The sequence below is a fragment of the Amycolatopsis sp. NPDC041971 genome (assembly GCF_055588925.1).
In genome coordinates, this window is sequence record NZ_JBVJCE010000016.1 from 57,672 (window position 1) to 113,910 (window position 56,239).

A 56,239-nucleotide genomic window follows, 5' to 3' on the forward strand; every position below is an offset into this window, starting at 1 on the left:
CGTAGCGGCCGCCCATGCGGCGGCGGACAAGAAGGCGAGCGACGTGGTCGTGCTGGACGTGTCCGACCAGCTGGTGATCACCGACGCCTTCGTCATCGCGTCCGCGCCCAACGAACGCCAGGTCGGCGCCATCGTCGACAACGTCGAGGAGCAGCTGCGGCTCGGCGGGCACAAGCCCGTCCGCCGTGAGGGCGCCCGCGAGGGCCGTTGGGTCCTGCTGGACTACGTCGACGTCGTCATCCACGTCCAGCACCAGGAGGAACGCTCTTTCTACGGTCTCGAGCGGCTCTGGAAGGACTGCCCGAGGATCGAGGTCGCCGGTCTGGAGACACCCGCCGAGGAGGACCCCGCCGACGCGCAAGGCGCCTCGTGAGTCCGCGGCGGCTGGTGCTCTGGCGCCACGGCGAGACCGATTACAACGCGGCGGGCCGGATGCAGGGGCATCTGGACTCCGCGTTGACCCCGGTCGGCTGGAACCAGGCCAGGTTCGCCGTGCCCGCGCTCGCCCGGTTCTCGCCGGATCTGGTGATCGCCTCGGACCTGCGCCGCGCGACCGACACGGCCACCGTGCTCACGGAGGCCATCGGCGTCCCGCTGCGGATCGACAAACGTCTTCGGGAAACCCATCTGGGTGAATGGCAGGGCTTCACCGGTCAGCAGGTCGACGAAGCGTACCCGGGTGAACGCGCACGCTGGCGCGTCGACGCGACGTGGGCCCCGCCCGGCGGCGAGTCGCGGGTGGACGTCGCCGAACGCGCGATGGAGGTCGTCGCGGACCTGGACCTGCCCAATTCCGACGCCGGCGACGCCGTGCTGCTGGCCGCGCACGGCGGACTGATCATCGCGCTGACCGCGAAACTGCTCGGCCTGCCGGTCGCCTCCTGGCCGACGCTGGGCGGGATCGCGAACTGTCACTGGGTCGAGCTGACCCGGCGCGACGGCAACTGGCGGCTGGCCGCCTACAACGCGGGCATCACCGGCTGATCCATGGCCCCGCGCCTGCTGGTGTTCGGCGATTCCCTCAGCTTCCACGGCCCGGACGGCCCGCACGCCGCCGACGACGCGCGCCTGTGGCCCAACGTCGCCGCTGAAGCGCTCGGTGGCGACGCGGACCTCGTCGCCGGGTTCGGCTGGACCGCCCGCGACGCCTGGTGGTCGTTGATCGGCGATCCGCGTGTCTGGGCCGATCTCCATCACGTCGACGCCGTCGTGCTGGCCGTCGGCAGCATGGACACCCTGCCCTCGCCGCTGCCCACCTACCTGCGCACCGGTCTCCGCTATCTGCGGCCCGACCCGCTGCGACGCGTGGTGCGTAAGGCGTACCTGGCCGCTCAGCCCCGGCTCGCGGTCGCCCTCCGAGGACGCCCGGTGGTCTTGCCGTCGAAGCTCACCGTCCAATATCTCGACACCGCTGTCGGAGCTCTGCGGGTGCTGCGACCGGAACTGCCGATCTTCGGCATGCTGCCCTCCGTGCATCGATCCGACTCGTACGGACGCGTCCACACCGCCCGTGCCGGTGCCGCCGCCGCCCTCGCCGACTGGGGCCGTCGCGCGGACGTCCCACTGCTGGATCTCGAAGCCGTAGTCGGCGAACACGTGCTGAGCGGCCGGGGCAATCCGGACGGCATGCACTGGGGCTGGGAAGGGCATGCCGCCGTCGGCGCGGAGATGGCCCGCCTGATGGCCCCGGTGTTACGCCCCGCGGCAACGTAGGCTGGCTGCCGTGTCGGTCGCCGTAGTCACGGATTCCACCGCCCACCTGCCGGAAGGCTTCGCCGAACGGAACGGGATCCGGGTGGTCCCGCTGCACGTCCTCGTGGACGGCGTCGTATTCCTGGACGGCGTCGAAATGGGTCCCGCGGCCCTGGCCGAGGCGCTCGGCAAACGCAGCCTGGTGACGACGTCCCGGCCGACGCCCGCCGAATTCGTCAAGGAGTTCCGGGCGGCGCTGGCCGAGGGCGCGGACGCCGTCGTGTCGGTCCATCTGTCCCGGGAGTTGTCCGGGACCTGGGAGGCGGCGGTGCTGGCGGCCCAGGAGGTCGGGCCGGACAGGGTGCGGGTGGTCGATTCACGCAGCACCGCGATGGGCCTCGGCTTCGCCGCCTTGCGCGCGGCGAGCGCCGCCGCGGACGGGGCGGAACCGGCCGAAGTGGAGGCCGCGGCGGTCGACGCGGTGAACCGCTCGGAAACCCTGTTCGCCGTCGAGACCCTCGAATACCTGCGCCGCGGCGGGCGGATCGGCCCGGCCGCAGCCCTGCTCGGCACCGCGCTCGCGGTGAAACCGGTGCTCCACATGTCCGAAGGCAGGATTCAGCCGCTGGAGAAGGTGCGGACGATGAATCGCGCGGTGGCTCGCCTGGTCGAGCTCGCCGTGAAGGCGGCTGAAGGCGGGCTCGCCGACATCGCCGTCCATCACCTGGCTTCCCCGGAACGCGCCGTCGAATTGGCCAACCGGCTGGAGGAGTCCATCAGCTGCCCGGAGGGCTGCGTGGTTTCGGAGATCGGCGCGGTCATCGGGGCCCACACCGGTCCCGGTGTGCTCGGTGTCGTGATTCAGCGGGCGGGCTAGGGAAATCCTCCAGCATTCCATACGGCCCTGACGGAAACCGGTGATCCGGTCTCGGTCGGGGCCGGGTTGTCCACAACACCCCACTTGTCCACAGCCCCGGGATTCACCACTGCCGCCCGCCATCCCCGCTCCGTAGCGTCGTTCACGTGTTCGACCAAACCGCCCGTTCACCGGGTCCCTCCGTCAACGCCAGGCTGGCGTGGCTGGCCGCGCAGCTGTCGCCGCCCAGCCAGGGCCCGCCCGTGGGCAGGCTCGCCCGCCGCTGGGTGCCCGCCCGGTTCACGGCGGACGGGATTCCGGTGAACCGGCGGTGGCTCGCCGTGGCGGCCGTGCTGATCGCGGTGGCCGTGATCGTGACCGGCGCGATCGCCTTGTTCGGACACCGGCCAGGGGCGGAGACCCCGCCGCCCCTGCCGTCGGCCAAGGCCGCCGGAGAAGCCCCCGCCGCGGCGGCCAAGGCGCCTCTGGTGGTCAGCGTCGTCGGCCGGGTGCTCAAACCCGGCCTGGTCACGATCCCTCCGGGCGCACGGGTCGCCGATGCCCTCACGGCGGCCGGTGGGCCACAGCCCGGAACGGATCTGACCGGGGTGAACCTGGCCCGGCGACTCGCCGACGGCGAACAGGTGGCCGTCGGCGTCCCCGTTCCGGCCGCGGCCGGAACGGCGGCACCGGTGGGGAAGCTCGACCTGAACACGGCCACGGCCGAGCAACTCGACACCCTGCCCGGGGTCGGTGAGGTGATGGCCAAACGCATCGTCGACTGGCGGTCCGGGCACGGCGGGTTCACCAGCGTCGAGCAACTCCGTGACGTAGAAGGGATCGGCGAAAGCAAGTTCAAGAAGGTCCGGGAATTGGTGTCCGTCGGATGAACCCGTCCGCCGATCCGTCCGAAGTGGACACCGCGTCGTGGCGAGGGCAGGACCTGCGGCTGGTACCGGCCGCGGCGACGGCCTGGCTCGGCACTCTTTCCGGGCTGCTCGGCGGCTGGTGGATCACGATGCTCTGCGGTGCGGCCGCCGTGGTGCTCGCGATCACCGCCGGTGTCCGTGCCCGCCGGACGGCGTCCCGGTGGGTGGTGGGCCTCGGCGCGCTCGCGGTCCTCGGCGTGCTCACCGCCGGTCCGGTGGCGCTGCGGATCCGGGCCGCCGAACACGATGACCTCCGTGCCGCCGCCGCACGGGGGAGCGACGCCACCACGAGGGTGGTGGTCACCGAGCGGCCACGTCCGGTCCGCGGTGCCGGATACGCCGATCGCCGGGCAGGCACCCGCCTGGTGGTCATCGCCGCGACGGTGGACACCGTGGTGACGGGTGAGCGGGTGGTGGATTCGGCCGGCCGGATCCTCCTGCTCGCTCCCGCCGAGGGGTGGACGGACTTGCTGCCCGGGCAGCAAGTCACCGCTTCTGGGCGGCTCGCACCGGCGAAGGGGGCCGAACTCACGGTCGCGGTCCTCTCGGTGCGAGGCCCGCCGTCGGCCCTCGGACCGGCGCCCTGGTGGCAGCGAGCCGCGGAATCGCTGCGCACCGGGCTCCGGGAGCTGTGCGCCGTCCTCCCGGAGGAGCAGGCCGGTCTGGTGCCCGGACTGGTCGTGGGAGACACGAGCACACTCTCACCGCGGGTCGAACGCGAGTTCACGGACTCCGGCATGTCCCACCTGATGGCCGTGAGCGGTGGGAACGTGGCGATCGTCTGCGGCTCGATCCTTCTCCTGCTGAGGGTGCTCCGGGTCGGGCCGCGGACGTCCGCCGCCGCGGCCGCCGCGGGGCTCGCCGGGTTCGTGGTCCTCGCCGGGCCCGCGCCCAGCGTGCTCCGCGCCGGGGTGATGGGGGCGGTCGGGCTGTTGGCGCTGGCCTTGGGACGCCGAGGTTCGGCGCTTCCCGCGCTGGCGTTCGCGGTGGCCGGGCTCGTCGTGGCCGATCCGGCCATGGCCGCGGACTTCGGGTTCGCCCTTTCGGTGCTGGCCACGGCCGGGCTCGTCCTGCTGGCACCGCGGTGGGCCGAGTGGCTGGTCGGACGCGGAGTTCCGGCCGGCTACGCCGAGGGGCTGACCATTCCGCTGGCCGCGTTCGTGGTGACGACACCGGTCATCGCGGGCATGGCGGGATCGGTCAGCCTCGTCTCGGTGGTGACCAACGTGCTCGCCGCGCCGGTGGTCGCCCCGGCCACCGTGTTCGGTGTGCTCGCCACCGTCGTCGGACCGTGGTGGCCGTCGGCGGGCAGGCTGCTCGTCCGCCTGACCGAACCCGAGGCGAGCTGGCTCATCACCGTGGCCCGCCACGGCGCCCGCGCGCCGGGTGCGGTCGTGGACTGGCCGGACGGCTGGTGGGGCGGGTTTCTGGCGGCCGGACTACTCGTCGTACTGCTCGTCGCCGTCCGGCTGCGTCACGCCAGGATCCTGCTGGCGGTCGTCCTGGCCGTCGGACTGCTCGTCTTCGTGCCGGTGCGGGTGCTGGCACCGGCGTGGCCACCGGCGTCGTGGAGTGCCGTCGCCTGCGACGTCGGACAGGGAGATGCCGTAGCCCTCGCCACCGGCGAGCCGGGCAGGGCGGTCCTGGTCGACACCGGGCCGGAACCGGGGCCGGTCGACGAATGCCTGAGCAGGCTCGGCGTGGATCGCGTTCCGTTGATCGTGCTGAGTCATCTGCACGCCGACCACATCGGCGGCCTCGAATCCGTCTTCGAGGGCAGGTCGGTCGGTGCGGTCGCCGTCGGCCCTGGCAGGGCTCCCGCCTGGGCGTGGCAGCAGGTCGCGGACGAAACCGCACGCCGCGGGATTCCCCTGCTGGAGCTGGGGATCGGGCAACGGCTGGACTGGCCGGGGCTGACGCTGGACGTGCTGGGACCTCGGTATGTCACCCGGCGATCGGTCCTCGAACAGGACGGCACGGTGATCAACAACGGTTCGGTCGTCCTGCGCGCCGGGACCCCGGCGGGCCGGTTGCTGCTGACGGGCGACGTCGAGCTCGCCGCGCAGACCGACCTGATGGCCGAGGGTACCGATCTGCACGCCGAGATCCTGAAGGTCCCGCATCACGGAAGTCGTTACACGGCACCGGATTTTCTCAACGCCGTCGCGCCGAGGGTGGCGTTGGTGAGTGTCGGTGCCGGAAACACCTACGGCCATCCGAACAAGTCCACTTTGGACAACCTGGCCGCCGTCGGTGCGTCGATCGCCAGAACGGACACAGACGGCGACACCGCGGTCGTCGCCGACGCGCGGGGACTCGCGTTGCTGCGCCGGGGTGAGCCTCGCGGCCCGCCTCGTTCTTGAGGCGGGCCGGGCGGGGACTCAGATGCCGAGTGCTTCGCGGACCGCGTCGGCCGAGGCGCTGACGGTGGCCTTCGGGCCGATCTTGTCCTCGACGGCGTCGAGGGTCTTCAGGCCGTCGCCGGTGATCAGCAGGACGATCTCCTCGTCCGGGTTGAGCTTGCCGGTCTCGATGAGCTTCTTGGCCGTCGCGACGGTGACACCACCGGCGGTCTCGGTGAAGACGCCCTCGGTGCGGGCGAGCAGCCGGATGCCCTCGACGACCTCTTCGTCGGTGACGTCTTCGATCGCGCCGCCGGTGCGGTTCACCACGTCGAGGACGTAGGGGCCGTCGGCAGGGTTGCCGATCGCGAGCGACCGGGCGATCGTGTCCGGCTTGACCGGCTGGACGACGTCGTGGCCCGCGCGGAAGGCCGCCGAGACAGGGGAGCAGCCGGTGGCCTGCGCGCCGAACACCTTGTACGGCGTCTCGTCGACGAGACCGAGCTGCCCGAACTCGCGGAAACCCTTGTCCACCTTGGTGAGCTGGGAACCGGAGGCGATCGGCACCACGATCTGGGAGGGAAGCCGCCAGCCGAGCTGTTCGGCGACCTCGAAGGCCAGCGTTTTGGAGCCTTCGGAGTAGTAGGGCCGGACGTTCACGTTGACGAACGCCCAGCTCTCCTGCTCGGCGGCGAGCTGGGTGGCGAGCCGGTTCACGTCGTCGTAGTTGCCGTCCACCGCGATCAGGTCGCCGTCGTACACGGCGGTCGTGAGGATCTTCGCGCGCTCGAGGGTCTTCGGGATCAGCACGACCGACCGCCAGCCGGCGCGGGCCGCCGCGGCGGCGACGGCGTTGGCCAGGTTGCCGGTCGACGGACAGGCGAGCACGTCGAAGCCGAATTCGCGGGCGGCGGCCAGCGCGACAGCGACCACGCGGTCCTTGAACGAGTGCGTCGGGTTGCCGGTGTCGTCCTTGACCCAGACCTTCTTGGCACCCAAGGCTTTCGCGAGCCTGTCGGCCTGGATGAGCCGGGTGGCGCCGGGTTCGGTGTTGGGGATTTCTTCGACGTTCGAGGGAACGGGAAGGAGTTTCTTGTAGCGCCAGATGTTCTTCGGTCCGGCTTCGATGTCCTCGCGGCGCACGCGGCCGAAGTCGTAAGCGACTTCCAGCGGCGAGAAGTCCTCGGCGGAAACGAATTCGGGGGCGAGCGGCTGCCGGTGTCCCTCTTCCTTCGACACCAGTTCGACGGCCGGTCCGAGATCCGGGGTCTTGGTGGTGGAGGTCGTGCCGAGGGTTGCGGTCATCGCGAGGTTCCTTCCTCATCTGCCCCGCCGTGGCGGGCCGGAATTGGCACCGTGTTCGTCAGCTATCCCGCGATCGCGGAATGACAGGCTGACGCCGGTTGCCGGGGCTTCGTCGGGCCGTTCCCTCTGCCCCTCTGGATGAGCGGTATTCGATTGTCGGCACGCGTGTGATCGCGTCGCCTCGCCAACACCGTACGACATGAGGCTCAGGTGAGGCCACCGTGCCCGGAACACATCACCGGACAAAGCACACGAGAGGACGAGTGGCAGGATCGTCACCGTGACGACGCAAGCTTCCGCCCCATCGCCGCTGGTCCTGGTTCTCGGTGAGGAAGAGCTGCTGATCGAACGCGCGGTCCGCAGCGCTTCGGACGCGGCCAAAGCGGCCGACCCGACGGCGGATCTCACCCGGATCCGGGTGTCGGACCTCACAGTCCCGGCACTCGCGGAGATGGTGAGCCCTTCGCTGTTCGCCGAAGAGAGGGTGATCGTCCTCGAATCCGCGCACGACATTTCGCAGGAGCTCGCCGACGGGGTGATGGCCTACGTCAAAGCGCCCGCCGATGGCATCGTGCTCGTCGTCGTGCACAGCGGAGGCGGCCGGAGCAAAGCCGCGAAGGGACTTCCCGCCGCCTTGAAGAAGGCTGGGGCGGAGGTCGTCGAGTGCCCGAAACTGACCAAGGCCGCTGAGCGGGAATCCTTTGTCCGCAACGAGGTCCGCCGGGTCGGCGGGAAGATCGACGGGGCGGCCGTGCTCGCGCTGATCGACGCCGTCGGCTCGGATCTGCGGGAGTTGTCGTCGGCCGCGACCCAGCTCGTCGCGGACGCGGGCGGAACGGTCGACGAGCAGGCGGTCCGCCGCTACCACCGGGGCCGCGCGGACGTGAACGGGTTCGCCGTCGCCGAGAAGGCCGTCGCCGGTGACAAGGCCGCGGCGCTCGAGTCGCTACGCTGGGCGATGCAATTGGGCGTGCCGCACGTGCTGGTCGCCGACGCTCTCGCCGACGCGGTCCGGACGATCGCGCGGGTGTCGGGTGCCGGTCGCGGGAATCCGAACCAGATGGCCGGCGAGCTGGGGATGCCGCCGTGGAAGGTACGCAAGGCGCAGGGGCAGGCCCGCGGCTGGGGTCAGGACGGGCTCGCCACCGCGATGCGGGTGGTCGCCCGGCTCAACGCCGAGGTCAAGGGGGTCGCGGCCAACCCCGAGTACGCGTTGGAGCGTGCCGTCCTGGAAGTCGTCGACGCCCACGGCACAAGCCGCTGAACATGGCGAAGGGCCCCGGCGACTCGCGTCGCCGGGGCCCTTCGAAAGCCGATCAGAGAGAGTTCGCGCGCTTCGCGAGCGCGGACTTCTTGTTGGCGGCCTGGTTGGCGTGGAGAACGCCCTTGGTGACGGCCTTGTCCAGCTTCTTGGCCGCGTCCTTCTGCAGCTCCAGGGCCTTGGCCTTGTCGCCGGCGTCGGCGGCCTCGCGGAACTTGCGGATCGCGGTCTTCACCGAGGACCGGATCGCCTGGTTGCGCTGACGCGCCTTCTCGTTGGTGGTGATGCGCTTGATCTGCGACTTGATGTTGGCCACGTGGGCGCTCCTCTTGCATCTCTCGGTGGTTTCGCCGCCGCGCTGTGACCGGCCCAGCGCGCTCGCGAGAGCGGCGCGGGTTTCCTCCATGACGGAATGCCACACGACGGTGAAAGGCAAGCTTAACAGCCGCCCCGGGGCTGCTCGCGGCCACCTGGGGAGGGGTGCTTCCGGTACCGTGAAGATCGTAGTGCCTAGGGTTCCGCCGCCTGCCTGTTCCGCGAAACACACAATCAGGGCAGAAGGGACAGGTCCGAGCGGCACCATCGGCGGAGCCGGAAGCGCCGCCGTTCATCTGACGGGACAAAAGCCTGGAGGACCGGTGTTTTCCGCTTGGGCGGAAAACGGGAAAGGTCCGCCGTGAACGCCACCGCTCTGTCCTTGGTCATCATCGCCGCCGTCATCCACGCGGGCTGGAATCTGGCGGCCAAGCGGATCCGCCGTGGCGGAGCCCGGTTCGTGTGGGCTTATTACAGCTTCTCCGCGATTCTTCTCTTGCCCGTCATGGCGGTCGCGCTGGCACTGGCGCCGCAACGTCCACAGTGGACTTGGCTGTTCGCCGCCGTGGTCACGGCGGTGTTCCACGTCACCTACGGGATCGTCCTCCAACGGGGTTACGCAGTCGGTGACCTGTCCGTCGTCTATCCCGTCGCGCGCGGTACCGGACCGCTGCTCTCGGTGCTCGCGGCCGTCGTGCTGCTCGGCGAGCGGCCGGGGGCGCTGGGCCTGATCGGCGCGTTCCTCGTGATCGCCGGGGTGCTGGTCATCGGCACCGGGCGCGCCCCGGCGCACGCCGACGCCGACGCCCGCCTCGCTCGCCGCAAAGGTGTGCTCTACGGGTTGCTGACGGGGGGCACGATCGCCGCCTACACCCTGTGGGACGCGCATTCGGTCACCGGCTTCGGTGTCCCGCCGATCATCTATTTCGGAACCGGCGCGATCGTGCAGAGCCTGCTCATGACGCCGTACGCGCTCAAGGACCGCGAGGAGGTGGCCTGGCTGTGGCGCGAGCACAGGCGCGAAATCGTCATCGTCGGCCTGCTGTCACCGGTCGCCTACCTGCTGGTCCTCTATGCCCTCCAGATCGCCCCGGTGAGCCTCGTCGCACCCGCGCGGGAGCTCAGCATCGTCTTGGGCGGCCTCGCCGCCTGGCTGGTCCTGGGGGAGGCGAACGCCGTCCGCAGGCTGGCCGGGTCCGCGGTGGTGCTGGCGGGGATCACCGCGATTGCGATGGCCTGAACCCATCCGGTAGGGATGGGGTCATGGACGTGCTGAGCAGCAGGGTGCTGATCCACCCGAAGGACCTCGAGGTGTCGACGGCGTTCTATCGGGACACCCTGGGCCTGGCGATCGACAAGGAGTTCCCCGGCGGGACGGTGTTCTTCGCCGGGAACGGGTCGATCGAGATCGTCGGTACCGGGAAGACCGGACCGACCCCTGACGTCGCCTTGTGGCTCCAGGTCCGGGATCTGCCCGCGGCGATCGAGGAGCTCGCGGCGAAGGGCTTGGAACCGGTCCGCGGGGCGCGTCGTGAACCCTGGGGGCTGGACGAAGCGTGGATCGCCGATCCGGACGGCACCAGGATCGTGCTGGTCGAGGTGCCGCGTGAGCATCCGCTGCGCACCGACCCGCGTTAGGACCGCGGCTTGATCGCGCGCAGCTGAGCGGCGAGTGAGGCACCGAAGCCCGGCGGGTCCCAGGTCCAGGTCTGCAGGTCGGTGAAGCCGGCGGTGGCCGCTTCGTCGGCCAGCTCGTGCCGGGAAACCGGCAGCCACTTCTCGTGCGAAGACAGCAGCAGCCTGCCGCCGGGCCGCAGCACGCGGAACAGTTCGGCGAAACCGGCCGCCCGGTCCTCCCAGAGCTGCACGTTGTTGACGCTCAGGATCACGTCGACGCTCTCGTCGGGCTCACCGGTGGAGTCCGCGGCACCGCGCCGTAGCTCCACCTTGTCGCCGCAGCGGCGACGGGAGCGAGCAAGCATCTCCGGGGAGGGGTCGACGCCGATCGCGCGGCCCGCGCGTTCGGCCGCGGCCTGGAGGCCGACTCCCGGGCCGGGGCCCACGACCAGCGCGGTTTCGCCGGACTCGATCGACGCCAGTTCCACGACGCGAAGTTCGGTGGCGGCGTTGCCGTGCGCCATCGCCAAGCCGCCGAACCGGCCGAGCAGTCCCCTGGGATGGCCGAACGTGCGATCAAGCATTTGGGACAGTGAAGTACTCATACTTCGAGGGCACCACAGCTCACCACGTGCCGCATCGGGGATGACCCCCACTCGCACCCGGACCGGCATGGGACCATAGAGGTGGCACACCCCGACCTTCGCGAGGAAACCCGTTGACGACGTTCGCCGACACGACCTTCACGCCCCCGGAGCTCATCCGGAACTTCTGCATCATCGCGCACATCGACCATGGCAAGTCGACCCTGGCCGACCGGATGCTGCAGCTCACCGGCGTGGTCGAGGAACGGGCCATGCGGGCTCAGTACCTCGACCGAATGGACATCGAGCGGGAACGCGGGATCACCATCAAGGCGCAGAACGTGCGCCTGCCGTGGAAGCTCGACGGGCAGGACCACGTCCTGCACATGATCGACACCCCGGGCCACGTCGACTTCACCTACGAGGTCTCCCGCGCGCTCGAGGCGTGTGAAGGCGCCGTCCTGCTGGTCGACGCCGCGCAGGGGATCGAAGCGCAGACGCTCGCCAACCTGTACCTCGCGCTGGAGAACAACCTCCAGATCATCCCGGTGCTCAACAAGATCGACCTGCCGTCCGCGGATCCGGACAAGTACGCCGCCGAGATCGCGCACATCATCGGCTGCGAGCCCTCGGACGTCCTGCGCGTGTCCGCCAAAACCGGTGTCGGTGTCGGTGAGCTGCTCGACGCGGTGGTGAAGCAGGTGCCCGCGCCGCAGGGTGACGCCGACGCCCCGGCACGGGCGATGATCTTCGACTCGGTGTACGACACCTATCGGGGCGTCGTGACCTACATCAGGGTCGTCGACGGCAAGATCACGCCGCGCGAGCGGATCAAGATGATGTCCACCGGTGCCACCCACGAGCTCCTCGAGGTCGGGATCATCTCGCCGGAGCCCAAGGTGAGCAAGGGGCTGGGCGTCGGTGAGGTGGGTTACCTCATCACCGGGGTGAAGGACGTCCGGCAGTCGAAGGTCGGTGACACCGTCACCTCCGAGCGCCAGGGCGCGAAGGAGCCGCTCGCCGGTTACCGCGAGCCGAAGCCGATGGTCTACTCCGGTCTGTATCCGGTGGACGGTTCGGATTACCCGGACCTGCGCGAGGCCTTGGACAAGCTCCAGCTCAACGACGCCGCGCTGGACTACGAGCCCGAGACGTCGGTGGCGCTCGGCTTCGGGTTCCGCTGTGGCTTCCTCGGCCTGCTGCACCTCGAGATCACCCGAGACCGGCTGGAGCGGGAGTTCGGACTCGACCTGATCTCCACCGCGCCGAACGTGGTCTACGACGTGGTGCTGGACGACGGCAAGGAGATCCACGTCACCAATCCTTCGGACTGGCCGACCGGGAACAAGATCGACAAGGTGCTCGAACCGGTCAGCAAGGTGAGTATCCTGGCGCCGTCGGAGTTCATCGGCACGATCATGGAGCTGTGCCAGAACAAGCGCGGCACGCTGCTCGGCATGGACTACCTGTCCGAGGACCGGGTCGAACTGCGGTACAACCTGCCGCTGGGCGAGATCATCTTCGACTTCTTCGACACGCTGAAGTCGCGGACGCGCGGTTACGCGTCGCTGGACTACGAGGAGGCCGGCGCGCAGGCGGCGGACCTGGTCAAGGTGGACATCCTGCTTCAAGGCGAGGGCGTCGACGCGTTCTCCGCGATCGTGCACAAGGACGACGCCTACAACTACGGCAACCGCATGGTGAACCGGCTCCGCGAGCTGATCCCGCGGCAGAACTTCGAGGTGCCGATCCAGGCCGCGATCGGCGCCCGCATCATCGCCCGTGAGACCATTCGCGCGATCCGCAAGGACGTGCTCGCGAAGTGCTACGGCGGTGACATCTCGCGTAAGCGCAAGCTGCTGGAAAAGCAGAAGGAAGGCAAGAAGCGGATGAAGACCGTCGGCCGGGTCGAGGTCCCGCAGGAGGCCTTCGTCGCCGCACTGTCCACAGAGGACTCCGGCAAGAAGAAGCAGTAACGGCACGCGAAAAGGCCGCCCGGATCACGATCCGGGCGGCCTTTTCGCGTCAGCGATTCCCGCTGATGCGGTTCGCCGTGACGAAGACGGCGACGCGGCGTTCGGCGGCCATCACGCGGTCGTACTCGTCCCAGTCGTCGTGGGTCCCGGTGGCAGCGATGAACACGTCGCGCAGCAGCTGGGGGAGTCCGCCCGGGTCGAAGTCCGGGTCCGGGTCGTCCGGGCCGATGAGGTGGACGGTGCCCTGGACCGCCGCCCATTCCCAGCCGCGGCGGAAGGTGATCGTGGCGTGGCCCGCCCGGCGGAAGAGGGCGAGCTTCTTCGCCCCGCCTACGGCGACGAAACCGACCCCCGGCGCTTTCGTGACGGGGTCTTCGATCACCCCGGCGTTCACCACCGACGAGTGCACGGTGCCGTCCGCGCGGACCGTCGAGACGGTCGCGAGTCCGTTTTCGCGCAAGGAAAGAGTGCGGACGAGTTCGAGATCGGCGGCCATGGATCCACCGTAGCCCGCCCGGCCGGTGCAAGGGGCCGAGCGGGCGAGCGGAGGGGGTCAGCAGGTTCCGTTGTCCCGCCAGACGCCCCATTGGCCGCCTGCGCCGGGTTCTTCGCCCTGCGTCCACCATTGCGCCGTCCATTTGTGCCCGTTGTGGGAGATGGCGGCCCCGCCGGTGTAGACGGAAGCGCGGTCCCACGCCGGGAGCGAACAGGTGCCCGGATTGCCGGATCCCGTCTCCCAAGGCACCTGGCTCGACGCGTAGTAGCCGATACCCTGCGCCTGCCAGCGCGGGGCCTGTGCGCCGAGGCGTACCCGGAAGGCGTTCCAGTCGTGGGTCGACCACGGCGACCAGCCGAGTTCGGCGTGCGCCGGGAGCCGAGGGAAGGCCAGGTAGTCGATGTTCGCCGGGGTCACCACGGTTTCGGTCCACAGCGGGGATTCGACGCCGCGGACGGCGGATTCGGGCACCCCGGAGAGGTAGGCGCCCGGATTCCAGTTGTAGGCGTCCTGGACCTCGATGTAGCCCGCCCACGAGAGCCCGATCGGCGTGCTGGAGTTGTACTTCATGTCCAGGTACGCCTTGTTCGCCGGCGACAGGATCACCTTGCCGCCGCGGGCGACGGCGTTCGCAACCTCCGTGCTGGAGGTCGTCGTGCCCCAGAACTGCGGGGTCGCCGTGGCGGGCAGGGTGGCCTTGCCGATCTCGTGCCAGCCGACGACCTGTTTACCCGCGGCGGCCACCATCGGCAGCACCCGGTTCATGAACGCGCGGTAGTCCGCGTCGCTGGTGGCCTGGGCTTCGTCGCCGCCGAGGTGGAAGTAGGGCCCGGGGGTCAGTGCCGCGATCTCCCGGATGACGTCGTTGACGAAGGTGTAGGTGATCTCTTTCGAGATGCAGAGCGAGCTGTAGCCGACGGCGGTGTCGGTGCGCAGCGGGGGAGCGGTGTTGTCGCAGTTCAGTTCGGCGTACGACGCCAAAGCGGCGTTGGTGTGCCCGGGTATGTCGATCTCCGGGATGACCGTGATGAACCGCGAAGCCGCGTAGTTCACGATCTCGGTGTATTGGGCCTTGGTGTAGTAGCCACCGGCGCCCCCGCCGACCCCGGTGCTGCCGCCGTAGGTGGCCAGCCGCGGCCAGCTGTCGATCTGGATGCGCCAGCCCTGGTCGTCGGCCAGGTGCAGGTGCAGGTTGTTGATCTTGTACTGCGCCAGTTGGTCGATGTAGCGCTTGACCGTGGCGACCGGGTGGAAGTGCCGGGCGACGTCGAGCATCGCACCGCGGTAGCCGAAACGCGGGTAGTCCAGGATGTCGGCGCCCGGGATCGTCCAGGGGCCTTGCTGCACCGTGGAGCTTTCGATCCTGCCGGGCAGCAACTGTCGCAGCGTCTGTACGCCGCCGAAGAGGCCTTGCGCCGTCGTCGCGCGGAGGACGACCGAAGCGGACGTCGAGTTCAGCTGATAACCCTGGTCCCCGACGCGGGCGTCGGCGCCGGACAGCAGGAGCGAGATGCCGTCGGCGGGCGTGCCCGACGGCGCGTCGGAGACGGGCAGCGGGAAACCGGTGGAGGTGCGGAAGATCCCGGCGAGGTAGTCGCCGACGGCTCTGGCCTGTGCCGAGCCGGCCTGGGTGTAGATCTTGGTGTTCGCGGTCAGGGGGTGGTCGGAACCGGTGACCGCTCGGGCCGAGACCGGGACCGGAACGATCGCCTGCAGCGGCGGGGTGGCCGCGTCGGCGACGGGGGCGGCTGCGGTGGTGGCGCCGGCGAGCAGCGCCACCCCGACGACCGCGCGGCTCAGTCGCGCTCTCAAGGTCTTCACCGGGGCCTCCAGGGGACAGGGGTCGTGACCTACGTCACGGCTGGTTCAGATCGTCGCATTTTCGGCGTTAAAGGTCTAGACCACCCATGGGAAAACCTTGGAGTGACTCGAAGGTCACATTTCGTGTCGCCGCGAGGGGACTATCGTCGGATTCGTGTTCGAAGATCTGCGCTTTCCCGTGATCGCGGCCCCGATGGCGGGCGGGCCCACCACTCCCGAGCTCGTCGCCGCGGTGACCGAGGCGGGAGGATTCGGCTTCCTGGCAGGGGGTTATCTGAGCGCCGATGTCCTCGCGGACCGGATCGCGAAGACGGCCGAACTCACCGGTGAGGCGTTCGGCGTGAATCTCTTCGTTCCGGGTGGCTCGGCCGACTCGGCCGAGGCGGCTCTCGGCGGCCACATCGAGCGCTGGCGCGCGGAGGCCGAACGCCATGGCGTCGAGCCGGGCGAGCCGAGCTGGGATGACGACGCTTATGGCGCGAAGCTCGAGGTCGTCCTGGAGCGGAAGGTTCCGGTTGTTTCCTTCACCTTCGGCACGCCCTCGCCCGAGGACGTGGAACACTTGCACGCCAATGGGAGCAAGGTGGCCGTCACCGTCACCAGCCCAGTGGAAGCCGATCAGGCGGTGGCGGCCGGCGCGGACGCGCTCGTGGTCCAGGGATTCGAAGCCGGAGCGCATCGAGGGCTCTTCGCTGACGAGCCCGGAGCCGAAGGCGGGGGAGCGCAGTACGGCGTACTCAGCCTGCTCCGCCTGGTATCGGCGCGGACGGACTTACCGCTCGTCGCGACCGGCGGGCTCGTGCACGGCGCCGACATCGCGGCGGTGCTGGCGGCGGGTGCCGTCGCGGCGCAGCTGGGCACCGCGTTCCTGCGGGCGGACGAGGCCGGGACACAGCCCGCGCACCGGCAGGCGCTCGCGGAGGGAGGCAGGCCGACGGCGTTCACCAGGGCGTTCAGCGGACGTTCCGCCCGGTCACTGGTCAATCGCGCGGTCACGGACTTCTCGGCCACCGCGCCGTCGGCGTATCCGCAGGTCAACAACCTGACCAAACCGATCCGCGCGGCGGCGGGCAAGGCGGGAGACCCCGAAATCATGTCCCTCTACGCGGGACAGACCTACGAACTCGCGGGCTCCGGCCCGGCGGCGTCGATCGTCGAACGCCTCCAGACCGAAGCCCGCGAAGCCGCTACACGTTTGAGTCGTCTCCGCTGACCTGCTTCGCGTCGCCGTTGTTCGCGTTCATCGCGGAGTGACGGCGGCTATAGACGAAGTAGATGATCAGGCCGAGGACGAACCAGGCCGCGAACCGCAGCCAGGTGTGGTAATTCAGGAACGTGATCAGCCAGATCGAGAAGACGATGCCGATGATCGGCACGACCGGCATGCCCGGGGTCTTGAACGTCCGCGGCAGGTCCGGCTGCTTGTAGCGCAGCACGATCACCGCGATGCAGACCACTACGAACGCGAGCAGGATGCCGATGTTCGTCAGTTCCGCGGCCTCACCGATGGGCAGTAGCCCGGCGATGATCGCCGACGCGATGCCGAGCACCCAGGTCATCCGGCTCGGCACCTTGCGTACCGGATGGGTCTTGCTGAACCACTTCGGCAGCAGGCCGTCGCGGCTCATCGAGTAGCCGACGCGGCTCGCGCCCATGAGGAAGGTGAACAGCACGGTGGTGATACCGATGATCGCGCCGACCGCGATGATCAGGCCGAGCCATTTCATCCCTACACCGGCGAAAGCGCTGGAGAAGGCCGCTTCGCTGTCGATGTCCTTGTAGTTGACCATCCCGGTCAGGACCAGGCAGGCCAGCACGTAGAGCACCATCGAGATGGCGAGCGAGTAGATGATCGCCTTCGGCATGTGCTTCTGGGAGTCGGTCGATTCCTCGGCCGCGGTGGACATGGCGTCGTAGCCGAAAACAGCGAAGAAGACCGTCGCGGCGCCGGCGAACGCGCCGCTGAGGCCGAACGGGAAGAAGTTCGAGTAGTTGTCGGTGTTGATGTGGAAGACACCGACGACGATCACCAGCAGGACCAGACCGACCTTCAGATAGACCAGCAGCGTCTCGAACCGGGCGGCGTTCTTCATGCCTTGGTTGAGGATGAAGGCGATCAGCAGGCACAGGAGGACGGCGAACAGGTTGATCTTGTAGGAGCCTGCCGCGACCTCGCCCTTTTCGGTGCCGGGGGCACCCAGCATCCAGACCGGGAGGTCGATGTCGAGGTAGCCCAGCAGCTCGTTGAAGTAGCCGGAGATGCCGATCGCGACCACCGCCACGATCGCGGTGTACTCCAGCAGCAGGTCCCAGCCGATGAACCAGCCGACGATCTCGCCAAGCACGGTGTAGCCGTAGGTGTAGGCCGATCCGGCGCGGGGGATCAGCCCGGCGAACTCGGCGTAGGAGAACGCGGCGGCCGCGCTGGCGATCCCCGCGATGAGGAAGGAGATGAGCACGGCAGGGCCGGCCTTCTCATTCGCGACCGCGCCGGCCAGGGAGAAGATCCCCGCCCCGATGATGCCGCCGACCCCGATCGCGGTCAGCTGGCGCAGGCCCAGCGTGCGCTGGAGCCCACCGCCGCCGTCACTGAGTTCTTGGATCTGCTCGATCGGTTTGCGTCGGAATATCCCGGATCCCGAGCCCAGGCTGCGCGGTGCGGACATCGTCGTCTCCCAACAGGTTGTGCCCTTCGGACTGGGTCACAGTCCGAGAGGCACGGTAGCGGGAGTCGGGACTTCGCACCTATCCGGCGACGGTGTCCTCGCTCACTTCGGCGGCAACGCGGGCGGCGATCTTCGACGGCCTGGACGCGCCGGCGGAGAAGTAGGTGAGCAGTTCCGAGATCTCGACGGGGTCATCCAGCTGCGGGCAGTGGCCCCAGTCCTCGCGCACCATCAGCCTGCTGTGCGGGACCAGCGCGTGCAGTTGCCGTCCGGAGGCGGCGCTGACCAGCTTGTCCCTGCCGCAGACGACCACCAGGAGCGGGACGCGGATCTCTTCGAGCCGGTACGCGTCCGCCAGCTCTTCGACCAGTTGCCGCGCCTGTTCCAGCCGGGTGGTGGTGGAACGGTAGTCCGGGAACAGTGACGTGAACCGGCGCACCTGCTCGGCGTCCGCGGCCGTCGCGTTGGCGTACAACAAGCGGGGGACGACCTGCTCGGCGACGGCACGTACGAGGAAGCCGGGGATCGGCAGCGGGAGGGCCGAGTACATCCGCAGCGGCAGCGGGTAGCGGGCCACGGTACGGATGAGCCAGCTGTCCACGAAACCGGGCGCGGCGATCGAGATCACGCCCGCGACCGGCAGCCGATGGTTCTCCGCGGCGCGCAGGCCCATGGTGCCGCCGAGTGAGTTGCCGGCGAGCACCACCGTGCCGAGAACGGCCTGTTCCTTGATCACGGCCGCGGTGAACGCGTCCAGCTGCGGCAGCAACGAACCCGGCCGCAGGGGCTGAGCGTCACCGAATCCGGGCAGATCGACCGCGACCGCCGGAACACCGGCGGCCGCGAGCAGCTCCAGAACCGGGCGCCAGGTGTCGGCACTGTCGCAATAACCGTGCAGCAGCACCAGCCGCGGCGTCGTCGGCTTGGCGTGCGCGCGTGCGGCGGCCCGCTTGCCGAGCACCCGACGGGGAGGACGGTCGGCCGATTCCATCGGCTGTGGCCCGACTTCGAGCACTCTGGTGCGAACGCCGGCGTAGCGCCGGAACGAGACGCGGATCGGGTCGGTGTCGGTGGTGTTCCGGCCCCCGGGGTCCGCCGGTTCGGGCCGCTGCGATGCGGTCATCTTTCCAGGCTAACGGCGAGAGGTCGGATTTTGGTCGAACTTTGGTCGTGAAAAGCTCCCTGAGTCATAACGTTCTTGACACTTGACAAGACTACGAAATGCCTGTTCGACCTGCGGGGAACGTGTCGAAGTGCGCTTGTATGCGCGCTTGATCGCGATGAGGGGGAGTGCCCACCCCTCCGATCAATGCGTGAAGACCACCTTGCCTGAAGTTTCCCCATCGAGCATGTTCTTAAACCCGGTTTCGGCTTCCGCGAAGGGCAACTCGGCGCCGATCTGCGGGCGCACCCCGGTGAGCTCCAGGTAGCCGAGGAGGTCGGTCAGTTCGTCCCTTGTCCCCATTGTCGAACCCGCGATACGTAGTTGCAGAAAGAACACGCGCTGCAACTCCGCGTGAGCGTCCGGGCCGCTGGTCGAACCCGAAACGACGATGATCCCGCCCGGTTTGAGCGACTTCACCGAGTGGGACCAGGTAGCCTTCCCGACTGTTTCGAAGACCGCGTCGACCCGCTCCGGCAGCCGCGCGCCGGACTCAAAGGTCTGATGTGCGCCCAGGCTCTCGGCCAGCGCACGCTTCTCTTCGCTACGCCCGGTCACCCAAACCCGGAATCCGGCCGCACACCCGAGTTGCACGAGAGCGGTCGAGACACCACCGGAGGCGCCCTGGACGAGCATGGTCTGACCCGGCCGCAACCCGGACTTCACGAACAGCATCCGGTACGCGGTCAGCCACGCCGTGCCCATGGTCGCGGCTTCCGCGAAGGTCAGGCCCGCCGGCTTCGGCACGACATTGCGGGCCGGAACCACGACCTGCTCGGCGAAGGTGCCCTGGTGCTTCTCGGTGAGCAGGGTGCGTTTCGGGTCGAGGGTGTCGTCGCCCTGCCAGCCCGGGGCGTTGATCACGGAGTGGATGACGACCTCGGTGCCGTCGTCGAGGGTGCCCGCGCCGTCGCAGCCCAGGATCATCGGGAAATGCTCGGGTTTGATGCCGACGCCGCGCAGCGTCCACAGGTCGTGCATGTTGAGGCTGGCGGCCTTGACGTCGACCCGCACCCAGCCTTCGGGTGCGTCGGGTTCGGGTCGCTCGCCGATCACGAGCGAGTCCAGCGGCTTTTCGGCGTTGGGTTCGGAAGCGTAAACGGCGAACATGTCAGCAACCTACCCCGGCCCTTCCCGCGGGACCACTGGCCCACGAGCGTAGGCTCACAGTCGTGTTCAACGGGCTTGCTGACTGGTGGGACGGCGTCGAGTTGTGGCTCGCGCAGGCCCCGTTCCCCGTGCAGTTCGTGCTGGTCATGGCGGTCGTCGTACCGTTGTGCCTGGTCGCGGCCTGGGTGCTCGACACGGTCTTCGGCAAGGTCGCCCGGCTCTTCGGCACGGCCCGCGATGCGAACGACTCCGACCGGCCGTCCTAAGCTGGCACACCATGTTCAACCGTAGGCGGATCACCGCCGCCCTGATCGGCCTGATCGTGCTGGTGCTCGCAGGCTGGTTCGTCAAGGACGGCATCAGCGGTGACGACACGAAGAGCGCTCCGGCGAGTTCGTCCGCGCCGTCGGGCGCCGCCGCGACGAGCCAGGCGAAGGGCATGGTCGCGGGCGAGGACTCCGGTCTTCCGGTCAAACCGCTCACGGGACTTCCCCCGCAGGCGTCCGACACCTGGCGGCTCATCCAGGCGGGCGGGCCGTACCCGTATCCGCGCAACGACGACGTGACCTTCCAGAACCGGGAGAAGGTCTTGCCTGCCAAGGCTTCCGGCTACTACCGGGAGTACACGGTCAAGACGCCGGGCAGCCCGGATCGCGGGGCGCGGCGGATGGTGACCGGCTCCGGCAAGGAGTTGTACTACACCGAGGACCACTACAACTCCTTCGTCGTAGTGGACACCAGCCGATGAGCGCGGCGAAGGAAGCGGCGGACAAGGCGTTCGCCCGCGGTGCGCGTCCGCATCTGATGGACGGCGGCAAGACGGTCGACAAGGCTTCGACACTCGACGCGATCGCGGAGGCGTTGTCCTTCCCCGATCACTTCGGGAAGAACCTCGACGCGCTCTACGACTGCCTCACCGACCTGTCCTGGCTCGCGCCGGGTGAGCACGTGCTCATCTGGACCGGTTCCTCGATGCTCCGGGAGCGCGATCCGAAGGCGTACTTGGCCATCCGCAGCGTGCTTTCCGACGCGCAGCGGGCGCTGGGGCCCTCCGGTGAGCGGACGGACTCCCGGCGCCTCACCGTCGTCCTGCCCGACTGAGACCTGAAGGGGCAACGGCTTGGGCGCCGCCGCGGCCCGATGTTCCCGATGTCGCATCGGGGACGCTGAGCGTCTCCAATGCGACATCGGAACCTAGCTTTCGGGAACCCAGTTCGGCTTGCGCTTCTGCGCGAAGGCCGTGATGCCTTCCTGGCCCTCTTCGCTCGCGAAGAAGCCCGCGGAGAGCTTGTTCATGGCCTCGAAGCCTTCGCTCGGTGTCGCCGGGCGAGGCTTGCTGAGCAGTTCCTTCGTCGCCGCGAGCGCCTTCGGCCCGCCGAGGGCGAGCGCCTTGACGTAGCGGGCGGCCTCGCCGTCGAGTTCGTCGGCGGGGACGGCCGAGTTCAGCAGGCCGATCTCGACGGCGCGCTTCGCGTCGAAGGTGTCACCGGTCAGGAACAGTTCGTGGGCGGCGCGGGCGTTGAGCCGCGGCAGCACGGTGAGCGAGATGACGGCGGGCACCACGCCGATCCGCACCTCGGAGAAGGCGAAGGTCGCTTCGTGGACGGCGACGGCGATGTCGGTCGCGGCCACCATGCCGATACCGCCCGCCCGCGCGGGCCCCGCCAACTTCGCCACGACAGGTTTCGGGCTGGTCCACAGCTGCTCGAGGATCTTGGGGAACTCGTTGACGCCCTGGGCGCCCGCGCCGGCGCCGCGGGCCTCCTTGAGATCCATGCCCGCGCAGAACACCGGGCCGGTGTGGGTGAGCACGATGACCCGCACGGCGTCGTCCGCCCGTGCCTTGTCCAGCGATTCGCTCAGTTCACGCCGCAGCTGGGCGGAGAGCGCGTTGCGGTTGTGCGGGGAGTCCAAGGTGATCGTGGCGGTGCCGCCCACCACGTCGTAGTGCACCAGTTCGTCAGCCATGCCTCACCTTCGCATGGGCGAAGTCGGGCCGGGCAGTGGCCTGCGCCACCATCTCCAGGACGGTGGCGCAGGCACGGGTCCGCCGATCGTCGTCGTCGTGAAGGTCGGGCTCGGGTTCGGGAAGCACGACGTTGAGGAACACGTCGAAAAATCTCCGTTCCCCTACGCGAGGCGTGATGGAACGAGACCCTCGAAGATCGGTATCAGGCGTCCGAACGGGACGAAGCCGCTCTACTGTGCCGACAAATCAGGCGGCGAGCCGGGCGGCGGCGGCGTCGTAGCGGTCCAGGACGAGCCCGGCGATCCGCGGATCCGGTCCCAGCGGTCCGGCGACGATCACCGACGGGTCGGCTTCGCGGGCCAGTCGCGCGATCCGGTCCGGCAGCAGCCCCGGTGCGAGGAACCAGCCCGCGACCGCGAGCCGCCGTGCGCCGTTGAGCCGCAGTCGCGCGATGGCGGCGGGCACGTCCGGCTGCGCGGCGCCGGCGAAGGCGGGCGTCGCGAGCAGCCCGCGGCGCAGGTGCCAGCGGGTGGTGATCCCGGCGACCGCGTCGTTCGCCGCGACGTTCGACGAGCCGACACCCGCCAGCAGGACACCCAGCCCTGGATCGTCCAGATCTGCGCCCGCCTCGGCGAGCCGGTCCAGCGCGACCGTCTCGATCAGCGGGTCGATGCCCAGCACCCCGGAGACCCGCACGTCGAGGCCCGGGCAGTCCGCGGTCGCCTCGGCGACGAGCGCGGGCAAATCGACCCGGGCGTGGTACGCGACGCCGAGCAGCAAGGGCACCACGACGATCTCGCGGTGTCCCTCGGCGTACAGCCCGCGCAGGGCATCGGTGAGCAGCGGCTCCGAGAGATCCAAAAAGGACTCGCGGATGTCGAGATCCGGTGCCAGCCCACGGGAGAGCTCGAGCAGGGCGCGGATGGTCGCGGCGGACCGCGGATCGCGGCTGCCGTGGGCGACGGCGACCAGTGGCGGAGTGAGGCTTGGGGTCATGCGAACCTTTCGCCGACGAGTCCGGCCGCCAGTGTATCGCCGTCCTTCGGGTCGATCACCAGGAAAGCGCCCGTCCGCGGGCTGACGCCGTAGTCGTCCACGCCGATCTCCTCGGCCAGCCGCAACGTGACCCGGCCGATGTCGTTGAGTTCCAACGTGCCCGGATCGTCCACACTGGACAGGGTCTGCTCGTCGAAGCGGGCGTGGAGTTCGCCGACGAGCGCCTGCACCGTCCGCGTCCCGTGCTTCACGAGCACCCGCGCGCCCGGCTTCAGCGCTTTGGCCGAGAGCCAGCACAGGGTCGCGGCGATCTCGTCGGTCACCATCGGCTGACGGTCGGCGGCGGAGATCAGGTCGCCCCGCGAGATGTCGACATCGTCCGCCAGCAGCAGAGTCACCGAGGTGCCCGCGCCTGCTTCGGCGAGCGGCCCGTCGGCGGTGTCGATGCCTTCCACGCGGCTGCGGATGCCTTGCGGCAGCACGACGATCTCGTCGCCAGGCCGGACGGTGCCCGCCGCGATCTGCCCCGCGTACCCGCGGTAGTCGGGGTGGTCGGCCGTGCGCGGCCGGATCACGTACTGCACCGGGAAGCGGAACGCCGAATCGTGCGGATCCGGCGCCACCGGCACGGTTTCCAGATGCTCCAGCAGCGTCGGGCCGGAGTACCACGGGGTCTTGTCCGACTTCTCCGCCACGTTGTCGCCCACCAGCGCCGAAACCGGCACCGCGAGCACGGAACCCCGTTCGTAGCCCAAGGAGGCGGCGTGCTCGGCGAACTCCTCGGCGATCACGGTGAACGTCGCTTCGTCGTAGCCGACGAGGTCGATCTTGTTCACCGCCAGCACCAGGTTCGGGACGCCCAGCAGGGTGAGCACCGCGGCGTGACGGCGGGTCTGCTCGATGACGCCCTTGCGCGCGTCGACCAGCAGCACGGCCAGCTGCGCGGTGGACGCCCCGGTCACCGTGTTCCGCGTGTACTGCACGTGGCCCGGGGTGTCCGCGAGCACGAAACTGCGCCTCGGCGTCGCGAAGTACCGGTACGCCACGTCGATCGTGATGCCCTGCTCGCGTTCCGAGCGAAGGCCGTCCACGAGCAATGAAAGGTCCGGAGTGGACAGTCCTTTGTCGACACTGGCGCGGGTGACCGCGTCCAGCTGGTCGGCGAGTACGGATTTGGTGTCGTACAGGAGCCGCCCGACCAGGGTCGACTTCCCGTCGTCCACACTGCCCGCCGTCGCGAGCCTGAGGAGGCTGGACATCAGAAGTACCCTTCCCGCTTTCGGTCTTCCATCGCCGCCTCCGACATCCGGTCGTCGGCGCGGGTGGCGCCGCGTTCGGTGAGCCGGGAGGCCGAGACCTCGGCGATGACCTCGTCCACCGTGGCGGCGGTCGATTCGATGGCACCCGTGCACGAACCGTCGCCGACGGTCCGGTAGCGCACCGTCAATTCCTTGACGACCTCGTCCGGCCGCGGGCCGCCCCACGGGCCCTCGGTCAGCCACATGCTGTCGCGCTGGTAGACCTCGCGCCGGTGCGCGTAGTAGATCGACGGCAGCTCGACCTTCTCCCGCGCGATGTAGTTCCAGACGTCCGCCTCGGTCCAGTTGGACAGCGGGAAGACGCGGACCTGCTCGCCGGGGCGGTGCCGCCCGTTGTAGAGGTTCCACAGTTCCGGGCGCTGCCGCCGGGGGTCCCACTGGCCGAAGGAGTTGCGGAGACTGAAGATCCGCTCCTTGGCGCGGGCGCGTTCCTCGTCGCGGCGTCCGCCACCGAAGACGGCGTCGAACTTGTGCTCGGCGATCGTTTCGAGCAGCGGCGTGGTCTGCAACGGATTGCGCATGCCGTCGGCGCGCTCTTCGAGCCTGCCGTCGTCGATCCAGTCCTGGACCTTCGCCACGACCAGCCGGAGCCCGTGCTGCTCGACGACCCGGTCGCGGAAGTCGATGACCTCGTCGAAGTTGTGCCCGGTGTCCACGTGCAGCAACGGGAACGGCACCGGCGCGGGCCAAAACGCCTTGATCGCCAGGTGCAGCAGCAGCGTCGAGTCCTTGCCGCCGGAGAACAGGATCACCGGCCGGTCGAACTCACCCGCCACCTCGCGGAAGATGTGGATGGCCTCGGATTCCAACGCCGCCAGGTTGTCCTGTGCCGCGGCGGCCGCCGGTTCGAGCGTGGTCATGTCGTCCCTTCTCACCCGTGCAAGCCGCACTCGGTCTTGCCCTGTCCGGCCCACCGGCCGCTGCGCGGGTCCTGACCCGGAGCGACCTTCGCGGTGCACGGCGCGCAACCGATCGACAGATAACCGATGGACACCAACGGGTTCTCAAGGATCCCGTGCTCGTCGATGTAGTCCCTGAACTCGTCGTCGGACCACGGCGCGATCGGGTTGATCTTCACCAGCCCGTTGCGGTCGTCCCAGGTGACGATCGGGGTGTCCGCGCGGGTCGGCGCGTCGACCCGGCGGACACCGGTCACCCACGCCGAGTACTTCGCGAGTGTGTTCCGCAGCGGCACGACCTTGCGGAGCCGGCAGCACTGGTTCGGGTCGCGCTCGTGCAGCTTCGGGCCGTACTCGGCGTCTTGATCGGCGACGCTCTGCTCGGCCTCGGCGTTGACGATCCGCACCCCCGGGTACACCGCCTGCACCGCGTCACGGGTGCCGATGGTCTCCGGGAAGTGGTAGCCGGTCTGCAGGAACAGCACGTCGACGTCGGATTTGACCTGGGTGGCCAGATCGATGAGGACGGCGTCCTGCATGTTCGACGCGACGATGAAGTCGTCGCCGAAGGTCTCCGCGGTCCAGCGCAGGGCCTCGGTCGCGGTCGCCTCGGCGAGCTCCCGCGAAGCCCGATCGGCGAGCGTCTTGTAGTCGGCAGTGGCGGTCATCCTGGTGACACCTCCGGAAAGGACAGTCCGAGGAACTTCACGGTGAAGACCCGGCGGCAGGCCGAGCACAGCCAGGAGCCGCCTTCTTCCGGCCGCAGGTCTTCATCGCCACAGAAAGGGCAGTTGTACGGCGTCGCTCGTTCGGTCACTGCAGAACGCCTTCTTCGGCCCGCAGGACCCATTGGGCGAACCGCTCACCGGGTTCGCGGCCGGCGAGGTAGGCCCGCACGAGCGTTTCGACATACGCGGTCAGCTCCGACGCGGTCACCTTGTGGCCGCGCAGTTTCCGGCCGAATCCGGCGTCGAGGCCGAGCCCGCCGCCGAGGTGCACCTGGAAGCCTTCGACCTGCTTGCCGTCCTCGTCGGTGACGATCTGGCCCTTGAGCCCGATGTCGGCGGTCTGGACCCGGGCGCAGGAGTTGGGGCAGCCGTTGAGATGCACGGTCACCGGGTTCTCGATCTCGGCCTGGATGTCGGCGAGGCGTTTCTCGAGTTCGGTGACCAGGTCGATCGCGCGGGCCTTCGTCTCGACGATCGCGAGTTTGCAGAACTCCAGGCCGGTGCAGGCCATGATCCCGCGCCGCCACGGCGAAGGCTCGGTCTGAAGCCCGAGCTCGGCCAGTTCGGTCTTCAGCCCGTTCACCTCGGCCTCGGGGACGTCGAGGACCACGAGCTTCTGGTGCGGGGTCAGGCGGACGCGATTCGACCCGGCCCGCTCCGCGGCCTTGGCGACCGCCAGCAGGGTGGCCCCGGAGACGCGGCCCGCGATCGGCGCGGCGCCGACGTAGAACTTCCCGTCGATCTGCGGGTGCACGCCGACGTGGTCGATCTGGGTGGCGGGCGACTCGGGTGCCGGGCCGTCGGTCAGCTTGCGCTTGAGGTACTCGTCTTCCAGTACCTGGCGGAACCTCGCCACACCCCAGTCCTTCACCAGGAACTTGATCCGGGCGCGGGCGCGCAGCCGCCGGTAGCCGTAGTCGCGGAAGACGCTGATCACGCCTTCCCAGACGTCGGGGACCTCGTCGAGCGGGACCCAGGCGCCCAGCCGCTGCCCGATCATCGGATTGGTGGACAGGCCGCCGCCGACCCAGACGTCGAAGCCGGGGCCGTGTTCGGGGTGGTTCACGCCGACGAAGGCGACGTCGTTGATTTCGTGTGCGACGTCCTGCTGCCCGGAGACCGCGGTCTTGAACTTGCGCGGCAGGTTCGAGTAGCGCGGGTCGCCGATGTAGCGGCGCTTGATCTCGTCGATCGCGGGCGTGCCGTCGATGATCTCGTCGGCGGCGATGCCGGCGACGGGAGAGCCGAGGATGACACGCGGGCTGTCGCCGCAGGCCTCCATCGTGGTCATCCCGGCCTTCTCCAGCTTGGCCCAGATCGTCGGGACGTCCTCGATCTGGATCCAGTGGTACTGGATGTTCTGCCGGTCGGTGATGTCGGCGGTGTCGCGCGCGTGGGTCTGCGAGATCTCGGCGAGCACGGCCAGCTGGTCGGTGGTCAGCGCGCCGCCGTCGAGCCGGACCCGCAGCATGAAGTAGCGGTCGTCGAGCTCTTCGGGCTCCAGCGTCGCCGTGCGGCCGCCGTCGATCCCCGGTTTGCGCTGGGTGTAGAGACCGAACCAGCGGAACCGGCCGCGGAGGTCACCCGGGTCGATGGAATCGAAACCGCCGCGGGCGTAGATGTTCTCGATCCGGGCCCGGACGTTGAGCGGGTTGTCGTCCTTTTTGGACCGCTCGTTGGGGTTCAACGGCTCGCGGTAACCCAAAGCCCACTGCCCCTCGCCCCGTTTCTGTTTGACCCGGGGCGTGCGGGCAGGGTTTTCGCGCGTGGGCGACGACATGGGAGTCCTCCGGCAGATCGTGGTGGTGGCGGGGAGTCAGCGGTTCGTCGCACAGAGCGCGCTCGCCACGCGACGGAGATCCACGTGGCGGCGTGCCACGAGGGTGATTCCGGCGCGGGTCATTGATTCAGCGTGCCACGCGCCCACTATGTGGTCCAGGCCGGTCCGAATGCTGGGAACACCGTCCGAGCTCGGCTGTTTTCACTGGTCAGGGGGCTGTTTCAGAGGTCAAGCCCGGGTTCGCGGCGGGCATTGTGACGCAGAACGCGCACGGTTCAAGAAGGGAGGACGCGGTCCACGATGACCCGGATGACGTCCTCGTCGGTGACGTCCGCGAGCACCTCCGGCAGGGTTAGCCGTTCAACGGTGAGCCCGGTCAGCGCGAGGTACATCAGCAGGACCTCGGCGCGCCCGCCCGGCATCCCCGCCGCGACGTGCCAGTCGACGCTCATGTCGATGCCCTCGCGGATGGTCTTGGTCAGTTCGGCCGAAAGATCCGGGCGCCGGGTGGCTTCGAGCCGGAGTTCGAGCAGGGCGAGATAAGGCTCGCGGTGAGCGGTCAGCCGCCCCATGAGTTCGCCGAGCAGGACGCCGACCCGGTCGTGGGACGGCGTCTCGGCCTGCGGGTTCGCCATCACGTCGGCCGGTGCCGACAACCGTTCGTGCACGCGGACGCCGACCTCGCCCAGTAGCTGGTCCCGGTTGCGGAAGTAGTTGGATGTCGTTCCCGGCGGGACATCCGCTTCGACGTCCACGGCGCGGTAGGTGAGACCGCGTGCGCCTTCGCGGGCGAGAACGGTGATCGCGGCGTCGGTGAGCGCGGTCCGGCGCTCCGGATTCTGTCGCATCGGAACATTCTCCTTGCCTCGGTCAAACCACTATGTCTATAGTACTACGCATCAAGTGGTTCACAATCGGGAGGAAACACCAGATGCAACTCAGCGGTTTCGGTGCTTGTGTGCTCGTCGACGACATCGCCGAGACCACCGCCTGGTGGAAGCGGCACATGCAGTTGACGGTGACGATCGAGCTGGACTGGTTCTCCAGCCTCAACGTCGGGGTCCCGGGCTACGAGATGAGCTTCGCGAAGCGTGGTCACAAGGCCACTCCGGAGCCCTGGCGGGCGCAGGAGGCGGCCGGGTCCATGGTCGGCTTCATGGTCGCCGACGCGGCGGCCGAGTACGAGCGGTTGCGCGAGGAGGGGGTCAAGATCGTCACCGAACTCGTGGACGAGGAATTCGGCCAGCGGCACTTTTACATCGAGGACCTGAACGGCTTCCTGATCGACATCATCGAGGTGATCCCGCCGTCGCCGGAGTGGTTGGCCGCCAACGGCTTGGCCTAGTACCGCTTCGGGTGAGTGAGGGCCGCGCCGGGTCGCCGCCGGCGTAGCTCGTCCGTGAAGGCCTCTTTCCCCGGGGAAGGAGGCCTTCACGGCGTGGGGGACACTGGGGTGTGCCCGCGTTGCTGCCCGAAACCACCACACCCGTCGAGTCCGCGCTCCCCGAGAGCGCGCTGGAAGGGCTCGGCACCCGGCCGTTCGGCGTCTACGTGCACGTCCCTTTCTGCGCGACCCGCTGCGGCTACTGCGACTTCAACACCTACACCGCCGGAGAGCTGGACAGCGGTTCATCGCCGCAGTCCTGGCTGGAAGGCCTCAACCGCGAGTTCGACCTGGCCGCGCGCGTGCTGGGGAAGCCGCCCGCTGTCGACACCGTCTTCGTCGGAGGCGGAACCCCGTCCCTGCTCGGCGCCGCCGGACTCCGAAGCGTTCTCGACGCCGTTCGTGACACCTTCGGGCTCGCACCGGACGCAGAGGTCACGACGGAGTCCAATCCGGAGTCCACCTCGCCCGAGTTCTTCGCGGGCATCCGCGACGCCGGGTACAACCGGATCTCACTCGGGATGCAGTCGGCCGCTCAGCACGTCCTGAAGATCCTCGATCGCGTGCACACCCCGGGCCGTCCGGTCGCGGCCGCCGAAGAGGCGCGTGCCGCCGGGTTCGAGCACGTCAACCTCGACGTCATCTACGGAACGCCGGGGGAGCGCGTCGAAGATCTCCAGGCTTCGCTGGACGCGGTGCTGGCGGCCGGCGTCGACCACGTCTCGGCGTACGCGCTGATCGTCGAAGAGGGCACCGCGCTCGCCCGCCGCGTCCGCCGCGGTGAACTGCCCGCGCCGGACGACGACGTGCTCGCCACCGACTACGAGATGATCGACCGCGTCCTCGCTTCGGCGGGATTGCGCTGGTACGAGGTGTCCAACTGGGCGACCTCGGAAGAAGCCCGCTGCCGCCACAACATCGGTTACTGGCGCGGCGGCGACTGGTGGGGCGCCGGACCCGGCGCGCACAGTCACGTCGGCGGCGTCCGCTGGTGGAACGTCAAGCACCCGGCTCGCTACGCCGCGTCCCTCGCCGCCGGGGACTCACCGGCCGCGGGCCGCGAACTGCTGACCGACGAAGACCGGCATCTGGAACGTGTGATGCTGGAACTCCGGCTGTCCGAAGGACTTCTGCTCGACGCGCTCGACGACGACGGCCGGGCCGAAGCCCGTGCCGCCGCCGCCGAAGGGCTGCTCGATCAGTCCGCTTTGGACGGTCAGGAGCGTGCTGTGCTGACCGACCGCGGCAGGTTGCTGGCGGACGGTCTGGTGCGCCGGCTCACGTGAGTGGTGGGTCCGGCGGGCAGGCTTGTTGCTGCGCTGGGCGGTGGAAGCCGGGCGGCCGCAGGTGGTGTCCGGCAAGAAGATGTCGGAGTTGAAGGCGTCCTTGGGGTGCGTCTGGTGCCGCTGTACGCGGCCGCGGTCGCGCTGCTCTGACCCAGCCGACTGCCCGGGCTTCTGGTCAGTGTTCCCAATGGGGCATTGGAGACGCTCGATGTCCCCACTTACGAGGTGCTGGAGGCCAGACCGCGGAGGAACTGGTCGATGGCGAACTCGAACCGTTCCTGCGCGGTCTCCGCGGTGAAGTACTCGCCCGAAGCCAGCAGGTTCGGGAAGGCGCCGGGTGGGAACGACGTCATGTACTCGACCATCCGCTTGCCGCGTTCCTCCTGCTCGGCCAGGTCGATGTCGCCGTGCTGCCAGCCGGCGCCTTCGTAGGCGAAAGCCTTGGCGTAGAGCCATAACGCGTCCGCGGCGAACAGTGCCCGCTTGAGGTCGAGGCCGCCCGCGCGCAGCACCGCGAGCATGGCTTCGGCCTGCTGCAAGGCGTTCGCGCCGACCGGTACGGGGATGGCCCACGCGATCTTGGCGATCCCGGGGAACGACGTCAGCGCGCGCACGTTCTCGCGCAGCAGCTCTTTCGCCTGCTCGACCCACCGGTTCGGGTCGGGTTCGGGGAACGGGCCGAAGGCGAGCACGTGGTCGACCATCAGCTCGTGGAGCTCTTCCTTGTTCGCGACATGGGCGTAGAGCGACGCCGGGCCGGTCTCCAGCGCCTGGGCCACGCGTCGCATGCTCACCGCCTCCAGCCCCTCGGCGGCGAGGAGGTCCAGTGCCGTCTTCACCACGAGCTCCTGGGACAGCACGGGTTTTTCGGCGCGACGCCGGGGCCTGCTCACTTCGTTCGCCTCCTGGTCCGGGGATGCCGGGGAACTCTACTTGACGCGAACATCGTTCGCCTGTAGAACGGTGTTCGTCAAACGAACACTGTTCGTCACACTGGAGGGCACCATGACCGAACGACAGACCGAAGTCCTGGCCGTGTTGAGCCGGCTCGCCGACGCGTGGAACGAAGGCGATGCGGTCGCGTACGCGTCGTTCTTCACCGAAGACGCCGACTACGTGACCTTTTTCGGGATGAACCTGCCGGGCAAGGCGATGATCGAAAGCGCGCACCGCTCCCTGTTCGAGGGTCCGCTCTCGGGGTCGAAACTGATGGCCGGCGGTGGCGAGCCGAAGGTGCGGTTCATCCGGCCGGACGTCGCGATCGTCGTGTCCGGCGGCGGGTCGTCGCTGTCGGGGGGCAAACCGGAGCCGGGCCGGGAATCGACGCTGACGTACGTGCTCGTGGAGGAATCCGGCGGCTGGCGCGTCGCGTCGTTCCAGAACACCCGGGTGAGCGATCCGACCGCGCGGGCTTCGTGAAGCTCCTGGTCGAAGTGTCCGGGTGGTCCCCGCGTCGGTCGCCGAGGTCTTCACCGGAATGGCGGAGGCTCTGCGGGCCCAGCCATACAACTCCGGCTTCGAGATGGACGCGGAGCGTCGTTTCCTCGCGCAGCGGGGTGGCTGGTGGTATCGCGGTGAGTACATCGTCGGAGAGGGCTTCGATCGGATGCTGGGAAACCTGGCCCGGCCCGGCGGCGAAAAGCGTACGCTCGGTTAGGTTCACCTAACCCAAGAAAGGAATCGTGGATGGCCGAGGCGCGGAGAGCGGTATCGGCGACCCGGTTGCGGGTGCTGCGCACCGAGCGGATCACCCCGCATATGGTCCGGATCGTCGCTGGGGGCGAAGAGATCGCCTCGTTCCAGCCCAACGAATTCACCGACGCCTACGTCAAGGTGCACTTCCGGGTGCCCGGTGTCACTTATCCCGAGCCGTTCGACCTGGCGCGTGTCCGCGAGGAACTGCCGCGTGAGCAGTGGCCGCGGATGCGCTCCTACACCGTCCGGGCCTTCGACCCGAACCTCGGCGAACTGGTGCTCGACTTCGTCCACCACGGTGACGAGGGCGTCGCCGGGCCGTGGGCCGCCGCCGCGAAACCGGGCGACGAACTGCTCATTTCCGGACCCGGTGGGGCGTACGCGCCGGGCGAGGAGGCCGACTGGCATCTGCTCGCCGGGGACGAGAGCGCCCTGCCGGCGATCGCCGCTTCGCTCGAGGCGATGCCGGCGGGTGTCCCCGTGCACGCGTTCATCCTCGTGGAGGACGCCGCCGAAGAGCAGTCGCTGACCACCAAGGGCGACGCGCGGATCACCTGGCTGCACCGGAGCCGGGGTGACGATCTCGCGGCCGCAGTCCGCGCGCTCGACCGGCGTGAAGGTGTCGTGCAGGCGTTCGTCCACGGCGAGGCCGGGTTCGTCCGGGACCTGCGGCGTCATCTGCTGGAAGACCGGGGCATCCGCCGCGATCTGCTGTCCATCTCCGGATACTGGCGGATCGGGAAGACCGACGAGGCGTGGCGACTGGAGAAACAGGCCGAGCGGAACGCGTAGCCTCGGTCGCATGATCGAGCTGAAGGTGGACGTCGACCCGGCCGAGGTGGGTTTCGACGCGGAGCGGTTGCGCCGGATCGACAAGCACTTCGACGGGTATCTGGAGCGCAACCGGCTTCCCGGGTACCTGGCCGTGGTGACCAGGAACGGGAAGGTCGCGCATCTCGCGTCGAACGGGCAGCGTGACATCGAGGCCGGGCTGCCGGTCGAGACCGACACGATCTGGCGCGTCTACTCGATGACGAAGCCGGTCACCTCCGTCGCCGCGATGATGCTCGTCGAAGCGGGGCTCATCGACCTCAAGGACCCGATCTCCCGCTGGCTTCCGGAGTTCTCGGAACCGCGGGTCTTCGTCGGGGGCTCGTCGGTGAAGCAGGCGACCGTGCCCGCGGCCGAACCGATCCGCCTCTGGCATCTGCTCACCCACACCGCGGGGCTGACCTACGGTTTCCACCGCACGCATCCGGTCGACATGCTCTACCGCGAGGCGGGGTTCGACTTCGGCACCGCGCCGGGACTCGATCTGGCGGGCGTTTCCGAAGCGATCGCGCGGCTGCCGTTGCTGTTCCAGCCGGGTTCGGAATGGAACTATTCGGTCGCGACGGACATCCTCGGCAGGCTCATCGAGGTCGTTTCCGGTCAGTCACTCGACACTTTCTTCGCCGAGCGGATCTTCACTCCGCTCGGCATGCACGAGACAGGTTTCCAGGCCGCCTCCGGTGATCTCGACCGGCTGGCCGCGCTCTACGTGCCGCATCCGGGCACCAAGGAGCCGTTCCGTCACGACGAGCTGGGCAACGTCGGCCGCGTCGCGCCCTCGTGCTTCTCGGGTGGCAGCGGGCTGGTCTCCACGGCGGGTGACTACCACCGTTTCGCCCAGATGCTGCTGCGCGGCGGCGAACTCGACGGCGTCCGGCTGCTCGGCCCGCGCACGGTGCGGCTCATGGCGACCAACCACCTGCCCGGCGGCGGGGACCTGGAGACCTGCGGACGGACCGGGTTCTCCGAGGCGCCGTACGACGGTTTCGGCTTCGGGCTGGGCTTTTCCGTGCTCGACGACCCGGCGAAGGCCAAGACCCTGGCCAGCGCCGGGGAATTCGCCTGGGGTGGCGCGGCGAGCACCGCGTTCTGGGTCGATCCGGACGAGGACATCACGGTTCTGTTCTTCACCCAGTTGCTGCCGTCGTCGACCTATCCGATCCGCGTCGAATTGAGGAACCTGGTGTACCAAGCCTTAGTGGACTGAGGGGAAGCCATGCGCAGCACGCGACCCGGCTGAGCAACGATCTGCTCGCTCCGCCGCCGGATCACGTGCTGCCACTCTGGAAGCCGCGCGGATGGCGCCCGAGGTGGCGCGCCGGTCCGCGAACATCTTCTCCGACTACGCCGGTTGGCTCACCGACGAGGGCGCCGCCCGCGCTTACCTGGCGTCGAACGGCGCGTGATCCGGGGCGCAGACGGTGCCGCGGGCCGGAAGGCGTCCGTAGGCCAGGTAGGCGTCGAGTGCCGCGTCGACACAGGCGCTGCGGTTCGCGGCGCCGTGCCCCCAGGCGTCCAGCGTCAAGAGCCGGGCGTTGCCGAGGATGCGTTCGGTCCGTTTCGCCCCGGCGTACGGCGTTTCCGGGTCGCCCTTGCCGTTGGCCAGCAGCAGGATCGGCGCGGTCGGCCGGTTCCACGGTCCCGTGTACCGCGCCGGATCGGAGACGGGCCAGAAGGCGCAGGGCAGGGAGAGATACGTGTCGTAGGAACCGAAACCGCGGCTTTCCCGGTCTGCCGCGCGGGCCGCGCGAGGCCAGGCGGCCGGGTCACGCGGGTTCGTCGTGTCCGCGCAGATCGTCCCGCCGCCACCCAACGCGGAATCGAAGGGTGTCGCGATGGCCTTCGCCGCGACGGGTTTCGTCGCGGACTGAAGGAATTCCGCCAGCGCGGGGGAGCGGGCCTCGTCGGTCAGCGCGTTGTGGGTACGCCGGATGACCTCCTGGTAGGTGATGGCGCCCGGCGTGGCTTCGAGCCGGTCGAGGAGCGCGTCGTACTTGGCCCGCAAGTCCGTCCCCGGCTCGCGGAAGGCGCACCGGGTGTCGGCCGCGCACGCGTCGAGGAACGCCTGCAGCGCGCGGTCCGCGTCCCGGAAGCCGCCGAGCCTGGCGCTGAACGGGACGTTCGCGTCCTCCGGACGGTGTCCGGTGGACCAGGCGATCGGATCGTTGACGGCGTCCAGCGCCAAGGCGCCGACGCGATGCGGGAACAGATTGGCGTACACCTCGCCGAGGTACGTGCCGTAGGAGAGCCCGTAGTAGCGCAGGCGTGGCTCGCCGACGGTTTCGCGCAGTCTGTCGAGGTCCCTGGCGACGTTCGTGGTGGACAGGTGCCCCAGTAACGGCCCGGCGTTGCGGCCGCACGAGGCGGCGACCTCCCGGACGTCGGCGAACTGCCGGATCTCCTGTTCGCCGGTGATCGGGAAGTTCCCCAGAACCCGTTTGAGCGGTTCGGTTTCCGCGTCACTGGTGAAGCATCGGACCGGCGTGCTGGCGCCGACGCCGCGCGGGTCGAAGCCGACGATGTCGAACTGCCGGTGCAGGGACGGGGTCTGGAACTTGCTGAAGCGGCCGGGGTTCCCGGGGCCGCCGGGGTTGGTGAAGAGGGTGCCGCGTTTGTGCCTCTGGTCCGTCGCCGGGAGACGGCCGAGCGCGAGGGTGATCCGGGGACCGCCCGGGTCCTGATAGGACAACGGGACCTCGATCTCGGCGCAGTCGTAGCCCGGTGGCGAGCCGGACGGACAGGGACCCCAGGCGAGACCTCGCGGCGCGGCCGAAACCGCGGGCGTGATCGTGACGGCGGCGAGTGCGGTGAGGGTGAGCACAGTGGCGGTGAGCACAGTGGCGGTGCGGATTCTGGTCACCCGGCCAGCGTCTCGTCTCGCGGGCGCGCGATCCCTGGTGCGGGTACCCGGAAAAATGGTGGGGCACGCCCCTCCATGTTCAACGTATAGCGCACCGGGGGGCTTGCGGCAAGACCCCGGTGATGCCGCAGAATCCTCGGCCGTAGCGAGAACAGGCCGAACAGGAGTGAAGATTTGACGGACGTCGACGTGATCATCGTGGGTGCCGGCCCGACCGGTCTGATGCTGGCCGCCGAACTGCGGCTGGCCGGTGCGCGCCCGCTGGTCCTGGAACGGCGGCCGGAACAGGGGAAGACTCCGAAGGCCCACGGCCTCAGCGGGCAGATCCTGGACCTGCTGCACTATCGCGGCCTGCTGGAGCGGGTGCGGGGGCTCGTCACCGACCCCGTTCCGCCGCATCGGTTCCCGTTCGGTGGGGTGCACGTCGATCTCACCCGGTTCGAGGAGCCGCCGCTGAAGGCGCTTTCGGTACGACAGCAGTCGCTGGAACGGCTGCTGGAGGAGTACGCCGCCGAGCTCGGCACGGAAGTGCGTCGCGGCCACGAGGTCGTCGGGTTGCGCCAGGACGACGAGTCGGTGACCGCCGAGGTGCGCGGCCCGGACGGATCGTACGAAGTCACCGCCCCGTACCTGGTGGGCTGCGACGGCGGGCGCAGTCCCGTCCGCGCGATGGCGGGGATCGGATTCCCCGGTACCACCTATCCCGAGGTCAACCGGATCGGGCAGGTCGAGATCCCCGACGGGCTGACCGTCCACGACAACGGCGACATCGAGACGCCGGAACTGGGCCGGATCAAGGCGGGCTTCACCCGCACCGACGCCGGCGTGTTCGCGCTCGGTTCGCTGACGCCGGGGGTCCTGTTCATCCAGACCACGGAGGACGATCCCGGCGAGGTCGACGACGACGTGCCGATGACCATGGCCGAACTCGGGGACAGCATCCGCCGGGTGCTCGGCGGCGACGTCCCGCTGGGCGATCCGGTCCGGCTCTCGCGCTACCAGTTCTCCGCCCGCCAGGCGGAGCGCTACCGCGAAGGGCGGATCCTGCTGGCGGGCGACGCGGCCCACCTGCTGCCGTCCACCGGCACGGCGATCAACGTCGGCATGTCCGACTCGGTCAACCTCGCGTGGAAGCTGGCCGCGGATATCCAGGGCCGGGCGCCGGAAGGACTGCTGGACACCTATCACGCGGAACGGCACGCCGCCGGTGCGCGCGCGTTGGTGCAGTCACAGGCGCAGGTCGCGTTGCGGCGCGGGCACGACGCCGCGGCCGAAGCGCTCCGCGCGGTCTTCCAGGAACTCCTGGACGACGAGCAGGCCGCGCGACGGCTGGCCTCCCACGTCGCCGGGACCGACACGCGTTACCCGATGCCGGGTTCCGGGCACGCGCTCGCCGGTACGTTCGCCCCGGATCTCGCGCTGGAGACCGACCGGGGCGCGACCAGCGTCGCCGAACTGCTGCGTCCGGCGCGGCCGGTCCTGCTCGACCTCGCGGACCGGCCCGAACTCCGCGAACTCGCTGAGGCGGCGAGCGTCGACGTCCACACCGCGAAGGCCGAGGACCGGCCCGCCGACGTCCTCCTGATCCGCCCGGACGGCTACGTCGCCTGGGCGGGCGACACCGACGCCGAAGGCCTGCGCGAGGCCCTCGCCGCCTGGTTCGGCGCCTGACCCCACGCATTTCGTCCTCTGAATGCGGGAGAAACGCATTCAGAGGACGAAATGCGGGTCGTCAGTGGTTGATGACCTCGGAGCCGTACCGCTTCAGGGTTTCTTCCCGTTGATCGTGCATCAGATACAGCGAGAACTGGTCGACGCCGAGCGAAGCCAGCTCCTCCAGCCGTTCCCCGTGCGCCGAAGACGGCCCGAGCAGGCAGAACCGGTCCACGATCTCGTCCGGGACGAAGTCGGTCGACGGATTACCCGCCCGCCCATGGTGCGAGTAGTCATAACCCTGCCGCTCGCGGATGTAGTCGGTCAGCTCGTGCGGCACCGGCCCGGAATCGCCGTACCGCGCCACGAGATCCGCGACGTGGTTGCCGACCATCCCGCCGAACCAGCGCAACTGTTCCCGCTGATGCGCCAGATCGTCGCCGACGTACGCCGGGGCCGCGAGGCAGATCGTGATCCCGGCCGGATCCCGCCCCGCCGCGCGGGCGGCCTCACGGACCGAACCGATGGTCCACCGGGCGATCGCGGGATCGGCGCACTGGAGGATGAAGCCGTCGGCGTGTTCGCCGACCGTCTTCAACGCCTTCGGCCCGTATCCCGCCATCCACATCTCGAGTCTGCCGTTGCGGATCCAGGGGATCTGGACCGGCTTGTCCCGCAACAGGACTTCACGCCCTTCGGCCAGTTCCTTGACCACGTGCATGCAGTCGCGCACGGTGGCCAAAGTGGACGGTGGCATGCCGACCACCCGGTGCGCCGAGTCGCCGCGGCCGATCCCGCAGACGGTCCGGTTGCCGTACATGTCGTTGAGCGTGGCGAAGGTCGACGCCATCACCGACCAGTCCCGGGTGGCCGGGCTGGTCACCATCGGGCCCACGATCATCGAAGACGTCGCGGCCAGGATCTGCGAGTAGATGACGAACGGTTCCTGCCACAGCACGCACGAGTCGAACGTCCAGCCGTAGCGGAAACCCTGATCCTCGGCGGCCTTCATCAGCCGCACGAGGTCGCGTGCGGGTGGGTCGGTCTGGAGAACGATCCCGAAGTCCATCCGGCCACCGCCTCAGTTCAGGTACTGGTTCAGGTCGCGCGAGAGGAATTTCCCGTGCGTCGTACTGCCCGAGAAGCCGGACGGCGACACGACCACACGGCCGCGGGACAGCACCGTCTCGACCTTGCCGGTGATCTCCATTCCTTCGTAGGCCGAGTAGTCCACGTTCATGTGGTGCGTCTCGACCGACAGGGTCTGCTTCGCCGCCGGGTCGTAGACGACGATGTCCGCGTCCGAACCCGCCGCGATGACACCCTTGCGCGGGTACAGCCCGAACATCCGCGCCGGGGTGGTCGAGCAGGTTTCGACCCAGCGGCCGAGGGTGAGCTCGCCCGCCACGACACCCTGGTGCAGCAGGTCCATCCGGTGTTCGACGCCGGGGATCCCGTTGGGGATCGCGCGGAAGTCGCCGCGGCCGAGTTCCTTCTGGTCCTTGAAACAGAAGGGACAGTGATCCGTGGACACCACCGAAAGGTCGTTGGTGCGCAGCCCTCGCCACAGATCCGCCTGATGCGACTTCTCCCGCAACGGGGGAGAGGCGACGTACTTCGAACCCTCGAAATCCGGCTTCGCCAAGTCCTCAATGGACAGATAGAGGTACTGCGGACACGTCTCCGCGAAGACGTTCTGCCCGTTGTCGCGCGCTTCCGCGACCGCGGCCAGCGCCTGGGACGCCGAGAGGTGCACGATGTACAGCGGCGCTCCGGTGACCTTGGCCAGCTGGATCGCGCGCGAGGTCGCCTCGCCTTCCAGCTCCGGTGGCCGGGTGAGCCCGTGCTGCACCGGGTCGATCTTCCCGGCGGCGAACGCCTGCGCGGCCAGCTGGTCGATCGCGATGCCGTTCTCCGCGTGCATCATGATCGTCGCGCCGATCTCGCGTGCCTTCTGCATGGCCAGCAGGATCTCGCCGTCCGTGGAATAGAAGACCCCGGGATACGCCATGAACATCTTGAAGCTGCCGACCCCGCCGTCGACACAGGCCCGCATCTCCTTCAACGACGAATCGTTCACGTCGGAGACGATCATGTGGAAGCCGTAGTCGATGGCGCAGTTGCCGTCGGCCTTCTCGTGCCACTTGTCCATAGTGGACAGCAGTGAGGTGCCCTTGGCCTGGACGGCGAAGTCGATGATCGTGGTCGTCCCGCCCCACGCCGCCGCCGTCGTCCCGGTGCCGAAGGTGTCGGCGGAACGCGTCCCGCCGAACGGCATCTCCAGATGGGTGTGCGCGTCGATCCCGCCGGGCAGCACGTACTTCCCGGTGGCGTCGATAACGTGGTCGGCTGGGCCCAAAGCTCCCGGTGCGCAGACGGCCGAGATCGTCTCGCCGTCGACGAGGACGTCCGCCGCCGAAGCGCCCGCCGTGGACAGCACCTGGCCGCCGCTGACGAGGGTGGTCATCACGCCTCCGCGAGGGGTCCGTAGCTGTCGGGACGGCGGTCTCGGTAGAAGGCCCAGAGATCCCGGATTTCGGCGAGCAGACCCATGTCGAGGTCGCGGACGACGATCTCCTCCTCGGTGTCGGACGCGGCTTCGCCGACCAGCTGGCCGCGCGGGTCGGCGAAATACGTCTGGCCGTAGAAATCGTTGTCGCCCAAGGGTTCCACTCCGACGCGGTTGATCGTGCCGACGTAGTACTCGTTCGCGACGGCGGCCGCGGGCTGCTCCAGCCGCCACAGGTACTCCGAAAGACCACGGCTGGTCGCCGACGGGTTGAACACGATCTTCGCGCCCCCCAGGCCCAGCGCGCGCCAGCCCTCCGGGAAGTGCCGCTCGTAACAGATGTAGACGCCGATGCGGCCGACGGCGGTGTCGAACACCGGGTAGCCCAGGTTCCCGGGCCGGAAGTAGAACTTCTCCCAGAACCCCTTCACCTGCGGAATGTGGTTCTTGCGATGCTTGCCGAGGTACGTGCCGTCGGCGTCGATCACCGCGGCGGTGTTGTAGTAGACGCCGGGCTGCTCGACCTCGTACATCGGGACGACCAGCACGACGCCGTGGCGTTCGGCGACCTCCTGCATGAGCTTCGTCGTCGGCCCGTCGGGGATGCCTTCGGTGTAGGAGTAGTAGTCGGTGTCCTGTACCTGGCAGAAGTACGGGCCGTAGAACAACTCCTGCAGGCAGACGACCTGCGCGCCCTGCGAAGCGGCCTTGCCGATCGCTTCGACGGCGTTCGCCGTCATCGACTCCTTGTCACCCGTCCACCGCTGCTGGATCAATCCGGCTCGGACCAGGTCGCTCACTTGCTTCCTCCTTCGGATAGGCGGTGCGCTTGCGCTCGGGCAGGGCCAACAGCAGGTAGACGACGAAAGCGCTCGCCAGGCCGACGACCCAGTTGTAGTCGTAGAGCGGTTTCAGGAGCGGGATCAGCCCGTCCGCGGGGAACGGCCCGCCGTACGCGCCGCCGACCGCGAGCACGGCGCCGACGAGCGTCGCGACGAGCGCACGCCAGTTCCAGCCGCCGTTAAACCAGTAGACGCCGCGTTCGGTGTAGAGCTCCCGCAGGTGCAGCTTGGTGCGGTTGACCACCCAGTAGCCGGCGACGAGCACCCCGGCGACCGCGCCGAGCAGGCCGCCGTAGAAACCGAGCCACGCGAAGATGTAGATGTTCGGATCGGAGTAGAGCCGCCACGGCTGGATGAGGATGCCGATGATCCCGGTGATCAGTCCGCCGACGGCGAAGGTGATCTTCTTCGGGAACGCGTTGGAGAAGTCGTAGGACGGGCTGACCACGTTGGCCGCGAGGTTCGCCGACACGGTCGCCAGCACCAGCGCGATCAGCGCGACGACCACGACGACCGGCGAGTCGAACCGGTCGGCCAGTTTCGCCGGGTCCCAGATCTGCTCGCCGTAGAGGACGCTGCCGCCCGAGGTGGTCAGGATGGCCACGATCGCGATGAACGTCATCGTGGTCGGCAGGCCGAGGAGCTGACCGCGGACCTGTTTGCCCTGGCTGCCGCCGAACCGGGTGAAGTCCGGCATGTTCAGCGAAAGCGTCGACCAGAACGCGATCATCGCCATCAGCGCCGGGGCGAACACCTTCCAGAAGTCCGGCCCCCAGCCGAGTCTGCCGGGCTCGGCCAGGATCGGGCCGAAGCCGCCCGCCTTGACCAGCACGTAACCCAGCAGGATCAGGAAGCCGACCGACACCAGCGGCGCCGTCCAGTTCTCGAATTTGCGGACCGCCTCCATGCCGCGCCAGATGATGAGCATCTGGACCAGCCAGAACACCCCGAACGAAAGCCACAGTGTCCAGTGCTGGCCGAGGACGACGGTGGAGTCCTTCCAGCCGGAGCCCGCGAGCCGCCCGACGATGATGTAGATCGCCTCGCCGCCGACCCAGGTCTGGATGCCGAACCAGCCGCACGCGATGAACGCCCGCAGCAATGCCGCCAGGTTCGCGCCGCGCATGCCGAAGAAGGCGCGGGCGAACACCGGGAACGGGATGCCGTACTTCGTCCCGGCGTGGCTGTTGAGCAGCATCGGGATCAGCACGATCAGGTTGCCGATGGTGATCGTGAGCAGCGCCTGCACCCAGTTCATCCCGAGCGCGATCAGTGACGCGGCGAGCGCGTAGGACGGGATGTTGTGCGCCATGCCCATCCACAGCGCGAAATAGGTGTAGGTGGTCCAGGTCCGCTTTTCGACCGGGACCGGGGCGAGTTCTTCGTTGTAGAAGCGGCTGTCCTTCAAGGACTCGACCTCGCCGAGTTCCACCCGGCCATCAGGGTGCACGTACTGCGTACCGCGTGCCGTCGGCTCCATTGCGGAATCGTGCTCGCCCGCGCCGCGCGGGTGGGACTGGCAGACTGTTCACTGTTGAGGGCGTCGAAGCGCAGACTGTCGATTGCGTTCAAAGGCTCCTGGTGCATGACCTGCGTCACACACATGGGCGTAGCAATCCGGCAAACGGGCTGAAACATCTCCACAGGATCTCCACAGCTCACCCGGATGGTCTCCACGGCCGGTGCTTACAGTCATCCCCATGGAACTGGGAGGACGCCGGGTGCTGGTCGTCGAGGACGACGTGACGATCGCCGAAAGCATCGCCGCGCGGCTGCGGGCCGAGGGATTCACCGTGGATCTGGCGCACGACGGCCCTTCCGGCGTCGAGACCGACGCCGACCGGGAACCGGATCTGGTGGTGCTCGACGTGATGCTGCCGGGATTCGACGGGCTCGAGGTCTGCCGCCGGATCCAGGCCCGCCGCCCGGTCCCGGTGCTGATGCTGACCGCCCGTTCGGACGAGACGGACATGCTGATCGGTCTCGGCGTCGGCGCCGACGACTACCTCACCAAGCCGTTCTCCATGCGGGTGCTCTCGGCGAGGGTGCACGCGCTGCTGCGCCGTGTCGAACGGTCGGCCCGGACCGACGTGAGCGAAGCGGGTACGAAGATCGTGCTCGGCGACCTCGAAATCGACGTCGAGCAGCGGCGGGTCACGCGGGCGGGTACTCCGGCCCAGCTGACGCCGATCGAGTTCGACCTCCTCGTCCATTTCGCGAAGCGCCCGAGAGCGGTGCAGCCGAGGGAACGCCTGCTGAGCGAGGTCTGGGACTGGGACGTCGCGGGTACGGGTTCGGGCACCCGCGCGGTCGACAGTCACATCAAGGCGCTGCGCCGCAAACTGGGCGCGGACCTCATCCGCACCGTGCACGGCGTCGGTTACGCCCTGGAGGTGGGATCGTGAAACTTCGCCCGCTGTTCGGCCGGATCGTCGACGCGCTCCCGAGACCGCTCGACCCGGTCCGCTCGATCAAACTCAAACTCGCGATCCTGCTGGTGTCCTCGGGCGGTATCGCGTTCGCCTTCTTCAACTGGCAGATCGGCTGGCTGCCGCCGCGGACCACGATCGCCGCGATGGTGCTCGCCGTGGTCACCTCGCAGATCCTGGCGCACGGGATGACCAGGCCGCTGCGCGAGATGACCGCCGCCGCCCGCGCGATGGCCAAGGGCGACTACACCCGGCGGGTCCGCGCCACCGCCCGTGACGAGGTCGGGGAGCTGTCGCACGCCTTCAACCAGATGGCCGCCGACCTCGACGCCTCGGATCAGCGCCGTCGCGAGCTGATCGCGAACGTCTCCCACGAACTCCGCACGCCGATCACCGCGCTGAACGGGGTGCTGGAGAACCTGGTCGACGGCGTCGCCGAACCCGATCCGGCGACGTTGAAGACGGCGCTGCAGCAGACCGAACGGCTCGGCAGGCTGGTCTCGGAACTGCTCGACCTCTCGCGGATCGACGCGGGTGCTTTCCCGTTGCAGCTGGAGGAGTTCGACCTCGAACTGCTGCTGGAGGAGGTCGCCGCCGAAGCGGGGATCACCGCCGCCGCGACCGGCCGAGGCGTGCGGTTCGCCGTCGACGTCCGGCCACCCGGCGCGACGGCCGTCGCCGACCGCGGCCGGCTCTACCAGGTGGTGGTCAACCTGCTCGACAACGCCGTCCGGCACGGACCGGCCGGGGGCGAGGTCCGGGTGCGGGCGGAGGTCCGTGAGGCCGACGTCGTCATCGAGGTCGAAGACGAAGGCCCCGGGATCCCGCCGGGGGAGCGGGACAGCGTGTTCGAGCGGTTCACCCGCGGCGAGCGGGCCGGCGGCGGGGGCACCGGCCTCGGCCTCGCCATCGCGCGATGGGTGGTCGATCTCCACGACGGCAGCATCGCCGTCGTCACCCCCGAGCAGCGGCCGGGCTGTGTCATCCGCGTCGTGATCCCCGTTCCCTAGTTCCCTGCCGCGTGTTCTCGGCGGCTCCGCGCACACTGCGATATGTGCTTTCGCAAACTGGAGGATTGGATGAGCGAAGAACCCGAAGACCGGCAGGCGCACGCGTCACCCCCGTCGGCGACGACCACCCTGCCGCCCAAGCCCCTGCCGTCCACGCAGGTCCCGGTGCTGATGCGGCCCCGCGTACCGCCCAAATCGGCGATCGTCCCGCTGCCCGGTTCGGTCCTGCCCGCGGCGGTCGCGGCCGGACTGGTCACCGCCATCGCCATGCCGGACGACCCTGGAGCCGGCTGGTTCGTCGCCGGGCTCGCCTTCGCGATGGCTGTCTACTTCGCCGACAAACGCGCCCGCGGCGACGCCGAACCGCACTTCCGCCCGGTCAACGCGGTGTGGGCGGCGGCCGCGCTGGGACTGCTCGCCGTCGGCATGTTCCGCGCGTCGGTCTGGCTGAACGTGCTCTGCGTACTCGCCGCGTTCGTGGCCGGATCCCTCGCGGTGGTCGGGAAACGCACGGTGAACACGATCGTCTACGACGTCTTCGCGGTCCCGATCGAGGCGCTGCTTTCGATCCCGTGGATCGGGCGCGGACTCGCGAAGCTCGGCACGAAACAGGAAGGCCGCGCGCGGCCGAGGTTCCTGCTGCCGGTACTGGCGAGCGCCGGACTGCTGCTGGTGTTCGTCCCGCTGTTGCGCGGCGCGGACGCCGCGTTCGCGAGCGTCGTCGACGCGGTGATCCCCGAACTGAACCCGGGAACCTTCGTGCGCTGGGGTTTCCTCTTCGTCGTGGCCGCGTTCGCCGTCACCGGGGCGTGCTACCTGCTGGCGGCGCCACCGCTGCCCGCCGACAGTGCCTCCGCCGAAACGCCCCGCAAACGGCTGACGCACCGGCTCGAATGGACGTTACCGCTGGGTGTGCTGACGCTGCTGTTCACGAGCTTCGTCGTGGTCCGCCTGGTCATGTTGTTCGGCGGCACCGAATACCTCCTGGCCACGAGCGGCCTGACGGCGGCCGAATACGCCAGGAGCGGGTTCTGGCAGCTGTCCGCCATCACCGTGCTGACGCTGCTGCTGGTCGCCGCCGCGCTGCGCTGGGCACCGAAGTCCTCGGCGGCCGATCGCGCCTGGCAGCGCGGGCTGCTCGGAGCGCTGAGCGTGCTCAGCCTGGTGCTGGTCACGTCGGCGTTGAGTCGCATGTGGACATACCAGCAGGCGTACGGGTTCACCGTGCTGCGGCTGCTGGTCGAGGTCTGCGAACTCTGGATCGGCCTGATCTTCCTGCTGGTACTCATCTCCCTGATCCCGCTGCGGTCGGCCTGGCTGCCGCGCGCGGCCATCGGAGCCGCCGTCGCGGCACTGCTGGGACTGGCCGTCCTCGATCCGGAACGGTTCATCGCCGACCGCAACATCGACCGGATCGCGCACGGCAAGATACTCGACACCGCCTACCTTTCCCGGTTTTCCGCCGATGTGGTGCCGTCGGTGGACCGGCTTTCGGAGCCGCTGCGCTCCTGCGTGCTCAGGCCGGTCGTGACCGGAATCCCGGACGATGATTGGCGCGAATGGAACCTGAGCCGGTCCCTCGCGCGTCATACCCCTGTCGCCGCGGAGGGCGGGGTCGGCTGCCGGTACCTGACCAGTCCTTGAGCCGTGACACCACGGCCTTGTTCGCCCTCGTGGGGGTGAGGGCGAACAAGGTCGCGGTAACCGCCGGGTCTTCGAGGGGGAGGCCCGGCGGTCGTCACCCCTGAGACGCTTTCCGCGGAATCGTGCTCGATGGCCATCAAAATCGCAATCATTCTACCGGAAATCGACGATTATCGCGCCAGTTCGTTGGTTCGATAACAATTCGCCGTCTAGTACTCGGGTATCTTATACCGCCGGTTTTCAGGCTTAACCGGCTCTCCTTCACACCTGTTTGGCCTATTCCGGCTTCCGTCTCTTAGTGCTTGACTGTCGGCGTGCTCTCGGTGAGCACGCCGGGGCTGGGGGCGCTCGTCAAGACGCGGCGGAACGCCAACTGGGGAAACACTTCATTAATTCGCGTCGCCGTTTTCGCGTCGGCTAACGAGTGGTAGCTCAACGCGCGCGAATTCCGAAGGTGGAAGGAACTGGGAATCATGGGGAGACCAGTCCGTTTCGGTTCGATGCTGTCCGTGGCGGCGATCGCGTTCGCGGGAGTGGCCTTGGTGCCCGCGCCCGCCGTCGCGGCGGCGCCCGGCCAGGCAGCGCGGATCGCCGCGCCTCCGTCACCGCGATGCCCGCAGACAGCCGCTCCGCCGGAGACGAAGACCGCCTCGGCGCAGGCACCACTGACCAGGCCGGTGGCCGGGCAGGCCGCGTCGGGGGCGTACTCGGCGCCGGACACGGCACGGCGGATGATCCCCGGTGAGGAATATCAGGTGCGGGTCACCGTGACCAATACGGTCAAGTTCCCTTTGGTGGCAGGCAAACATGTGCTGTCGTACCGGTGGGAGCTGCCGAATGGCCAGGACGCCACCGCGGGCAATCGCCTCGACACCCCGTTGCCCGCCGATCTCGCCCCCGGCGCCGCCGTGGCGCTGGACGCCAAGGTCAAGGCGCCGACACTGGCCGACACCGGCAACGAGCGTGAGCAGTTCGTGCTGCGCTGGGACGTCTACGACAACTCGACGCGCAAGTGGCTTTCCGAGACGGCCGGGGTGGCGACTCTCAACCAGCCGGTCCGCGTCGAGCGCCCGACGTCGGACCAGCTCGGGCTGGAGCAGTTCTATTCCTACGTCGGAGCGCCCACCGGGGCGGGCGGCGCCGTATCGGTGAACCAGTTCTCGGGCAACGCGGTGTGGAATTACGACGTGCTGACCAATCCCAGTCGTGGTTTGGCCAGTTTTCTACGGTTGAGCAGCAACAGCGCAGACACCTCGGATTCCTATGCGGGCAGTGGCTGGTCGGTCACCTCCTCGACGTTGAACCGGCTCGGCACCCCGCTGGAATTCGGCGGTCTGCTGCCCGGTCTGCTCGGCTGGCCGACCACGGTGACCCTGGTGGACGGCGACGGCACCAGCCACGTCTTCGAGCTGAACAAGAACAATTCCTCGGACTCGGCGAAATGGACCTACGACAGCCCGGCGGGTGTGCATCTGTATCTGCAGTACCTTCCCGGGGGCGCCGACGAGCGCCGCTGGGTGTTCACCACGCCCGAGCGCACCAGGTTCTTCTTCGATTCCCAGGGCTATCATACGTCCACTGTGGACAAGAACGGCAACACGATGTCGTTCACCTACGAGCGTGCGCTGCTGGGCAACCGCAACACCGGGGTGCTCAAACACGTCACCGACGCCACCGGTCGCCGTACCCTCACTCTGGACTATTACCAGCGTGGTGACGCGTTCTCCTACATTCTCGGCGGCAAGAAGCTGACCGGCACCGCTCTGGACAACCTGTTCATCATCGACAAGCTCAAGTCGGTCACCGACGTCTCCGGACGGGTCGTGACGTTCACCTACACCGACCGCGGCGCCCTCGGTGAGGTCATCGACGGCGCGGGAACCCCCGACGCGAAGCCGTTCACTTTCTTCTACGACGAAAACAACGTCAAACTGACCTCCGTCGTGGATCCGAACGGGCACAGCACCCGCATCGGCTACTTCACCGAAGCCGGCGACACGCAACGCCGGTGGAATGTACGTACGGTCACCGACCGGCGCTCCGCCGCGATGGCGTTCGACTACACCGATCCCGACGGCGGCGCGGGGTCGAAGATCGAATCCTCGCTCGTCGATGGCAACGGGCACACCAGCAAGACACTGCTCGACGGCTACGGCCGTCCAGAGCGGGTCGCCAACGCCAAGAACGAGACGACCCACCTGCACTGGGACGAGGACAACAACGTCATCAAGCTGGTGGAGAACAACGGCGCCACCCAGAGCTGGGTCTATGACCAGAAGACCGGGTATCCGCTGGAGATCAAGGACGCCGAGGCCAACCGGGCTGGCGGGCCGGCGACCCGGCTCGGCTATCGCACCGACCTGGACGGTCACGTCGCCGACCTGACGGACAAGACCACCCCCGAGGGTCGCAAGTGGACCTTCGTCTACGACGACAAGGCCAACCTGGTCGCGGTCACCGACCCGAAGGGCAACGCCACGCCGCAAGAGAGCGACTACACCTCGCGCTACTCCTACGACGGCTTCGGTCACCTGATCAACCAGACCGACGCCAACGGTCACACGACCGTCTACGGCGACTACGACCCCAACGGGTATCCGCGGGTCATCACCGACCCGCTGGGCTGCGCGACCCTGTACCGCTACGACCAGATCGGCAACGTCGGCTCGATCACCGACGCGCGCGGCAAGACCAGCACCTACACCTACGACGTCTTCAAACGCCCGCTCGACACCAAGGAACCGAAGGACCAGGCGGCGGGTTCCTACATCATCACCCCCGGCCCGCGTTACGACCGCAACGACAACGTGGTGACCAGCACGGCGGCCAACGGCGCGGTCAGCCGCACCACCTATGACGAAATGGACCGGCGGGTCGCGGTCCACGCACCGAAGGACACCCCTGACGGGCCGGAGAAGATCACCACCTTCGGCTACGACGCCGCCGGGAACCTGATCAAGCAGACCGAGCCCAAGGGTGTGCTCACGCCGAACGACCCGCGCGACTTCAGCTACACCTTCGTCTACGACGAGGTGAATCAGATCGTGCGGGCCACTGACGTGCGGGGCAATCAGATCACGGCGGCCTACGACGACGTGGGCAACCTCGTGACCCACACCGACGCCCGCAAGAACAAGACTCCCGATCCGAACGACTACACCACGAAATACCGGTTCGATCTCAACCACCAGGTGCAGGCGACGTTCGACGCGAACGGGAACTCGGTGACGACCGAGCACGACCGGGACGGCAACGTCGTGGCCAGCATCGACGAAGAGGGCAACAAGACCCTCATCACCCTCGACGAACGGGCCATGCAGACCGAGGTGCGGTCCCCGCACAGCAACGACAACGGCCTGCGGTACTTCACCACCCGGTACGAGTACGACCAGGTCGGGAACCTGACCAGGACGATCAACCCACGTGGGGTGGACACCCCCGGCGAGGCCAACGACTTCGTCACCGAGACCGTCTACGACGAGTTGAACCGGGCCCGTGAGGAGATCCTGCCGTACGCGGCCGGTGACGCCGAACACGCCAAGCCGGTCAGCACGATCACCACCTACGACGAGGTCGGCAAGGTCAAGGAGACCTCCGCGCCGCCATCGCACGGCGAGCAGGTCCGCAACGTCACCAAGCTGAGCTACTACGACAACGGCTGGCTGCGTGAATCGGCCGACCAATGGGACATCAAGACCACCTACGACTACACGCCGACGGGCCAGCAGTCCAACCGGACCCTGACCAGTGCCGGTGGCGGCGCGAACCGGGTGCAGACCTGGGACTACTTTCCGGACGGCAAGCTGAAGACCCGTTCCGACGAAGGTGTCCCGGTCGGCCGCGCCGTGGTCGTGGTCGACAACGCCAATCCCGACCGCACCCAGATCACCGGTAACTGGGCGACGGCCGAATCGGACAAGGGTTTCCAAGGCGCCCAGTACCGTGCCGTCGACGGCCGCGACGCCGATTCGGCGTTCACTTGGAAGGCCTCGGTGCCCGCCGACGGCACCTATGAGGTCCTGGTGCGGTATCCGCGAGCCACCGCCACCGACGCCACGTACACCGTCGAGCACGACAAGGGCGCGACCGCCAGCAAAGTGGATCAGACCACCAGGGCCGGTGAGTGGGTCAGACTCGGCAAATACCCGATGTCGGCGGGACAGATGCGTAACGTGACGCTGTCCGGCAAGGCGAGTGGCTCGGTCGCCGCCGACGCCGTCCAGCTGGTGCGGGACAACAGCGCCGACGTCGACGCGGAGAAGAAGACCTTCGGTCACCGCTACGACGTCAACGACAACCTGATCGAGCTGACCGACTCCTCGGCGGAGACCCCGGTCGACACCTACCGCGTCCGGTACGACGAGATGAACCTGGCCGACCTCGTCGAAGAACTGAACGACGGCAAGGTCGAGCACAGCACCGCCTACACCTACGACGAGAACGACAACCTCAAGTCGGCGAAGTTCGACAGCCGGACCTCGCTGTACGACTACAACCCGCTCGACCAGGTCGAAAAGATCACGAACAAGCGGAACGACGGCGACGCCGGCAAGGTCAACACGTTCGGCTACACCAAACGCGGTCACGTCGACCAGCAGGTGAAGAGCAACGGCAACGTCGTCAAGTACGGCTACTACCTCGACGGCCTGCTGCGGTCTCAGGTCGAGCGCAAGAAGAACAACGGTCCGGTGGTCACCGAGCACAACCTGGAGTACGACTCCAATTCCAACCGGATCAAGGACAACGGCCGCAACCAGAACGCCGATGATCACGGCGCGACGATCGACACCGACGCGTCCTATGTGTACGACCCGCGGGACCGGGTGCGTGAGGTCACGAAGAAGGGCACCGACGGGGAACGCAAGGAAAGCTACAAACACGACGACAACGGCAATGTCTGGGAGCAGGAGATCTCGGGCAAGAAGACGTCGTTCGATTACGACCGGAACAGGCTGCTGTCGACGACCACGGACGGGCAGAAGGCGGTTTACGACTATGACGCCTTCGGCAAGCTGAACCGGGTCACCCAGTCGGGCAAGGAACTGGAGAAGTACACCTACGACGGCTTCGACCGCAAGATCGAACACGTCAAGGACGACGGCCGCGGCCCGAAGACCACCACCTACACCTACGACCCGCTCGACCGGCAGCAGACGAAGAAGGTGGATGACAAGACCACCGCCTACCACCATCTCGGCCTGTCCGACCAGGTGCTGACCGAGGACGAGAACGGCAAGCTCCGCAAGGCGTACCAGTACGGTGCCGACGGCGAGTTGCTGGCGCAGATCAAGTTCAAGGACGACGGGACCGAAGAGGACGCGGTCTACGGGTTCAACCCGCACTCCGACGTCGAGCAGGTCACCGACGCGGAAGGCAACACCAAGTCCACCTACGGCTACACCGCCTACGGCAAGGACGACGAGAAACAGTTCACCGGTGAGGACAAGCCCGACCCGGCGAACCCGGACAAGGCCGAAGAGAACTCCTACCGGTTCAACACCGCCCGGCACGACAAGTCCACCGGGACCTACGACATGGGTTTCCGGGACTATTCCCCTGGCCTGAACCGGTTCCTGACCCTGGATCTGTACAACGGGGCGCTCGCGGATCTCGGCATGACCACCGATCCGTGGACGAACAACCGCTACACCTTCGGCGCGGGGAACCCCCTGTCGCAGGTGGAGATCGACGGGCACGGCTGGTTCGACGACGCGGTGGACTGGGTGGGTGACAACGCCAAGGAGATCGGGCACGCCGCGCTCGACGTCGCCGGGGTGATCCCCGTGGTCGGCGAGGCGGCGGATCTGGCCAACGCGGCCTGGTACGCGGCCGAGGGCGACTGGGCCAACGCGGCGCTGTCCGCGGCCGCGGCGATCCCGTTCGCCGGCTGGGGCGCCACCGCGGTCAAGGCGGGCAAATACGCGGTCAAGGGAGCCGAAGCCGCGCAAGGCGGGGCCAAGGCCGCCGACGCAGGGCAAACCGCCGCCAAGACCGCGAGCAAGTCCGCCGACGCCGGTGCCAACGGCGCCAAGACCGCACCTGCCCCCAAACCTGCCCCCAAGGCCGGAAGCTCCGGCGGCGGCGGTGGGAAGGCGGGCGGCACCGCGTCCAGCGGCAAGAAGCCCTCGGGCAGCGGCTCGGGCGGCGGCCAAGCCGCCAACGCGGGCGGCACCAGCGCCTCGAAGGGGACCGGCGGCGGAGCGTCGAAGGGCGCGGGCTGCAACAGCTTCGTGCCGGGCACCACGGTGGTGATGGCCGACGGCAGCCACAAGCCCATCGAGGACGTCCGTGAAGGCGAACCGGTGCTGGCCACGGATCCGGAAACCGGTGACACCGTCGCCCGGCCGGTCACCGCGGTCATCGTCGGCGAGGGCAGCAAGAACCTTGTCGAGGTCACCGTCGACACCGATGGCGGAGACCGCGCCGGTCCGACCGGCGTCGTGGTCGCCACGGGCGAACACCCGTTCTGGGCCGACCAGCAGGGCCGTTGGGTCAACGCCAAGGATCTGCGCCCCGGTGACCAGGTGCGCACCGACGACGGGACGCGACTCAGCGTCATCGCGACTCGGGCGTGGACGCAGGCGCAGAAGGTCCACAACCTCACTGTCGAGGATGTGCACACCTACTACGTCACGGCCGGCGGCGAGGAACTGCTGGTCCACAACGCGGGCGAGAGCTGCAAGCTCAACCGGGCGATGCAGAACGCCGGCGAACCCGCCCGCCGGACCGGCGAGCAATCGCACCACATCGTCCCGCACGGTTCACCGAAGGCCGCGTCGGCTCGTAAGGCACTCGACGACGCCGGCATCGGTATCAACGATGCCGCGAACGGGATCAACCTGCCGCACAACGCGAAGGCGGCGACAGCCTTGGGTTCGTCACGGACACCACACAACCAGACGTTCCGGGAGAGCTACTATCGCTACATCACCGACGAGCTCGCTGGCGCACGCAAAGAAGACGTGTTCGATATCCTGTCGGGTATCAAGGACGCGCTGAATTCCGGCCGTTACTTCCCGAAGAAGGGTGAATGACCGTGCGGGTGTACCAGATAGATTCTCCTGGTGGGTTTCATTGGATCAACCCGGCTGATTCCGATGATTTCGAGCGCTTGCGGTTCGACGGGACGTCACGGGGGTCTTCCTGGGTGCCGGTGAAGATGGAACTGATCACGAATGACGGAGAGCGGGGTGGGGAGCCCACCGACGAGTACACCTCTTTTCCCTGGCGTGGGCAGGATCAGCTGGCCCTGCGGGATGAGGCCATCGACAAGGTGGGTCCGTTACTGGAGCCGTATGGGGAGCTGCTGGCCCTGGAGTGTGAGGGTATGCGGGTGGCGGTCTTCAACTGCTTGACCGTCGTGGACGCGCTGGACGAGGACAAGTCGGAACTCAACTATCTCCGTAGTAGCGGGAGACTGCACAAGATCCGCTCGTACGTGTTCCGGTCGGACGTGGTCGAGGGCCTCGGGGTCTTCAAGGTGTCGCAACAGCCTGGAGGGTCACTGCTCTTCACCGATGCGTTGGTCGACGAGGTCGCCGGTACCGGTCTCTCGGCGCTGCGATTCAACGCGGTGTGGGATTCCGAGGAAGGGACCTACGGCGAACGCCTGGCGACGAAATTCCGTCCGGTGGATCGCAAGATCTGAAAGCGGCGGGGAGTTCACTCCTTGGCCGACCCTGTTGATTCCGATTGTTTCGAACGCCTATAGCTGGAAATCGGTAAGCGGCGCGATTTCTCCGGGAATCGTGGCGCACGCTCATGGACTTCACAGGACGCAGGGAAAAGACCATTTTCGACGGGGCCTGGGTACGTCGAGGGCAGATGAGGAAGGTAGGGGCGATGAGACGAAGTGTGTTGGCGGGGTTGGGTGCGGTGGTCGCGATGACGGTTTCCGCCGTCGCGGCGCCGGTGGCGTCGGCGGGACAGGAGTTGCCGTTGCCGGGGTTCGGCGACGTCGTCGTGGACGACGCGCACGAGCGGGTGTTCGTTTCCGGCGGCGGCTCCGGCAATGGCATCGTCGTGGCGGACTTCTCCGCCAGGGTTCGCCGGACGATTCCGAATCAGCTGGGGGCGGACGGGCTCGTGCTGAGCGCCGACGGCACCAAGCTCTACGCCGCACTGTCCGCTGGGGACGCGATCTCGGTGATCGACACCGCGACGCTGACCGAGACGGCCCGGTATCCGACCGGCGCGGGCACCTGCCCGACGCATCTGGCCAGGACCGGTGACCTGATCTGGTTCGGCTACGGCTGCGTCGACGGCACTTTCTCGGGCAAGATCGGCAAGCTGGACCCGGCCGCGGCGACGCCGGTTTCCCGCGATCACCAGAAAGACGTCCGCTATCAGCGCGCGCCGTTGCTGACCTCCTCGGGAGTGGCGAATGGCCCGCTGCTCGCCGGACAGTTGTCGCTGAGCCAGTCCATGGTGCAGGTGTACACCGTGTCCGGCGGGGAACTCGGCACCGGTGCCACGGGTGACGTCGTCGGCGCCGGACTGTATGACACCGACATCACCGCGGACGGGGCCACGCTCTACAGCGCGGCGGGCGGACGCGACCGGGTGGAGGCGTTCGCTTCCGCGGATCTGGCCCGGCGGGGCGCGTACGCCGCCCGGCCACGTCCGGTCGCCGTGTCACTGTCGCCCGACGACCTGCACCTGGCCGCGGGTGCGCTGACCACGGACGGCAATGACGTGCTGGTATACGAAGTGGGTGGCGTGACCCCGGTCAACACCGTCTCACTCGACAGCGGTGAGACCGTCCAGCCTCGCGGCTTGTCCTGGTCGGCCGACCAGGACCACCTGTTCGTGGTGACACGCCACAACAACGACGCGGAGCCGCACCTCGAGGTCGAATACCGGCCCGTCGGCTGAGGAGGCCGGGTGCCGAGTCCACCTGGGCCATGTCGCGAAAGCCCCTTTCGAGACACCAGATGTCCCCAAAGAGGCTTTCGCGACACAAGGTCAGCCCCAGGGATACGGCAGAGTCGACCTACCTGGGGTCACGGGTCAGAAGGTGAAGACGCCCGCCGATTCGGCGTCGGCGACACAGCGGTTGGCGTACGAGGTGCGGTAGGTGACCGGTTTGCCGCGCCACTTGCCGACGGCGGAGACGTCCACCGGCGCGTATTCCAACGTGCAGGCCCGCGGTTCCGGGCGCAGCCTGTCGAAGTCTCCGTCCACTTCGGACAGTTCGGCGCAGGCGCGGCCGCGTCCCGGGTGTGACCCCCCGGTGGGTTCGCAGGTGAGCGAGACCATGCCGACCCGGCCCCTGGTGTCGTGGCTGGTCAGCTGGAACATGGATTCGGCGGGTTGCGCCGGGGCCAGACAGGCCAACGCGAGTACGCACGCGCCGATCGGTTCGAAGAAAGCCATATCTACTCTATCGGCTGACGTGACCCGGTCACTGTGCTCCACGCTTGGGTGAGATTCGCTCACTCGGACGTGTGGTCGTCCGCTTCTCGGCTGTCGTGGGCGAGTAAAGCGACATAAAGGGAGAGCATCGACTCCGGTTCCTCGAGCCGCACCCCGAGTACCTGCTCGATCCTGGCCAGCTGCTGGTAGTAAGCGGTGCGGGAGGTGTGCGCGGCCGCCGCGGCGGCCGATTTGTTGCCGCCGTGCTCGCAGTAATGTCTCAACGCCTGAACGAGTCTGCTGCCCTGTGCGGCGTCCCGGTTCAGCAGCGGGCCGAGTTCCCGCGCGGCGAACGCGGTGATCCGTTCGTCGCCGGCCAGCAGATGCAGCAGTCCGCGCAACCGGACGTCGTCGAGCCGGTGGACCAGCCGTTCGACGTTCTCGGTGAGCGCCGCGGCGGCGACCTGCGCGGCCTCGACGAGCGTCCGGCGTGCTTCGGCGGGCCCGCTGCCCGTGGTGCCGACCGCGACCACGGCGGGCGCGCCGGCGCGGGCCTCGTGGACGTCGGTGGCCAGCCGCCGCAGGACCGCGTCCACCCCCGCCTCCGGCGAGAGCGCGATCAGCGCGCGCACCAGCGTGTCGTCGGTGGCCACCAGCGCGGACACCTTGGCGCGCCGGGCGGCGAGCGCGGTCGCCTCGGCGAGTTCCCGCAGCAGCACCGGTGTCGACTGCGTGGTCCTGGCGGTCGCGGTGATCCGGGGCCGCACGGCGACCCCGACCAGCAGCCGTCCGGTCAGCGGGACACCCAGCGCGGACGCCCGCGCGGTCAGCTCGGCGGGCGGCACCGGGTTCGCCAGCAGTTCGGTCAGGACCGCGCGGTGCGCCTGGCGTTCGAGGCTGTCGGTGTCCTTGGCGACCA

The 56,239-nt window shown here is 68.5% G+C and carries 53 protein-coding genes and 1 riboswitch (2 of these 54 only partly in view); of the genes, 27 read left to right on the forward strand and 26 right to left on the reverse strand.

Annotation, left to right across the window (positions count from 1 at the left end; genetic code table 11):
- From rsfS to ACZ6DT_RS28230, 6 genes are all read left to right on the forward strand, one after another.
- On the forward strand, positions 1 to 373 hold the 3' portion of the coding sequence (gene rsfS / locus ACZ6DT_RS28205; RefSeq protein WP_016332398.1) for a ribosome silencing factor. 32 nt of this gene lie to the left of the window's left edge; the window shows 373 of its 405 coding nt (coding positions 33-405); its start codon lies beyond the left edge, outside the window; its stop codon occupies positions 371 to 373.
- Positions 370 to 984 (forward strand): histidine phosphatase family protein, encoded by a 615-nt coding sequence (locus ACZ6DT_RS28210; RefSeq protein ID WP_465600697.1) that lies wholly within the window; start codon positions 370 to 372, stop codon positions 982 to 984. Before rsfS ends, ACZ6DT_RS28210 begins: the two co-directional genes overlap by 4 nt.
- Before the next feature lie 3 nt (positions 985 to 987).
- Positions 988 to 1,713 (forward strand): diglucosylglycerate octanoyltransferase, encoded by a 726-nt coding sequence (octT, locus tag ACZ6DT_RS28215; RefSeq protein ID WP_465600700.1) that lies wholly within the window; start codon positions 988 to 990, stop codon positions 1,711 to 1,713.
- A gap of 10 nt (positions 1,714 to 1,723) precedes the next feature.
- On the forward strand, positions 1,724 to 2,569 hold the full coding sequence (locus tag ACZ6DT_RS28220) for a DegV family protein (protein WP_465600702.1): 846 nt from the start codon (positions 1,724 to 1,726) through the stop codon (positions 2,567 to 2,569).
- A gap of 146 nt (positions 2,570 to 2,715) precedes the next feature.
- A complete protein-coding gene (locus ACZ6DT_RS28225) occupies positions 2,716 to 3,438 on the forward strand; it encodes a ComEA family DNA-binding protein (RefSeq protein ID WP_465600705.1) in 723 nt (240 codons plus the stop codon).
- Positions 3,435 to 5,840 carry a ComEC/Rec2 family competence protein gene (locus ACZ6DT_RS28230; RefSeq protein ID WP_465600707.1) on the forward strand — a complete coding sequence of 802 codons (2,406 nt, stop codon included), beginning with the start codon at positions 3,435 to 3,437 and terminating at the stop codon, positions 5,838 to 5,840. Before ACZ6DT_RS28225 ends, ACZ6DT_RS28230 begins: the two co-directional genes overlap by 4 nt.
- 18 nt (positions 5,841 to 5,858) lie before the next feature.
- Here the strand turns inward: ACZ6DT_RS28230 and thrC are convergent, their stop codons facing one another.
- Positions 5,859 to 7,124 (reverse strand): threonine synthase, encoded by a 1,266-nt coding sequence (thrC, locus tag ACZ6DT_RS28235; RefSeq protein WP_465600710.1) that lies wholly within the window; start codon positions 7,122 to 7,124, stop codon positions 5,859 to 5,861.
- A 12-nt stretch (positions 7,125 to 7,136) separates the two neighbouring features.
- Positions 7,137 to 7,269: riboswitch (SAM riboswitch) on the reverse strand.
- 135 nt (positions 7,270 to 7,404) lie between these two features.
- Here thrC and holA point away from each other — a divergent pair.
- Positions 7,405 to 8,388, forward strand: coding sequence for a DNA polymerase III subunit delta (holA, locus tag ACZ6DT_RS28240; RefSeq protein ID WP_465600713.1), 984 nt, complete (start codon positions 7,405 to 7,407; stop codon positions 8,386 to 8,388).
- A gap of 52 nt (positions 8,389 to 8,440) precedes the next feature.
- Here the strand turns inward: holA and rpsT are convergent, their stop codons facing one another.
- Entirely contained in the window at positions 8,441 to 8,701 is a 261-nt protein-coding gene (gene rpsT, locus ACZ6DT_RS28245; RefSeq protein WP_007034798.1) for a 30S ribosomal protein S20, read from the reverse strand.
- A 360-nt stretch (positions 8,702 to 9,061) separates the two neighbouring features.
- Between rpsT and ACZ6DT_RS28250 the strand changes: the two genes are divergently transcribed.
- Together ACZ6DT_RS28250 and ACZ6DT_RS28255 are read left to right on the forward strand one after the other, a co-directional pair.
- Positions 9,062 to 9,940 carry an EamA family transporter gene (locus ACZ6DT_RS28250; RefSeq protein WP_465600716.1) on the forward strand — a complete coding sequence of 293 codons (879 nt, stop codon included), beginning with the start codon at positions 9,062 to 9,064 and terminating at the stop codon, positions 9,938 to 9,940.
- A 23-nt stretch (positions 9,941 to 9,963) separates the two neighbouring features.
- On the forward strand, positions 9,964 to 10,338 hold the full coding sequence (locus tag ACZ6DT_RS28255; RefSeq protein ID WP_465600717.1) for a VOC family protein: 375 nt from the start codon (positions 9,964 to 9,966) through the stop codon (positions 10,336 to 10,338).
- Here the strand turns inward: ACZ6DT_RS28255 and ACZ6DT_RS28260 are convergent.
- A complete protein-coding gene (locus ACZ6DT_RS28260) occupies positions 10,335 to 10,922 on the reverse strand; it encodes a class I SAM-dependent methyltransferase (RefSeq protein WP_465600720.1) in 588 nt (195 codons plus the stop codon). The genes ACZ6DT_RS28255 and ACZ6DT_RS28260 overlap by 4 nt on opposite strands.
- Positions 10,923 to 11,035: 113 nt before the next feature.
- On the opposite strand from ACZ6DT_RS28260, the gene lepA reads away from it, so the two are divergent.
- Positions 11,036 to 12,877, forward strand: coding sequence for a translation elongation factor 4 (lepA, locus tag ACZ6DT_RS28265; RefSeq protein ID WP_465600723.1), 1,842 nt, complete (start codon positions 11,036 to 11,038; stop codon positions 12,875 to 12,877).
- Between the two features lie 49 nt (positions 12,878 to 12,926).
- Here lepA and ACZ6DT_RS28270 read toward each other — a convergent pair whose 3' ends face one another.
- Together ACZ6DT_RS28270 and ACZ6DT_RS28275 are read right to left on the reverse strand one after the other, a co-directional pair.
- The gene (locus tag ACZ6DT_RS28270) at positions 12,927 to 13,373 is read right to left on the reverse strand and encodes a pyridoxamine 5'-phosphate oxidase family protein (protein WP_465600726.1); all 447 of its coding nucleotides are present in this window, start codon (positions 13,371 to 13,373) and stop codon (positions 12,927 to 12,929) included.
- Between the two features lie 57 nt (positions 13,374 to 13,430).
- Positions 13,431 to 15,194, reverse strand: coding sequence for a family 20 glycosylhydrolase (locus ACZ6DT_RS28275; protein WP_465600729.1), 1,764 nt, complete (start codon positions 15,192 to 15,194; stop codon positions 13,431 to 13,433).
- Between the two features lie 154 nt (positions 15,195 to 15,348).
- Here ACZ6DT_RS28275 and ACZ6DT_RS28280 point away from each other — a divergent pair, with 154 nt between their 5' ends.
- Complete coding sequence (locus tag ACZ6DT_RS28280; RefSeq protein WP_465600732.1) at positions 15,349 to 16,407, forward strand: nitronate monooxygenase; 1,059 nt, start codon at positions 15,349 to 15,351, stop codon at positions 16,405 to 16,407.
- Here the strand turns inward: ACZ6DT_RS28280 and ACZ6DT_RS28285 are convergent.
- The 3 genes from ACZ6DT_RS28285 to ACZ6DT_RS28295 all read right to left on the reverse strand — a co-directional run bounded on the left by ACZ6DT_RS28285 (position 16,382) and on the right by ACZ6DT_RS28295 (position 20,132).
- The gene (locus ACZ6DT_RS28285) at positions 16,382 to 17,860 is read right to left on the reverse strand and encodes an amino acid permease (protein ID WP_465600735.1); all 1,479 of its coding nucleotides are present in this window, start codon (positions 17,858 to 17,860) and stop codon (positions 16,382 to 16,384) included. The two genes, ACZ6DT_RS28280 and ACZ6DT_RS28285, sit on opposite strands and share 26 nt — an antisense overlap.
- A 79-nt stretch (positions 17,861 to 17,939) precedes the next feature.
- Positions 17,940 to 18,983 (reverse strand): alpha/beta hydrolase, encoded by a 1,044-nt coding sequence (locus tag ACZ6DT_RS28290; protein WP_465600737.1) that lies wholly within the window; start codon positions 18,981 to 18,983, stop codon positions 17,940 to 17,942.
- Positions 18,984 to 19,166: 183 nt separating this feature from the next.
- Positions 19,167 to 20,132, reverse strand: coding sequence for a zinc-binding dehydrogenase (locus ACZ6DT_RS28295; protein WP_465600740.1), 966 nt, complete (start codon positions 20,130 to 20,132; stop codon positions 19,167 to 19,169).
- A gap of 62 nt (positions 20,133 to 20,194) precedes the next feature.
- On the opposite strand from ACZ6DT_RS28295, the gene ACZ6DT_RS28300 reads away from it, so the two are divergent.
- The 3 genes from ACZ6DT_RS28300 to ACZ6DT_RS28310 are packed head-to-tail and all read left to right on the forward strand — an operon-like array spanning position 20,195 to position 21,233.
- Positions 20,195 to 20,398 (forward strand): hypothetical protein, encoded by a 204-nt coding sequence (locus tag ACZ6DT_RS28300; protein ID WP_410649025.1) that lies wholly within the window; start codon positions 20,195 to 20,197, stop codon positions 20,396 to 20,398.
- Positions 20,399 to 20,409: 11 nt separating this feature from the next.
- Positions 20,410 to 20,880, forward strand: coding sequence for a guanyl-specific ribonuclease (locus ACZ6DT_RS28305; RefSeq protein ID WP_465600742.1), 471 nt, complete (start codon positions 20,410 to 20,412; stop codon positions 20,878 to 20,880).
- A complete protein-coding gene (locus tag ACZ6DT_RS28310; RefSeq protein WP_465600745.1) occupies positions 20,877 to 21,233 on the forward strand; it encodes a barstar family protein in 357 nt (118 codons plus the stop codon). Before ACZ6DT_RS28305 ends, ACZ6DT_RS28310 begins: the two co-directional genes overlap by 4 nt.
- Positions 21,234 to 21,326: 93 nt before the next feature.
- Here the strand turns inward: ACZ6DT_RS28310 and ACZ6DT_RS28315 are convergent, their stop codons facing one another.
- The 10 genes from ACZ6DT_RS28315 to ACZ6DT_RS28360 form a co-directional block, all read right to left on the reverse strand.
- Positions 21,327 to 22,100 carry an enoyl-CoA hydratase-related protein gene (locus ACZ6DT_RS28315; RefSeq protein WP_465600747.1) on the reverse strand — a complete coding sequence of 258 codons (774 nt, stop codon included), beginning with the start codon at positions 22,098 to 22,100 and terminating at the stop codon, positions 21,327 to 21,329.
- Positions 22,093 to 22,242 (reverse strand): hypothetical protein, encoded by a 150-nt coding sequence (locus ACZ6DT_RS28320; protein WP_465600750.1) that lies wholly within the window; start codon positions 22,240 to 22,242, stop codon positions 22,093 to 22,095. The genes ACZ6DT_RS28315 and ACZ6DT_RS28320 overlap by 8 nt, the downstream gene beginning before the upstream one ends.
- A 105-nt stretch (positions 22,243 to 22,347) precedes the next feature.
- Positions 22,348 to 23,097: a sirohydrochlorin chelatase gene (locus tag ACZ6DT_RS28325; RefSeq protein WP_465600753.1), complete on the reverse strand. Its 750-nt coding sequence runs from the start codon at positions 23,095 to 23,097 to the stop codon at positions 22,348 to 22,350.
- Positions 23,094 to 24,356 carry a sulfate adenylyltransferase subunit 1 gene (locus ACZ6DT_RS28330; protein WP_465600756.1) on the reverse strand — a complete coding sequence of 421 codons (1,263 nt, stop codon included), beginning with the start codon at positions 24,354 to 24,356 and terminating at the stop codon, positions 23,094 to 23,096. The genes ACZ6DT_RS28325 and ACZ6DT_RS28330 overlap by 4 nt, the downstream gene beginning before the upstream one ends.
- A complete protein-coding gene (gene cysD, locus ACZ6DT_RS28335) occupies positions 24,356 to 25,276 on the reverse strand; it encodes a sulfate adenylyltransferase subunit CysD (protein WP_465600759.1) in 921 nt (306 codons plus the stop codon). The genes ACZ6DT_RS28330 and cysD overlap by 1 nt, the downstream gene beginning before the upstream one ends.
- Before the next feature lie 11 nt (positions 25,277 to 25,287).
- The gene (locus ACZ6DT_RS28340; RefSeq protein ID WP_465600761.1) at positions 25,288 to 25,983 is read right to left on the reverse strand and encodes a phosphoadenylyl-sulfate reductase; all 696 of its coding nucleotides are present in this window, start codon (positions 25,981 to 25,983) and stop codon (positions 25,288 to 25,290) included.
- Positions 25,980 to 26,132: an Insertion element protein gene (locus tag ACZ6DT_RS28345; RefSeq protein ID WP_465600764.1), complete on the reverse strand. Its 153-nt coding sequence runs from the start codon at positions 26,130 to 26,132 to the stop codon at positions 25,980 to 25,982. Before ACZ6DT_RS28345 ends, ACZ6DT_RS28340 begins: the two co-directional genes overlap by 4 nt.
- Positions 26,129 to 27,823 (reverse strand): nitrite/sulfite reductase, encoded by a 1,695-nt coding sequence (locus tag ACZ6DT_RS28350; RefSeq protein WP_465600767.1) that lies wholly within the window; start codon positions 27,821 to 27,823, stop codon positions 26,129 to 26,131. Before ACZ6DT_RS28350 ends, ACZ6DT_RS28345 begins: the two co-directional genes overlap by 4 nt.
- Positions 27,824 to 27,859: 36 nt before the next feature.
- The gene (locus ACZ6DT_RS28355; RefSeq protein WP_360907593.1) at positions 27,860 to 27,946 is read right to left on the reverse strand and encodes a putative leader peptide; all 87 of its coding nucleotides are present in this window, start codon (positions 27,944 to 27,946) and stop codon (positions 27,860 to 27,862) included.
- 152 nt (positions 27,947 to 28,098) lie between these two features.
- Positions 28,099 to 28,671 carry a TetR/AcrR family transcriptional regulator gene (locus ACZ6DT_RS28360; protein ID WP_125793188.1) on the reverse strand — a complete coding sequence of 191 codons (573 nt, stop codon included), beginning with the start codon at positions 28,669 to 28,671 and terminating at the stop codon, positions 28,099 to 28,101.
- Positions 28,672 to 28,754: 83 nt separating this feature from the next.
- Here ACZ6DT_RS28360 and ACZ6DT_RS28365 point away from each other — a divergent pair, with 83 nt between their 5' ends.
- Entirely contained in the window at positions 28,755 to 29,168 is a 414-nt protein-coding gene (locus tag ACZ6DT_RS28365; RefSeq protein WP_465600771.1) for a VOC family protein, read from the forward strand.
- A gap of 110 nt (positions 29,169 to 29,278) precedes the next feature.
- Positions 29,279 to 30,493 carry a radical SAM family heme chaperone HemW gene (gene hemW / locus ACZ6DT_RS28370; protein WP_465600774.1) on the forward strand — a complete coding sequence of 405 codons (1,215 nt, stop codon included), beginning with the start codon at positions 29,279 to 29,281 and terminating at the stop codon, positions 30,491 to 30,493.
- Positions 30,494 to 30,711: 218 nt separating this feature from the next.
- Here hemW and ACZ6DT_RS28375 read toward each other — a convergent pair whose 3' ends face one another.
- Positions 30,712 to 31,386 carry a TetR/AcrR family transcriptional regulator gene (locus tag ACZ6DT_RS28375; RefSeq protein ID WP_465600777.1) on the reverse strand — a complete coding sequence of 225 codons (675 nt, stop codon included), beginning with the start codon at positions 31,384 to 31,386 and terminating at the stop codon, positions 30,712 to 30,714.
- Between the two features lie 112 nt (positions 31,387 to 31,498).
- Between ACZ6DT_RS28375 and ACZ6DT_RS28380 the strand changes: the two genes are divergently transcribed.
- The 4 genes from ACZ6DT_RS28380 to ACZ6DT_RS28395 are packed head-to-tail and all read left to right on the forward strand — an operon-like array spanning position 31,499 to position 34,226.
- Positions 31,499 to 31,912 (forward strand): SgcJ/EcaC family oxidoreductase, encoded by a 414-nt coding sequence (locus ACZ6DT_RS28380; protein ID WP_465600780.1) that lies wholly within the window; start codon positions 31,499 to 31,501, stop codon positions 31,910 to 31,912.
- Between the two features lie 22 nt (positions 31,913 to 31,934).
- The gene (locus ACZ6DT_RS28385; protein ID WP_465600783.1) at positions 31,935 to 32,150 is read left to right on the forward strand and encodes a hypothetical protein; all 216 of its coding nucleotides are present in this window, start codon (positions 31,935 to 31,937) and stop codon (positions 32,148 to 32,150) included.
- Positions 32,151 to 32,179: 29 nt separating this feature from the next.
- Complete coding sequence (locus ACZ6DT_RS28390) at positions 32,180 to 32,980, forward strand: siderophore-interacting protein (RefSeq protein ID WP_465600786.1); 801 nt, start codon at positions 32,180 to 32,182, stop codon at positions 32,978 to 32,980.
- A 10-nt stretch (positions 32,981 to 32,990) separates the two neighbouring features.
- Positions 32,991 to 34,226: a serine hydrolase domain-containing protein gene (locus ACZ6DT_RS28395; protein WP_465600789.1), complete on the forward strand. Its 1,236-nt coding sequence runs from the start codon at positions 32,991 to 32,993 to the stop codon at positions 34,224 to 34,226.
- A 174-nt stretch (positions 34,227 to 34,400) separates the two neighbouring features.
- On the opposite strand, the gene ACZ6DT_RS28400 is transcribed toward ACZ6DT_RS28395, so the two are convergent.
- Complete coding sequence (locus ACZ6DT_RS28400; protein WP_465600792.1) at positions 34,401 to 35,879, reverse strand: alpha/beta hydrolase; 1,479 nt, start codon at positions 35,877 to 35,879, stop codon at positions 34,401 to 34,403.
- Between the two features lie 174 nt (positions 35,880 to 36,053).
- Between ACZ6DT_RS28400 and ACZ6DT_RS28405 the strand changes: the two genes are divergently transcribed.
- Entirely contained in the window at positions 36,054 to 37,550 is a 1,497-nt protein-coding gene (locus ACZ6DT_RS28405) for an FAD-dependent monooxygenase (protein WP_465600795.1), read from the forward strand.
- 61 nt (positions 37,551 to 37,611) lie between these two features.
- On the opposite strand, the gene ACZ6DT_RS28410 is transcribed toward ACZ6DT_RS28405, so the two are convergent.
- The 4 genes from ACZ6DT_RS28410 to ACZ6DT_RS28425 are packed head-to-tail and all read right to left on the reverse strand — an operon-like array spanning position 37,612 to position 42,363.
- Positions 37,612 to 38,601, reverse strand: coding sequence for a TIGR03842 family LLM class F420-dependent oxidoreductase (locus ACZ6DT_RS28410; RefSeq protein ID WP_465600798.1), 990 nt, complete (start codon positions 38,599 to 38,601; stop codon positions 37,612 to 37,614).
- A gap of 12 nt (positions 38,602 to 38,613) precedes the next feature.
- Positions 38,614 to 39,999: a dihydropyrimidinase gene (hydA, locus tag ACZ6DT_RS28415; protein ID WP_465600800.1), complete on the reverse strand. Its 1,386-nt coding sequence runs from the start codon at positions 39,997 to 39,999 to the stop codon at positions 38,614 to 38,616.
- Positions 39,999 to 40,841, reverse strand: a complete 843-nt coding sequence (locus tag ACZ6DT_RS28420; protein ID WP_465600803.1) for a nitrilase-related carbon-nitrogen hydrolase — start codon at positions 40,839 to 40,841, stop codon at positions 39,999 to 40,001. Before ACZ6DT_RS28420 ends, hydA begins: the two co-directional genes overlap by 1 nt.
- Entirely contained in the window at positions 40,792 to 42,363 is a 1,572-nt protein-coding gene (locus ACZ6DT_RS28425; RefSeq protein WP_465600805.1) for an NCS1 family nucleobase:cation symporter-1, read from the reverse strand. Before ACZ6DT_RS28425 ends, ACZ6DT_RS28420 begins: the two co-directional genes overlap by 50 nt.
- Positions 42,364 to 42,604: 241 nt before the next feature.
- Between ACZ6DT_RS28425 and ACZ6DT_RS28430 the strand changes: the two genes are divergently transcribed.
- From ACZ6DT_RS28430 to ACZ6DT_RS28455, 6 genes are all read left to right on the forward strand, one after another.
- Positions 42,605 to 43,288: a response regulator transcription factor gene (locus tag ACZ6DT_RS28430; protein ID WP_465601144.1), complete on the forward strand. Its 684-nt coding sequence runs from the start codon at positions 42,605 to 42,607 to the stop codon at positions 43,286 to 43,288.
- A complete protein-coding gene (locus ACZ6DT_RS28435; RefSeq protein ID WP_465600808.1) occupies positions 43,285 to 44,322 on the forward strand; it encodes a HAMP domain-containing sensor histidine kinase in 1,038 nt (345 codons plus the stop codon). Before ACZ6DT_RS28430 ends, ACZ6DT_RS28435 begins: the two co-directional genes overlap by 4 nt.
- A gap of 69 nt (positions 44,323 to 44,391) precedes the next feature.
- On the forward strand, positions 44,392 to 45,966 hold the full coding sequence (locus tag ACZ6DT_RS28440; RefSeq protein ID WP_465600811.1) for a DUF4153 domain-containing protein: 1,575 nt from the start codon (positions 44,392 to 44,394) through the stop codon (positions 45,964 to 45,966).
- Positions 45,967 to 46,439: 473 nt separating this feature from the next.
- Complete coding sequence (locus ACZ6DT_RS28445) at positions 46,440 to 53,000, forward strand: golvesin C-terminal-like domain-containing protein (protein WP_465600814.1); 6,561 nt, start codon at positions 46,440 to 46,442, stop codon at positions 52,998 to 53,000.
- A 125-nt stretch (positions 53,001 to 53,125) separates the two neighbouring features.
- A complete protein-coding gene (locus ACZ6DT_RS28450) occupies positions 53,126 to 53,614 on the forward strand; it encodes an imm11 family protein (RefSeq protein ID WP_465600817.1) in 489 nt (162 codons plus the stop codon).
- Between the two features lie 194 nt (positions 53,615 to 53,808).
- Positions 53,809 to 54,840, forward strand: coding sequence for a YncE family protein (locus tag ACZ6DT_RS28455; protein ID WP_465600819.1), 1,032 nt, complete (start codon positions 53,809 to 53,811; stop codon positions 54,838 to 54,840).
- A gap of 135 nt (positions 54,841 to 54,975) precedes the next feature.
- Here ACZ6DT_RS28455 and ACZ6DT_RS28460 read toward each other — a convergent pair whose 3' ends face one another.
- Together ACZ6DT_RS28460 and ACZ6DT_RS28465 are read right to left on the reverse strand one after the other, a co-directional pair.
- Entirely contained in the window at positions 54,976 to 55,341 is a 366-nt protein-coding gene (locus ACZ6DT_RS28460; RefSeq protein WP_465600822.1) for an SSI family serine proteinase inhibitor, read from the reverse strand.
- A gap of 59 nt (positions 55,342 to 55,400) precedes the next feature.
- A protein-coding gene (locus tag ACZ6DT_RS28465; RefSeq protein WP_465600824.1) for a PucR family transcriptional regulator crosses the window boundary here: on the reverse strand, positions 55,401 to 56,239 show its 3' portion. Its footprint extends 784 nt past the window's final position; 839 of the gene's 1,623 nt are visible here — the last part of the coding sequence; the start codon falls outside the window, past its right edge; the stop codon is at positions 55,401 to 55,403.

Excerpts from the sequence above, each read along its gene's own strand:
- ACZ6DT_RS28445 (WP_465600814.1), top strand. The coding sequence starts at position 46,440 with ATGGGGAGACCAGTCCGTTTCGGTTCGATGCTGTCCGTGGCGGCGATC.
- ACZ6DT_RS28330 (WP_465600756.1), bottom strand. The coding sequence starts at position 24,356 with ATGTCCAGCCTCCTCAGGCTCGCGACGGCGGGCAGTGTGGACGACGGG.
- ACZ6DT_RS28350 (WP_465600767.1), bottom strand. The coding sequence starts at position 27,823 with ATGTCGTCGCCCACGCGCGAAAACCCTGCCCGCACGCCCCGGGTCAAA.
- ACZ6DT_RS28410 (WP_465600798.1), bottom strand. The coding sequence starts at position 38,601 with ATGGACTTCGGGATCGTTCTCCAGACCGACCCACCCGCACGCGACCTC.
- ACZ6DT_RS28440 (WP_465600811.1), top strand. The coding sequence starts at position 44,392 with ATGAGCGAAGAACCCGAAGACCGGCAGGCGCACGCGTCACCCCCGTCG.
- thrC (WP_465600710.1), bottom strand. The coding sequence starts at position 7,124 with ATGACCGCAACCCTCGGCACGACCTCCACCACCAAGACCCCGGATCTC.
- ACZ6DT_RS28260 (WP_465600720.1), bottom strand. The coding sequence starts at position 10,922 with ATGAGTACTTCACTGTCCCAAATGCTTGATCGCACGTTCGGCCATCCC.
- ACZ6DT_RS28270 (WP_465600726.1), bottom strand. The coding sequence starts at position 13,373 with ATGGCCGCCGATCTCGAACTCGTCCGCACTCTTTCCTTGCGCGAAAAC.
- ACZ6DT_RS28340 (WP_465600761.1), bottom strand. The coding sequence starts at position 25,983 with ATGACCGCCACTGCCGACTACAAGACGCTCGCCGATCGGGCTTCGCGG.
- ACZ6DT_RS28230 (WP_465600707.1), top strand. The coding sequence starts at position 3,435 with ATGAACCCGTCCGCCGATCCGTCCGAAGTGGACACCGCGTCGTGGCGA.
- ACZ6DT_RS28365 (WP_465600771.1), top strand. The coding sequence starts at position 28,755 with ATGCAACTCAGCGGTTTCGGTGCTTGTGTGCTCGTCGACGACATCGCC.
- ACZ6DT_RS28305 (WP_465600742.1), top strand. The coding sequence starts at position 20,410 with ATGTTCAACCGTAGGCGGATCACCGCCGCCCTGATCGGCCTGATCGTG.
- ACZ6DT_RS28255 (WP_465600717.1), top strand. The coding sequence starts at position 9,964 with ATGGACGTGCTGAGCAGCAGGGTGCTGATCCACCCGAAGGACCTCGAG.
- ACZ6DT_RS28360 (WP_125793188.1), bottom strand. The coding sequence starts at position 28,671 with ATGCGACAGAATCCGGAGCGCCGGACCGCGCTCACCGACGCCGCGATC.
- ACZ6DT_RS28395 (WP_465600789.1), top strand. The coding sequence starts at position 32,991 with ATGATCGAGCTGAAGGTGGACGTCGACCCGGCCGAGGTGGGTTTCGAC.
- ACZ6DT_RS28295 (WP_465600740.1), bottom strand. The coding sequence starts at position 20,132 with ATGTTCGCCGTTTACGCTTCCGAACCCAACGCCGAAAAGCCGCTGGAC.
- ACZ6DT_RS28310 (WP_465600745.1), top strand. The coding sequence starts at position 20,877 with ATGAGCGCGGCGAAGGAAGCGGCGGACAAGGCGTTCGCCCGCGGTGCG.
- ACZ6DT_RS28290 (WP_465600737.1), bottom strand. The coding sequence starts at position 18,983 with ATGACCGCATCGCAGCGGCCCGAACCGGCGGACCCCGGGGGCCGGAAC.
- ACZ6DT_RS28380 (WP_465600780.1), top strand. The coding sequence starts at position 31,499 with ATGACCGAACGACAGACCGAAGTCCTGGCCGTGTTGAGCCGGCTCGCC.
- ACZ6DT_RS28425 (WP_465600805.1), bottom strand. The coding sequence starts at position 42,363 with ATGGAGCCGACGGCACGCGGTACGCAGTACGTGCACCCTGATGGCCGG.
- ACZ6DT_RS28325 (WP_465600753.1), bottom strand. The coding sequence starts at position 23,097 with ATGACCCCAAGCCTCACTCCGCCACTGGTCGCCGTCGCCCACGGCAGC.
- ACZ6DT_RS28450 (WP_465600817.1), top strand. The coding sequence starts at position 53,126 with ATGGAACTGATCACGAATGACGGAGAGCGGGGTGGGGAGCCCACCGAC.
- ACZ6DT_RS28285 (WP_465600735.1), bottom strand. The coding sequence starts at position 17,860 with ATGTCCGCACCGCGCAGCCTGGGCTCGGGATCCGGGATATTCCGACGC.
- ACZ6DT_RS28455 (WP_465600819.1), top strand. The coding sequence starts at position 53,809 with ATGAGACGAAGTGTGTTGGCGGGGTTGGGTGCGGTGGTCGCGATGACG.
- ACZ6DT_RS28355 (WP_360907593.1), bottom strand. The coding sequence starts at position 27,946 with ATGACCCGCGCCGGAATCACCCTCGTGGCACGCCGCCACGTGGATCTC.
- ACZ6DT_RS28460 (WP_465600822.1), bottom strand. The coding sequence starts at position 55,341 with ATGGCTTTCTTCGAACCGATCGGCGCGTGCGTACTCGCGTTGGCCTGT.
- octT (WP_465600700.1), top strand. The coding sequence starts at position 988 with ATGGCCCCGCGCCTGCTGGTGTTCGGCGATTCCCTCAGCTTCCACGGC.
- hydA (WP_465600800.1), bottom strand. The coding sequence starts at position 39,999 with ATGACCACCCTCGTCAGCGGCGGCCAGGTGCTGTCCACGGCGGGCGCT.
- ACZ6DT_RS28315 (WP_465600747.1), bottom strand. The coding sequence starts at position 22,100 with ATGGCTGACGAACTGGTGCACTACGACGTGGTGGGCGGCACCGCCACG.
- ACZ6DT_RS28390 (WP_465600786.1), top strand. The coding sequence starts at position 32,180 with ATGGCCGAGGCGCGGAGAGCGGTATCGGCGACCCGGTTGCGGGTGCTG.
- cysD (WP_465600759.1), bottom strand. The coding sequence starts at position 25,276 with ATGACCACGCTCGAACCGGCGGCCGCCGCGGCACAGGACAACCTGGCG.